General features: G+C 62.5%; 59 protein-coding genes, 5 tRNA genes and 1 pseudogene (2 of these 65 running past the window's edge). 9 read left to right on the plus strand and 56 right to left on the minus strand.

Annotated elements, in window-relative coordinates; genetic code table 11:
* The 6 genes and pseudogenes from ACCQ09_RS16740 to ACCQ09_RS16765 form a co-directional block, all read left to right on the plus strand.
* Positions 1–1,683, plus strand: partial view of an NADPH-dependent 2,4-dienoyl-CoA reductase gene (locus ACCQ09_RS16740; protein WP_012439102.1) — the 3' portion only. Its footprint begins 357 nt before the window's first position; the window shows 1,683 of its 2,040 coding nt (coding positions 358–2,040); its start codon lies off the left edge, out of view; it ends in the stop codon at positions 1,681–1,683.
* A 143-nt stretch (positions 1,684–1,826) separates the two neighbouring features.
* Positions 1,827–2,807, plus strand: a pseudogene (locus ACCQ09_RS16745) (IS5 family transposase).
* A gap of 182 nt (positions 2,808–2,989) precedes the next feature.
* Entirely contained in the window at positions 2,990–4,297 is a 1,308-nt protein-coding gene (locus ACCQ09_RS16750; RefSeq protein WP_040941702.1) for a hypothetical protein, read from the plus strand.
* Positions 4,298–5,637: 1,340 nt separating this feature from the next.
* Positions 5,638–5,847: a hypothetical protein gene (locus tag ACCQ09_RS16755; RefSeq protein ID WP_014506829.1), complete on the plus strand. Its 210-nt coding sequence runs from the start codon at positions 5,638–5,640 to the stop codon at positions 5,845–5,847.
* Between the two features lie 184 nt (positions 5,848–6,031).
* On the plus strand, positions 6,032–6,493 hold the full coding sequence (locus ACCQ09_RS16760) for a cell wall hydrolase (RefSeq protein WP_014506828.1): 462 nt from the start codon (positions 6,032–6,034) through the stop codon (positions 6,491–6,493).
* Between the two features lie 61 nt (positions 6,494–6,554).
* A complete protein-coding gene (locus tag ACCQ09_RS16765; RefSeq protein ID WP_228428396.1) occupies positions 6,555–7,169 on the plus strand; it encodes a glutathione S-transferase N-terminal domain-containing protein in 615 nt (204 codons plus the stop codon).
* 129 nt (positions 7,170–7,298) lie between these two features.
* Here the strand turns inward: ACCQ09_RS16765 and ACCQ09_RS16770 are convergent, their stop codons facing one another.
* The gene (locus ACCQ09_RS16770) at positions 7,299–8,285 is read right to left on the minus strand and encodes a malate dehydrogenase (RefSeq protein WP_011036142.1); all 987 of its coding nucleotides are present in this window, start codon (positions 8,283–8,285) and stop codon (positions 7,299–7,301) included.
* A 115-nt stretch (positions 8,286–8,400) separates the two neighbouring features.
* A complete protein-coding gene (locus tag ACCQ09_RS16775) occupies positions 8,401–8,895 on the minus strand; it encodes a peptidylprolyl isomerase (protein WP_040941704.1) in 495 nt (164 codons plus the stop codon).
* Positions 8,896–9,139: 244 nt separating this feature from the next.
* On the opposite strand from ACCQ09_RS16775, the gene typA reads away from it, so the two are divergent.
* The 3 genes from typA to ACCQ09_RS16790 all read left to right on the plus strand — a co-directional run bounded on the left by typA (position 9,140) and on the right by ACCQ09_RS16790 (position 13,177).
* On the plus strand, positions 9,140–10,969 hold the full coding sequence (typA, locus tag ACCQ09_RS16780) for a translational GTPase TypA (protein ID WP_011036140.1): 1,830 nt from the start codon (positions 9,140–9,142) through the stop codon (positions 10,967–10,969).
* Positions 10,970–10,987: 18 nt separating this feature from the next.
* Positions 10,988–11,458, plus strand: coding sequence for a DUF2127 domain-containing protein (locus ACCQ09_RS16785; RefSeq protein WP_012439109.1), 471 nt, complete (start codon positions 10,988–10,990; stop codon positions 11,456–11,458).
* Between the two features lie 105 nt (positions 11,459–11,563).
* Positions 11,564–13,177 (plus strand): amidase, encoded by a 1,614-nt coding sequence (locus tag ACCQ09_RS16790; protein WP_040942380.1) that lies wholly within the window; start codon positions 11,564–11,566, stop codon positions 13,175–13,177.
* A 180-nt stretch (positions 13,178–13,357) separates the two neighbouring features.
* Here the strand turns inward: ACCQ09_RS16790 and ACCQ09_RS16795 are convergent, their stop codons facing one another.
* The 54 genes from ACCQ09_RS16795 to lolB all read right to left on the minus strand — a co-directional run.
* A complete protein-coding gene (locus tag ACCQ09_RS16795; protein WP_014506825.1) occupies positions 13,358–14,485 on the minus strand; it encodes a mechanosensitive ion channel family protein in 1,128 nt (375 codons plus the stop codon).
* A gap of 87 nt (positions 14,486–14,572) precedes the next feature.
* Positions 14,573–15,964 carry a class II 3-deoxy-7-phosphoheptulonate synthase gene (locus tag ACCQ09_RS16800; protein WP_040942381.1) on the minus strand — a complete coding sequence of 464 codons (1,392 nt, stop codon included), beginning with the start codon at positions 15,962–15,964 and terminating at the stop codon, positions 14,573–14,575.
* Between the two features lie 44 nt (positions 15,965–16,008).
* Positions 16,009–16,527 carry a disulfide bond formation protein B gene (locus tag ACCQ09_RS16805; RefSeq protein WP_011036135.1) on the minus strand — a complete coding sequence of 173 codons (519 nt, stop codon included), beginning with the start codon at positions 16,525–16,527 and terminating at the stop codon, positions 16,009–16,011.
* A gap of 587 nt (positions 16,528–17,114) precedes the next feature.
* A complete protein-coding gene (gene rplQ / locus ACCQ09_RS16810; protein WP_011036134.1) occupies positions 17,115–17,498 on the minus strand; it encodes a 50S ribosomal protein L17 in 384 nt (127 codons plus the stop codon).
* Positions 17,499–17,673: 175 nt separating this feature from the next.
* Positions 17,674–18,672 carry a DNA-directed RNA polymerase subunit alpha gene (locus ACCQ09_RS16815; protein ID WP_002811635.1) on the minus strand — a complete coding sequence of 333 codons (999 nt, stop codon included), beginning with the start codon at positions 18,670–18,672 and terminating at the stop codon, positions 17,674–17,676.
* A gap of 53 nt (positions 18,673–18,725) precedes the next feature.
* Positions 18,726–19,352, minus strand: a complete 627-nt coding sequence (gene rpsD / locus ACCQ09_RS16820) for a 30S ribosomal protein S4 (RefSeq protein ID WP_040941705.1) — start codon at positions 19,350–19,352, stop codon at positions 18,726–18,728.
* A gap of 15 nt (positions 19,353–19,367) precedes the next feature.
* Positions 19,368–19,760, minus strand: a complete 393-nt coding sequence (rpsK, locus tag ACCQ09_RS16825; protein WP_003486671.1) for a 30S ribosomal protein S11 — start codon at positions 19,758–19,760, stop codon at positions 19,368–19,370.
* A gap of 10 nt (positions 19,761–19,770) precedes the next feature.
* Positions 19,771–20,127, minus strand: coding sequence for a 30S ribosomal protein S13 (gene rpsM / locus ACCQ09_RS16830; protein ID WP_003486672.1), 357 nt, complete (start codon positions 20,125–20,127; stop codon positions 19,771–19,773).
* 332 nt (positions 20,128–20,459) lie between these two features.
* Complete coding sequence (gene secY, locus ACCQ09_RS16835; protein ID WP_040941706.1) at positions 20,460–21,827, minus strand: preprotein translocase subunit SecY; 1,368 nt, start codon at positions 21,825–21,827, stop codon at positions 20,460–20,462.
* A gap of 7 nt (positions 21,828–21,834) precedes the next feature.
* Positions 21,835–22,278: a 50S ribosomal protein L15 gene (gene rplO / locus ACCQ09_RS16840; protein WP_012439114.1), complete on the minus strand. Its 444-nt coding sequence runs from the start codon at positions 22,276–22,278 to the stop codon at positions 21,835–21,837.
* A gap of 4 nt (positions 22,279–22,282) precedes the next feature.
* Positions 22,283–22,474 carry a 50S ribosomal protein L30 gene (rpmD, locus tag ACCQ09_RS16845; RefSeq protein ID WP_006450646.1) on the minus strand — a complete coding sequence of 64 codons (192 nt, stop codon included), beginning with the start codon at positions 22,472–22,474 and terminating at the stop codon, positions 22,283–22,285.
* Complete coding sequence (rpsE, locus tag ACCQ09_RS16850) at positions 22,467–23,009, minus strand: 30S ribosomal protein S5 (protein ID WP_003486682.1); 543 nt, start codon at positions 23,007–23,009, stop codon at positions 22,467–22,469. Before rpsE ends, rpmD begins: the two co-directional genes overlap by 8 nt.
* A gap of 159 nt (positions 23,010–23,168) precedes the next feature.
* A complete protein-coding gene (gene rplR, locus ACCQ09_RS16855; protein WP_005993383.1) occupies positions 23,169–23,528 on the minus strand; it encodes a 50S ribosomal protein L18 in 360 nt (119 codons plus the stop codon).
* 82 nt (positions 23,529–23,610) lie between these two features.
* Positions 23,611–24,138 carry a 50S ribosomal protein L6 gene (rplF, locus tag ACCQ09_RS16860; RefSeq protein WP_011036130.1) on the minus strand — a complete coding sequence of 176 codons (528 nt, stop codon included), beginning with the start codon at positions 24,136–24,138 and terminating at the stop codon, positions 23,611–23,613.
* A 15-nt stretch (positions 24,139–24,153) separates the two neighbouring features.
* A complete protein-coding gene (gene rpsH / locus ACCQ09_RS16865) occupies positions 24,154–24,552 on the minus strand; it encodes a 30S ribosomal protein S8 (protein WP_010371096.1) in 399 nt (132 codons plus the stop codon).
* A 205-nt stretch (positions 24,553–24,757) separates the two neighbouring features.
* Complete coding sequence (gene rpsN / locus ACCQ09_RS16870; protein ID WP_005917137.1) at positions 24,758–25,063, minus strand: 30S ribosomal protein S14; 306 nt, start codon at positions 25,061–25,063, stop codon at positions 24,758–24,760.
* Between the two features lie 18 nt (positions 25,064–25,081).
* Positions 25,082–25,624 carry a 50S ribosomal protein L5 gene (rplE, locus tag ACCQ09_RS16875; protein ID WP_010371090.1) on the minus strand — a complete coding sequence of 181 codons (543 nt, stop codon included), beginning with the start codon at positions 25,622–25,624 and terminating at the stop codon, positions 25,082–25,084.
* An 11-nt stretch (positions 25,625–25,635) separates the two neighbouring features.
* Positions 25,636–25,953: a 50S ribosomal protein L24 gene (rplX, locus tag ACCQ09_RS16880; RefSeq protein ID WP_008571669.1), complete on the minus strand. Its 318-nt coding sequence runs from the start codon at positions 25,951–25,953 to the stop codon at positions 25,636–25,638.
* 15 nt (positions 25,954–25,968) lie between these two features.
* Positions 25,969–26,337 carry a 50S ribosomal protein L14 gene (gene rplN, locus ACCQ09_RS16885; protein ID WP_003486699.1) on the minus strand — a complete coding sequence of 123 codons (369 nt, stop codon included), beginning with the start codon at positions 26,335–26,337 and terminating at the stop codon, positions 25,969–25,971.
* Between the two features lie 14 nt (positions 26,338–26,351).
* Positions 26,352–26,621 carry a 30S ribosomal protein S17 gene (rpsQ, locus tag ACCQ09_RS16890; RefSeq protein WP_011036129.1) on the minus strand — a complete coding sequence of 90 codons (270 nt, stop codon included), beginning with the start codon at positions 26,619–26,621 and terminating at the stop codon, positions 26,352–26,354.
* 11 nt (positions 26,622–26,632) lie between these two features.
* Positions 26,633–26,818: a 50S ribosomal protein L29 gene (gene rpmC / locus ACCQ09_RS16895; protein WP_011036128.1), complete on the minus strand. Its 186-nt coding sequence runs from the start codon at positions 26,816–26,818 to the stop codon at positions 26,633–26,635.
* Positions 26,818–27,231 (minus strand): 50S ribosomal protein L16, encoded by a 414-nt coding sequence (gene rplP / locus ACCQ09_RS16900; RefSeq protein ID WP_011036127.1) that lies wholly within the window; start codon positions 27,229–27,231, stop codon positions 26,818–26,820. The genes rpmC and rplP overlap by 1 nt, the downstream gene beginning before the upstream one ends.
* A gap of 5 nt (positions 27,232–27,236) precedes the next feature.
* The gene (gene rpsC / locus ACCQ09_RS16905) at positions 27,237–27,971 is read right to left on the minus strand and encodes a 30S ribosomal protein S3 (RefSeq protein ID WP_011036126.1); all 735 of its coding nucleotides are present in this window, start codon (positions 27,969–27,971) and stop codon (positions 27,237–27,239) included.
* Positions 27,972–27,988: 17 nt separating this feature from the next.
* Positions 27,989–28,324: a 50S ribosomal protein L22 gene (rplV, locus tag ACCQ09_RS16910; protein WP_003486710.1), complete on the minus strand. Its 336-nt coding sequence runs from the start codon at positions 28,322–28,324 to the stop codon at positions 27,989–27,991.
* Positions 28,325–28,336: 12 nt separating this feature from the next.
* A complete protein-coding gene (gene rpsS, locus ACCQ09_RS16915) occupies positions 28,337–28,606 on the minus strand; it encodes a 30S ribosomal protein S19 (RefSeq protein WP_005993369.1) in 270 nt (89 codons plus the stop codon).
* 6 nt (positions 28,607–28,612) lie between these two features.
* Positions 28,613–29,440 carry a 50S ribosomal protein L2 gene (rplB, locus tag ACCQ09_RS16920; protein ID WP_040941707.1) on the minus strand — a complete coding sequence of 276 codons (828 nt, stop codon included), beginning with the start codon at positions 29,438–29,440 and terminating at the stop codon, positions 28,613–28,615.
* Positions 29,441–29,450: 10 nt separating this feature from the next.
* A complete protein-coding gene (gene rplW / locus ACCQ09_RS16925) occupies positions 29,451–29,750 on the minus strand; it encodes a 50S ribosomal protein L23 (protein WP_002811694.1) in 300 nt (99 codons plus the stop codon).
* On the minus strand, positions 29,747–30,352 hold the full coding sequence (gene rplD, locus ACCQ09_RS16930) for a 50S ribosomal protein L4 (protein ID WP_040941708.1): 606 nt from the start codon (positions 30,350–30,352) through the stop codon (positions 29,747–29,749). The genes rplW and rplD overlap by 4 nt, the downstream gene beginning before the upstream one ends.
* A gap of 12 nt (positions 30,353–30,364) precedes the next feature.
* Positions 30,365–31,015, minus strand: a complete 651-nt coding sequence (gene rplC / locus ACCQ09_RS16935) for a 50S ribosomal protein L3 (RefSeq protein WP_011036123.1) — start codon at positions 31,013–31,015, stop codon at positions 30,365–30,367.
* Positions 31,016–31,026: 11 nt separating this feature from the next.
* Positions 31,027–31,338, minus strand: a complete 312-nt coding sequence (rpsJ, locus tag ACCQ09_RS16940; protein WP_011036122.1) for a 30S ribosomal protein S10 — start codon at positions 31,336–31,338, stop codon at positions 31,027–31,029.
* A gap of 455 nt (positions 31,339–31,793) precedes the next feature.
* On the minus strand, positions 31,794–32,984 hold the full coding sequence (gene tuf / locus ACCQ09_RS16945; protein WP_040942179.1) for an elongation factor Tu: 1,191 nt from the start codon (positions 32,982–32,984) through the stop codon (positions 31,794–31,796).
* 48 nt (positions 32,985–33,032) lie between these two features.
* Positions 33,033–35,150, minus strand: coding sequence for an elongation factor G (fusA, locus tag ACCQ09_RS16950; protein ID WP_011036120.1), 2,118 nt, complete (start codon positions 35,148–35,150; stop codon positions 33,033–33,035).
* 137 nt (positions 35,151–35,287) lie between these two features.
* Entirely contained in the window at positions 35,288–35,755 is a 468-nt protein-coding gene (gene rpsG / locus ACCQ09_RS16955) for a 30S ribosomal protein S7 (RefSeq protein ID WP_005993356.1), read from the minus strand.
* Positions 35,756–35,767: 12 nt separating this feature from the next.
* Positions 35,768–36,142, minus strand: a complete 375-nt coding sequence (rpsL, locus tag ACCQ09_RS16960) for a 30S ribosomal protein S12 (protein ID WP_003469157.1) — start codon at positions 36,140–36,142, stop codon at positions 35,768–35,770.
* Between the two features lie 223 nt (positions 36,143–36,365).
* The gene (rpoC, locus tag ACCQ09_RS16965) at positions 36,366–40,583 is read right to left on the minus strand and encodes a DNA-directed RNA polymerase subunit beta' (protein WP_011036119.1); all 4,218 of its coding nucleotides are present in this window, start codon (positions 40,581–40,583) and stop codon (positions 36,366–36,368) included.
* 100 nt (positions 40,584–40,683) lie between these two features.
* Complete coding sequence (gene rpoB / locus ACCQ09_RS16970; protein WP_014506816.1) at positions 40,684–44,835, minus strand: DNA-directed RNA polymerase subunit beta; 4,152 nt, start codon at positions 44,833–44,835, stop codon at positions 40,684–40,686.
* A 255-nt stretch (positions 44,836–45,090) separates the two neighbouring features.
* Positions 45,091–45,456 carry a 50S ribosomal protein L7/L12 gene (rplL, locus tag ACCQ09_RS16975; RefSeq protein ID WP_011036117.1) on the minus strand — a complete coding sequence of 122 codons (366 nt, stop codon included), beginning with the start codon at positions 45,454–45,456 and terminating at the stop codon, positions 45,091–45,093.
* Positions 45,457–45,510: 54 nt separating this feature from the next.
* Positions 45,511–46,044 (minus strand): 50S ribosomal protein L10, encoded by a 534-nt coding sequence (rplJ, locus tag ACCQ09_RS16980; protein WP_011036116.1) that lies wholly within the window; start codon positions 46,042–46,044, stop codon positions 45,511–45,513.
* A 548-nt stretch (positions 46,045–46,592) separates the two neighbouring features.
* Positions 46,593–47,291, minus strand: a complete 699-nt coding sequence (rplA, locus tag ACCQ09_RS16985; RefSeq protein WP_011036115.1) for a 50S ribosomal protein L1 — start codon at positions 47,289–47,291, stop codon at positions 46,593–46,595.
* 3 nt (positions 47,292–47,294) lie between these two features.
* Positions 47,295–47,723 carry a 50S ribosomal protein L11 gene (gene rplK / locus ACCQ09_RS16990; RefSeq protein WP_040941709.1) on the minus strand — a complete coding sequence of 143 codons (429 nt, stop codon included), beginning with the start codon at positions 47,721–47,723 and terminating at the stop codon, positions 47,295–47,297.
* Between the two features lie 197 nt (positions 47,724–47,920).
* Positions 47,921–48,478, minus strand: coding sequence for a transcription termination/antitermination protein NusG (gene nusG / locus ACCQ09_RS16995; RefSeq protein ID WP_040941710.1), 558 nt, complete (start codon positions 48,476–48,478; stop codon positions 47,921–47,923).
* 13 nt (positions 48,479–48,491) lie between these two features.
* The gene (gene secE, locus ACCQ09_RS17000) at positions 48,492–48,902 is read right to left on the minus strand and encodes a preprotein translocase subunit SecE (protein WP_040941711.1); all 411 of its coding nucleotides are present in this window, start codon (positions 48,900–48,902) and stop codon (positions 48,492–48,494) included.
* Between the two features lie 49 nt (positions 48,903–48,951).
* Positions 48,952–49,027: transfer RNA gene (locus ACCQ09_RS17005), tRNA-Trp, on the minus strand.
* Between the two features lie 104 nt (positions 49,028–49,131).
* Positions 49,132–50,322 (minus strand): elongation factor Tu, encoded by a 1,191-nt coding sequence (tuf, locus tag ACCQ09_RS17010; protein WP_040942179.1) that lies wholly within the window; start codon positions 50,320–50,322, stop codon positions 49,132–49,134.
* Positions 50,323–50,368: 46 nt separating this feature from the next.
* Positions 50,369–50,444, minus strand: a tRNA-Thr gene (locus tag ACCQ09_RS17015).
* A gap of 33 nt (positions 50,445–50,477) precedes the next feature.
* Positions 50,478–50,551: transfer RNA gene (locus tag ACCQ09_RS17020), tRNA-Gly, on the minus strand.
* 29 nt (positions 50,552–50,580) lie between these two features.
* Positions 50,581–50,666: transfer RNA gene (locus ACCQ09_RS17025), tRNA-Tyr, on the minus strand.
* A 151-nt stretch (positions 50,667–50,817) separates the two neighbouring features.
* Positions 50,818–51,909 (minus strand): redox-regulated ATPase YchF, encoded by a 1,092-nt coding sequence (gene ychF / locus ACCQ09_RS17030; RefSeq protein WP_040941712.1) that lies wholly within the window; start codon positions 51,907–51,909, stop codon positions 50,818–50,820.
* 76 nt (positions 51,910–51,985) lie between these two features.
* Complete coding sequence (pth, locus tag ACCQ09_RS17035; RefSeq protein ID WP_040941713.1) at positions 51,986–52,567, minus strand: aminoacyl-tRNA hydrolase; 582 nt, start codon at positions 52,565–52,567, stop codon at positions 51,986–51,988.
* Positions 52,568–52,617: 50 nt separating this feature from the next.
* Positions 52,618–53,247: a 50S ribosomal protein L25/general stress protein Ctc gene (locus ACCQ09_RS17040; protein WP_040941714.1), complete on the minus strand. Its 630-nt coding sequence runs from the start codon at positions 53,245–53,247 to the stop codon at positions 52,618–52,620.
* Between the two features lie 108 nt (positions 53,248–53,355).
* Positions 53,356–54,315: a ribose-phosphate diphosphokinase gene (locus ACCQ09_RS17045; protein WP_011269977.1), complete on the minus strand. Its 960-nt coding sequence runs from the start codon at positions 54,313–54,315 to the stop codon at positions 53,356–53,358.
* 185 nt (positions 54,316–54,500) lie between these two features.
* Positions 54,501–54,577: transfer RNA gene (locus tag ACCQ09_RS17050), tRNA-Gln, on the minus strand.
* 3 nt (positions 54,578–54,580) lie between these two features.
* The gene (gene ispE / locus ACCQ09_RS17055) at positions 54,581–55,468 is read right to left on the minus strand and encodes a 4-(cytidine 5'-diphospho)-2-C-methyl-D-erythritol kinase (RefSeq protein WP_040941715.1); all 888 of its coding nucleotides are present in this window, start codon (positions 55,466–55,468) and stop codon (positions 54,581–54,583) included.
* Positions 55,450–55,530 carry the final stretch of a lipoprotein insertase outer membrane protein LolB gene (gene lolB, locus ACCQ09_RS17060; RefSeq protein WP_014506807.1) on the minus strand. The gene runs 576 nt beyond the window's last position, so 81 of the gene's 657 nt are visible here — the last part of the coding sequence; the start codon falls outside the window, past its right edge — the gene reads right to left on this strand; the stop codon is at positions 55,450–55,452. The genes ispE and lolB overlap by 19 nt, the downstream gene beginning before the upstream one ends.

Here is a 55,530-nt window from a genome sequence, read left to right on the forward strand (position 1 = left end):
CACCCCTTGTCGGTGGCACCTTCAAAGCTCAAGGCACCGATCAACCCCTTCACGCCGCGGGCGTTGTCGGCTGGTGCGGTGGATCGCCAGATCGGCGCCTATGCACGCGCCGCACGGCTGGCGCGCGAGGCCGGCTACGACGGCGTGGAAGTGATGGGATCGGAAGGTTATCTGATCAATGAATTCACCGCCGCGCGCACCAATCAGCGCAGCGACGCCTGGGGTGGCGATGCCGCCAAGCGCATGCGGTTTGCGGTGGAAATCGTGCGCCGTATCCGCGAGGCCTGTGGGCCGGACTTCATCATCATCTACCGGTTGTCGCTGGTGGATCTGGTGGACGGCGGCAACCAGTGGCAGGAGATCGTGGCGCAGGCGCAGGCGATCGAGGCCGCCGGTGCAACCATCATCAACTCGGGCATCGGCTGGCACGAAGCACGCGTGCCCACCATTGCCACATCGGTACCGCGCGCGGCCTTTGCCGGCGTCACCGCCAAGCTCAAGCCGCACGTCGGCATCCCGGTGGTGGCGACCAACCGCATCAACATGCCCGAAGTGGCCGAGCGCATCCTGGCCGATGGCGCGGCCGATATGGTGTCACTGGCACGCCCGCTGCTGGCCGACCCGCAATGGGCCAACAAGGCCCGCGCCGGGCAGTCGCACACCATCAATACATGCATCGCCTGCAACCAGGCCTGCCTGGACCACGTGTTCGAAAACAAATTGGCCAGCTGCCTGGTCAACCCGCGTGCCGTGCACGAAACCGAACTGGTCTACACACCGACCACCGCGCCCAAGCGCGTGGCCGTGGTCGGTGCGGGCCCTGCGGGCCTTGCCTGCGCGACCGTGGCTGCCGAGCGCGGCCACCAGGTGACCCTGTTCGATGCGGCCGATGAAATCGGCGGGCAGTTCAACGTGGCCAAGCGCATCCCGGGCAAGGAAGAGTTCCAGGAAACCCTGCGCTATTTCGACCATCGCCTGCAGGCCACCGGCGTACAGCTGCGGCTGCGCACGCAGGTGCAGGCAGGCGACCTGCAGGCATTCGACGAGATCGTGCTGGCGACCGGCATCGAGCCGCGCCGCGTGGATTTCCCCGGTGCGGATCATCCGATGGTGGTCAGTTATCTGGACGTGGTGCTGGGCCGGCATGTGGCGGCCGACAAGGTCGCCATCATCGGCGCGGGCGGCATTGGCTTCGATGTCGGCGAATTTCTGGTGCACAGCGGTGTGTCGCCGTCGCTGGACGTGGCGCGCTGGATGGCCGAATGGGGTGTGGACCCCAGCTTCGAAACGCGTGGTGCACTGGCCAAGCCGCAGCCGGAACCGCCGGCACGCCAGGTCTGGCTGTTGCAACGCAGCCCGGGGCGCCCCGGCGCGCGCCTGGGCAAGACCACCGGCTGGATTCACCGCGCCGCCCTCAAGGGCAAGGGCGTCAAGATGCTCGGCGGGGTCGAGTATCTGGGTGTGGACGACACCGGCTTGCGCATCCGCGTGGATGGTAGCGAGCAAGTGCTCGACGTAGGCACGGTGGTGGTGTGTGCCGGACAGGAGCCACGCCGCGAGCTGCTCGCAGCCCTGCAGGCGCTTGGCAAGCAACCGCATCTGATCGGCGGTGCCGACGTGGCCGCGGAGCTGGATGCCAAGCGCGCGATCAACCAGGCCAGCCGGCTCGCGGCGCAGCTGTAGCGCTGCACGCCCAGTACTTCGCGCTGCCGCGTCGTGCCTCGACGCGGGCGGGCGAGCGGGCATTCATCGGCTGCCGCTAGGGAACCTCTGAACAACGCACCACAGATACGCGACACTACCCGCCTGATGTTGAGGGGTGATCCATGCAACTGACGTTCGGTGACGCTGAGGGCCTGGGCAAGCGCAAGCAGACGCGCCGGGAGATCTTCCTGGCCGAGATGGAGCAGGTCGTCCCGTGGCAGTAATTGCTCGGGCTGGTCGCGCCGCACTATCCCGTGTCGGGCCGGCCAGGTCGGCAGCCGTACGCACTGGCGACGATGTTGCGGATTCATTTGCTGCAGCAGTGGTATGCGTTGAGCGATCCGGCGATGGAAGAAGCACTGCACGAGATCCCGACCTTGCGGCGGTTTGCCCAGCTCGGTGGCTTGGACGACATTCCCGACGAGACCACGATTCTCAACTTTCGCCGCCTGCTGGAGACCCATGGCCTTGCCGCGCGGATGCTGGAAGCTGTCAACGCGCATCTGGCGCGCAAGGGCCAGAGCCTGCGGTCGGGCACGATCGTCGATGCGACGCTGATCGCGGCGCCCAGTTCGACCAAGAATGCCGACCATGCACGCGACCCCGAGATGCGTCAGACCAAGAAGGGCAATCAGTGGTATTTCGGGATGAAGGCGCACATCGGCGTGGATGAGTTTTCCGGGTTGGTGCACCACGTCCATTGCACGGCCGCCAACGTCGCCGACGTCACGGTGACGCACGCATTGCTGCATGGCAAAGAAGACAGCGTGTTTGGCGACAGCGGCTACACCGGTGCGGATAAGCGCGAAGAACTGCAGGACTGCGAGGCTGCATTTTTCATTGCTGCCAAGCGTTCGGTGCTTCAAGCCATCGGCAACAAGCGGGAGCGTGCTCGGGAACAGCGTTGGGAACACTTCAAGGCCAGCGTGCGTGCGAAGGTGGAGCATCCGTTCCGGGTGATCAAGCGCCAGTTCGGTTACACCAAGGTCCGCTATCGCGGCCTGGCGAAGAACACCGCGCAGGTGCTGACGCTGTTTGCGCTATCGAACCTGTGGATGAAGCGAAAGCAGTTGATGCCTGTCGTGGGGACGGCGTGCCTGTAACCCGGGCAACACCCTGCAAACGCGCCGGAAACGGCAAAAAAATCGAGGATCTGAGCGCCGTCAGCCTGGCCGATGTAGTTGGGCTCATCCTCCGACGCCGTTGATCAGACCATCCCTAGGACACTGGCGCGGCAAGTCGCGCAGTTCTTCTTCCTGACGCTTCGCTGCGCTATAACGCCGGCATGCACGCGCACCGTCCCCTGCCCTTGCTGCCGGCTCTACCGGCGGCAACACTGCGCGCCTATGCCGGTGCGCACTTCGGCAAGAGCCTGCTCTGGTACACCGGCGAGCTCCTGCTGATCTTCGCGCTCACTGAGCATGCCGGCCTGGATGCAATCGCAGCCGGCTGCGCGGTGGCAGCTGGCCTGCTCCTCAGCGCGGCAATGGGCCTGCTCGCCGCGCGACGTTGGGGCGCGGGCACCAGCCTGGCGTGGGCGGGGCGATCGCAATGGCGCGGCATCGCGCTGGCGGCACTGAGCTTGTTGTTGCTGTTCCTGGTGCCGCTGCTGCCGGCCAGCACGCGCCTGGGCTGCGTGCTGCTGCTCAGCCTGCCCTTCCGTGCTGCCTACGCGGTGGGCGACGTCGCACAGAATGCCTTGTTGGGGCTTGGGCGTTGGCCCTGGCGCGGCGCGCGCGGCGTCAGCGCACTACGGCTGATCGGCAGCGGCCTGGCAGCAGTGTCGATCAGTGCGGCGATCGGGCTGGTGCTGCAGAGCCACCAGCCGTCAGCACCCTGGACCGCGTTGATGGTGGTTGCGGTGGTCAGCAGCATCGCGCTGTTGTCGGCTGCGTGGCTGCGTCAGGCATTGCGTCCTTACACCCAGGCGCTTGCCCCAGCACCACGCACAGTGCCGGTGACAGCTCGGCAGGCCGATCAGCTGTCGACGTTTGCAGTGATGGCGCTGCTGTGCTGTGCCCTGCCCACCTTCACCAAGTTGGCGCCCTATCTCGCGCAATCGCGCATCGGTGCGCCAGGCTGGTGCAGCGCCATTCTGATGGGCTACGCACTGGGAACAGTTGCTGTGCAGCCACTGGCCGCACGCTGGCGCACTAACGCACTGCCGCGTCTTGCAGGCAGCGGCGCGGTGCTGGCGGCTTTGGGGATGAGCTTTGCGGCCGGTGCAGGTCATGCGCTGTGGCTGGACACCGCCATGGCCTTCGGCATGGGGATGGCAGGCGGCAGCGCCGGACAATGGGTCTGGGCGCGCCATGCCGAACTGTCGTGCCAGCAGCCGGCACAGCATGCCGCCGGCGTCGCGCGACTCACCGCCTGCGCGCAGGTGGCATTGGCAATGGGCAGCATCTTGATCGGGCTGATGCTCAATCTCGGGGACGGCCACGGGCGTGGTCACGTCGACCTGGCCTGGGCCATGGCAGCGGGCCCGATGGTGTGCGGAACCGGCTGTCTGCTGCTGGCGTATGCCAACGGGCTACGCAATCGACTCAACCGAAGACCGCTTGCAAAATCGGGGCTCGCGCCGCGCGCTTGATCGCATTGCCCTATGGCATGCAGTGCATGCGAACTTATAGCGAGCCACTGAGTTGACTGCCATGCACCTGGTTGGTCAGGCAGCCCGCTTGGCCTTAGCAAGCGGCATCCATTGCAGCAGCGATCAACGAAACATGCACGCTGGACCTGCGGAGTGATTGCATGGCACGCAACACATGCTCTCTCATCGCTGCGCCGTGCAGCGTAGGCGACATGCCGAGTTCTCCATCGCCGCAACTGCCCAAAGACGAGGAAAACTCTTTACTTCGATTTCGTTCTCGCCAACCGCAACGAGTGCAGCGACCGCACCTTTCGCCCAGCGCAGCGGACTTACATCTACTTGAAGCTGGCTTCTTTGCGTCGAGGGACACGGTGTTGATGCGAACCACTGCCTCTTTGGCTGCTGCATTTTTGAGCACACTACAAAGCGGGCAGTTCGCCTGAGCAATGCGAGCAACCTGCCGAACCAGATTGCGATGTACACGCTGACGGTTTGGACAGACGACTCACCTCGAGCAATGATCCGCGTGCGGCTTCTTCTCACCTGTGTCATGGCATCTCATTGCTTGGTTGCCAATGAGCAAGAACCGTTGTCGACATTCAACGCAGTGCCCATCGCGTGAATTCAGAGCCAGCAATCTGGTTCACCTGGGACCAGATAAAACGATGTCGACTTGCAAGCACCAGCATGCAGAAAGGACGTCGTTTGTCGCCGCACTTCGATCAAGCTTCGATTGAACACGCCGCAAGCGCTGCACGCGCCAGACATTCCAGAGCATAAATCATCATCTGGACACAGCAACCCCGCTCACCGTGGGAAGTTGCTAGGCGACTTCGTACGACAACCCAACAACACTGACGAAATCTGCGATCGCGTGATCGGCAACATTCGGTCTGCGCGTGAAGCACGCATCTACGACGCTCATCACTTCGAACGGAAGAACAAGGCCGAAGCGACAACATGCAGCTTCAACATCGCCACGCCAGACCGTCGATATGAGTCAATCAATTGCTCGCTACCAAACAACCCGCACCGCGCCGCATAACGAGGACACGATCGGAGCACACGCAACACACATGCCCGACTAGCCAAGAGATGACGTCCTGCTGCAGTCGTCACCGCATAACGTACTGACCACTGAAAAGGTGGCGAATCGCTGCGCGCGTTTGTAGTCATCTCAATGCACAACGTCCTACACAGAACAGGCAGGCTACAGACGACATCAACATGTATCTACTGGCAGCTCGCGCGAAAGCGCACACGCCGCACCACAGTTGCCTTACCGCATAACCTCAGCAAATCACGTCACTACATAGCTCGTAAGCTTCACAGCAAACCACATGTGCAGCCAACGTGAATTCCCGCACGTCATCGGTGTGATTTCACGAAGACATCTGTGCAACGCGCGCAAATTATTTGCATCAGCACCGCGTCGCTACAGCAATGCGACGCGCACTGCGCGCTGCGGTGCAGAGACGGTCATCGCCACATCGCTGATCCAGCAAGCAATGACCGCCGTCAACCCCGCCCATTCAGCCAAGATTGTGTGATCGGCGCCTACCTTGCGCCAACTTTTTGACCCGCCTGATTCGGCGGGCACCTTCGGCAGATTCTTCCTTTCGCCGGAGACCGGGCGGCCCGTGACAGGTCGCCTCCCCATGACGCCAAGCCTCCCGCACTGGTGTGTTCGCATTGGACACCCTGTGGATGGGCCCATACGGAGCAAGGAGTTCTATGAAACTGGCCTGGATACTTTGGCTGTCGCAATTATTGCCGCAGCCTGCAGCAGATTCGTTGTGTTTGAGTACCACCGTGTACCTGGAAGCGCGTGATCAGACCTTGCGTGGTCAGCAGGCGGTTGCGGAAGTTGCACTGCGTCGCCTGGACAGTGGTCTGTGGGGCGATTCGATGTGTCAGGTGGTGACCGCGCGCAAGCAATTCGCGCCGACCATCGTGTCACCCGGCACCCAGCTGAAGAACGACGATGCCTGGAACAAGGCGTTGGACGTGGCGCTGGCTGCGGAACGCAATTGGGCGCTACCGGTAGGCCAGCGCAAAGAAATCGTGCCAGGCGCAAGTCACTTCGCTGCCAGCGCCATTGCTAGCCCGAGTTGGCGCAATGCGTATCAGGTGGCCACCATCGGTGACCATACGTTCTACCGCGTGCAGAAACTGCGGCCACGCACCGCGTCCTGACGCGCGCCACGCAGCACGCGATGCCGCTAAGCTTGCGTCTTCGCTCCTGTGTGGACTCTCCATGAAGCTGTATACAAAGCCGGGCGCCTGCTCGCTCGCAGATCACATCGTATTGCGCTGGTCCGGCCTGCCGTTCGAGCTCACTGTGGTCGACGCGGCCACGATGAAGTCGCCTGACTATCTACGCCTGAATCCGGCCGGCGCGGTGCCGCTGCTGGTGGTCGACCAATGGGCACTGACCCAGAATGCGGCGATCCTCAACTATATCGCCGACACCGCACCGCTGACCGGCCTGGGTGGCGACGGCACCGCGCGTAGCCGCGCCGAGATCAATCGCTGGATCGCCTTCGTCAACGCCGATCTGCATCCGACCTTCAAGCCGCTCTTCGGCAGCACGGCGTATCTGCAGGAAGACGCGCTGATCCAGCGCAGCCACGAGGATGCGCGCACCAAACTGCGCACGCTCTACACGCGTGTGGATGCGCATCTGCAGGGCCGCAATTGGTTAGCCGGCGACACGCATACCGGCGCCGCTGCCTACCTGTTCGTCACCTTGCGCTGGGCGCACAAGGCCGGCGTGGACCTGTCCGGCCTGAGCGCGCTCGATGCGTTCTTCCAGCGCATGTTGGCAGATGCAGACGTACAAGCCGCACTGCAAGCCGAAGGCTTGAACTGATCGCGCGTGCAGCAACTGCACGTGATCGTGCACCCAAGGCAGCACTCAGAACGCCGTGCACTAGATGAGTGACCACAAAAAAAAAGCCGGGCAATGCCCGGCGTTTTTCTATCTCATCGCAGCAATCACTCAGCCCAGCAGATGCGACACGCCGCTGCGCTCTTCTTCCAGCTCGGCCAGGGTCTTGTCGATGTACTTCTGGCTGAAGTCGTCGATCGGCAGATCCTTGACCAGGGTGTACTGGCCGTTCTCGGTGGTGACCGGGAAGCCGAAGATCACGCCTTCCGGAATGCCGTAGGAACCGTCGGACGGCACGCCCATGGTGACCCACTTGCCGTTGCTGCCCAACACCCAGTCACGCACGTGATCGATGGCGGCATTGGCAGCCGATGCGGCCGACGACAGCCCGCGCGCTTCGATGATCGCCGCGCCGCGCTTGCCCACGGTCGGGATGAAGGTGCCGGCGTTCCATTCCTGGTCGTTGATCGCATCGCCGATGGATGCGCCATCGGAGGTGGCGAAACGGTAATCCGGGTACATGGTCGGGCTGTGGTTGCCCCATACCACCAGCTTCTCGATGCCGCCGACCGGCTTGCCGAGCTTGAGCGAGAGCTGGCTCAGCGCACGGTTGTGGTCCAGGCGCAGCATGGCGGTGAAGTTCTTCGGGTTCAGATCCGGCGCCGACTTCATCGCGATGTAGGCATTGGTGTTGGCCGGGTTACCGACCACCAGCACCTTGACGTCACGCTTGGCGACCTTGTTCAGGGCAGCGCCCTGCGCGGTGAAGATCTTGGCGTTCTCCAGCAGCAGGTCCTTGCGCTCCATGCCCGGGCCGCGCGGACGCGCACCGACCAGCAGGGCAACGTCGATGTCCTTGAACGCCACTTCGGCGTCGTCGGTGCCGACCATACCGGCCAACAGCGGGAACGCGCAGTCTTCCAGCTCCATCATCACGCCCTTGAGCGCGGCCTGGGCTTTTTCGTTGGACAGTTCCAGCAACTGCAGGATCACCGGCTGGTCCTTGCCCAGCATTTCGCCGGAGGCAATGCGGAACAGCAGGGCATAGCCGATCTGGCCGGCAGCGCCGGTCACAGCAACACGAACGGGTGCTTTCATGGGGTGTTTCCTCTGCTAAAAAGCGTTGGTGGGGTTGCGCGCTGGCGTTGCACGGGGCCTGGCGGCGCTTTGACAAGCGAACGGCCGCACGTGGCGGCCGTTCGGCGGGTTGAGATCAGGCGGCGAGGATCTTGTTCCACTCCGCAACGCGGTCGGCCTTGGCGGCCAGCACGGCGTCGGTGTCGCCTTCGATGGTGAGCGTGTTGATGGTGTCGCCCTGGGCAACGCTATCCACCACGTCCAGGCCCTGGGTGACCTTGCCGAACACGGTGTGCTTGCCGTCCAGCCACGGGGTGGCGGTGTGGGTGATGAAGAACTGGCTGCCATTGGTGTTGGGGCCGGCATTGGCCATGGACAGCACGCCGCGCTCGTGGCCGACGCCATTGTTGGCCTCGTCTTCGAAACGATAGCCCGGGCCGCCGCGGCCGGAGCCTTCGGGGCAACCGCCCTGGATCATGAAGTCGGCGATGACGCGGTGGAAGCTCAGGCCGTTGTAGAAGCCGCGCTTGGCCAGATTGACGAAGTTGGCCACGGTCAGCGGTGCCTTCTTCGGATACAGCTCAACAACGATCGGGCCGCGGGACGTGTCGAAAGTGGCGATCAGGGACATGGAAATCCTTGCAGGTTCTGGGGTGATCAACAGCACATTAGGATACACCCGGGCGCGTGGACGTCCGCGCGGTTACGACCATGGTCCAAGGCCGTCGCCGGGCCGGGATTCGAGCCGCCATCACGCTGCCTGAATGGGCGATCTGAATCGACTTGCGCCAATCCGCAACGGCACGGCAACGAAACCGCTATAATGTCGGGCTTACCTCATCTCAAGACTGGCGCCAGACAGGGGCCCTTTCCGCATGTCTATCGAAAAACTCCGCAACATCGCCATCGTCGCGCACGTCGACCATGGCAAGACCACTCTCGTCGACTGCCTGCTGAAGCAGTCCGGCACCCTGTCCGAACGCACCGTGTTGGCTGAGCGCGTGATGGACAGCAACGATCAGGAAAAGGAACGTGGCATCACGATCCTGGCCAAGAACACCGCCATCACCTGGAACGGCAACCGCATCAACATCGTCGACACCCCGGGACACGCCGACTTCGGTGGCGAAGTCGAGCGCGTGCTGTCGATGGTGGACTCGGTGCTGATCCTGGTCGACGCGATGGACGGCCCGATGCCGCAGACGCGCTTCGTGACCCAGAAGGCGTTCGCGATGGGCTTCAAGCCGATCGTGGTGGTCAACAAGATCGACCGTCCCGGCGCACGTCCGGACTGGGTGATCGACCAGGTGTTCGACCTGTTCGACAAGCTCGGCGCAACCGACGAGCAGCTGGACTTCCCGATCGTCTACACCTCGGCACTGAACGGCTACGCCAGCCTGGATTCCAACGTGCGCGACGGCGACATGACCCCGCTGTACGAAGCGATCATGCAGCACGTCTCGGCACCGGACGTCGATCCGGACGGCCCGTTCCAGATGCGCATCAGCCAGCTGGACTACAACAACTTCGTCGGCGTGATCGGCATCGGCCGCATCCAGCGCGGCGTGCTGAAGAAGAACATGCCGGTCAGCGTGATCGACCGTGAAGGCAAGAAGCGTCAGGGCAAGGTGCTGCAGGTGCTGGGCTTCCTGGGCCTGGAGCGCATCGAGCAGGACACCGCCGAAGCCGGCGATATCGTCGCCATCTCCGGTGTGGCCGAGCTGACCATTTCCGACACCGTCTGTGCGCTCGACGCGCCGGAAGGCCTGCCGCCGCTGACCGTGGACGAGCCGACCATCTCGATGACCTTCCAGGTCAACAACTCGCCGTTCGCCGGCAACAAGGACCTGTCCGGTGGCAAGTTCCTGACCAGCCGCCAGCTGCGCGACCGTCTGGACCGCGAGAAGGTGCACAACGTTGCGCTGAAAGTCGAAGAAGGCTCCGACGCCGACAAGTTCCTGGTCTCCGGCCGTGGCGAACTGCATCTGTCGGTGCTGATCGAAAACATGCGTCGTGAAGGCTACGAGCTGGCCGTGTCGCGTCCGGAAGTGATCATCAAGGAAATCGACGGCAAGCAGATGGAGCCGATCGAACAGCTGGTGGTGGACATCGAAGAACAGCACCAGGGCGGCGTGATGGAAAAGCTGGGCACCCGCAAGGGCCAGCTGAAGAACATGGAGCCGGACGGCAAGGGCCGCGTGCGTCTGGATTACATGATCCCGGCGCGTGGCCTGATCGGCTTCCAGAACGAGTTCCGCACCCTGACCCAGGGCTCGGGCCTGCTGTTCCACGTGTTCGACCATTACGGCCCGAAGGAACAGGGCGCCATCGCCAAGCGCCAGAACGGCGTGATGATTGCCAACGCACCGGGCGCAACGCCGGCCTATGCGCTGGGGCCGTTGGAAGAGCGTGGCCGCCTGTTCGCCGCTGAAGGCGACAACGTGTACGAAGGCCAGCTGATCGGTATCCACTCCAAGGACAACGATCTGACCGTCAACGCCATCAAGACCAAGCCGCTGACCAACATGCGCGCGTCGGGCAAGGACGACGCGATCAAGCTGACCCCGGCGATCAAGTACACGCTGGAACAGGCCCTGGACTTCATCGAGGACGACGAGCTGGTGGAAGTCACCCCGAAGGAAATCCGCCTGCGCAAGAAGTTCCTGACCGAAAGCGACCGTAAGCGCGCCGGCCGTTCGGGCTGATCGTTTAGGCCTACGGTCGTGAGCGACACGCCCTACAGCCCGGATCCGCGTGCGCATCCGGGGCTGCACCTGATCGCCTTGCTCGAGGCGGTCAAGGGCATGCTTGCGATCCTGGCGGCGACGGGCCTGGAGATTCTGGGCCCGCTCCCGCTGCAACATGCGGTCAGCACGCTGATTCGCCGTTTCAGTCTGGACCCCGACCACGGCGCACTGCCGTCGTTGCTCAAGACCATCAACCCCGATGCGGTGCATCTGGCCGCCGCCGCCATGCTGGCCTACGGCCTGCTGCATGTGGTGGAAGCGTGGGGTCTGTGGCGTGCCAAGGCCTGGGCCTCCGTGCTCGGCTGCCTGTCTGCCGCCATCTATTTGCCATTCGATATCTACGCCATCGTCCGCCATCCCGGCTGGACCGCCTGGGGCGTGCTGGCGATCAACCTGATCGTGGTCGGCGTGCTGGCGCGCGACCTGGTGCGGCGCCGACGTCACTGACGCCACCGTTCACTGCCCTGCCCGTTCGGCACATTGTCCCCCCGCCGCAGCGCCGCTAGCCTGCGAAGCTGATCCTTGGGGAAACCGACGATGCGCACACCCATCCTGTCCCTGCTTTCCCTGGCCGCGTTGAGCGGCTGCGCTGTTGCTGCCGACAAGCCCGTTGTCGCCGACGCGGCCGTGCCGCCTGCGCCTGTCGAGGTGGTCGAAGCCGATATTGCGACTCTGCAGGCGCGCATGCAGGCCGGCCAGTCCAGCTGCGTCCAACTCACGCACGCCTACCTGCAGCGCATCGCCCGCATCGACCGCGCCGGACCAAGCCTAAATGCAGTGATCGAACTGAACCCGCAGGCCGAAGCCGACGCCGCCGCGCTGGATGCCGAACGTCGTGCTGGCCAGGTGCGCGGCCCGCTGCACGGCATCCCGCTCCTGCTCAAGGACAACATCGACGCGCTGCCGATGGTCAACAGCGCCGGGTCGCTGGCGTTGGCCAGCTTCCGTCCCACACAGGATGCGTTCCTGGTGCAGCGCCTGCGCGCGGCGGGCGCGGTGATCCTGGGCAAGACCAATCTCAGCGAATGGGCCAATTTTCGCTCTACCCAATCCAGTTCGGGCTGGAGCGGCCGCGGTGGGCTGACTCGTAATCCGTACGCGCTGGACCGCAACCCATGCGGCTCCAGCGCCGGCACCGGCGCGGCGATTGCCGGCAGCCTGGCCACGGCAGGCATCGGCACCGAGACCGATGGCAGCATCACCTGCCCGGCTGCAGTCAATGGCCTGGTCGGGCTCAAGCCCACGGTGGGCCTGGTCAGCCGTGACGGCATCATTCCCATCTCGGCCAGCCAGGACACTGCCGGGCCGATGACGCGCACCGTTGCCGATGCGGCCGCGGTACTGCAGGCGATTGCCGCGCCCGATCCGCAAGACCCGGCCACGCGCACTGCGCCGCCGTCCACACCGAACTATCTCGCCCACCTCAAGCCCGATGGCCTGCGCGGCGCGCGCCTGGGCCTGTTGCGCAATCCACTGCGCGAGGATCCCGCGATCGCCGCCGCGTTGGATCGCGCCGTACAGACCCTGCGCGCGGCAGGTGCCACGGTGATCGAAACCCGCCTGGCCACCGATGGACAGTGGGATGCCGCTGAGCAGACGGTCCTGTTGGTCGAATTTAAGGCCGGCTTGAATGCCTACCTGCGCAGCCACGCCGCGCCGGTCAAAGACCTGGATGCGCTGGTTGCCTTCAATCGCGCCAATGCGCAGCGCGAAATGCCCTACTTCGGCCAGGAGTTGTTCGAGCAGGCGCAGGCTGCGCCGGGCCTGGAGGACCCGGCTTATCTGAGCGCGCGCGCCAGCGCCAGACGGCTCGCCGGCGAACAAGGCATCGACGCCGCACTGAAGGCCGACCGCCTGGACGCGCTGATCGTCCCGACCACCGGCCCTGCCTGGGTTACCACGCTCGGCAAGGGCGACACGTTTCCCGGTGCCGGCTACGGCGCCGCGGCAGTGGCCGGATATCCCAGCCTGAGTGTGCCGATGGGGCAAACCCAGGGCTTGCCGCTCGGATTGCTGTTCATGGGCGCCGCGTGGAGCGAGCCGCGCCTGATCGAACTGGGCTACGCCTACGAACAACGCAGCCATGCGCGGTTTGCGCCCGGCTACGCGCCGAGCGCGCCGCCAGCGGCGACACCGGGCCCATCGCAATCGAAGACGGCCAACTGACCGCACCGCAAGGCAGCGTGGAGGCGATGCAGGCATCGACATCACCAAACAACATCACCAGGATGTCGCGCTACTTGCAGCCCAGGCAGCTGCGCACTGCCAGCCGTGTCGGTGCGCAGCATCGCGAACCGCTTGGCCGCCAGCGCATACCGCCGCGGCCAAGCGGCTCAGCAGGCAGCGCTAGATCGACGCTGCAGGCTCGCCGTCTTCCGCTCCCGGCGAGCGCACGCTTTCCGGCGCAATCGGCTGCGGCGTACGGGACGCGGGCTTTTCTTCGCCGGTAATTTCGGCACGGATCCTCGGCAATGCGTAGGCGTGCTCGCGGGTCAGGAAATCGATCATGCGCTCGCGCACCAGGCAGCGCAGGTCGAACGCGTCGCCGGAATTACGCGCACTCACCAGCAGACGCACCTGGATGGTGTTGTCGCTGGTATCGGTGATCTGGGTGACGCAGACACGCCCGTCCCACAGCGGCTCGCTGTGGCAGATACGCTCCAGCTCTGCGCGTACCGCGGCGATCGGTGTGCGGTAATCCAGCCACAGGAACGCGGTACCCAGCAGGTCGGCGCTGGCACGCGTCCAGTTCTGGAACGGGTTCTCGATGAACCAGGTCAGCGGCACCACCATGCGCCGCTCATCCCAGATGCGCACCACCACATACGAGCTGCCGATCTCCTCGATCCGCCCCCATTCGCCTTCCACAATCACCACATCGTCCAGGCGGATCGGCTGCGTCAGCGCGATCTGCAAACCGGCGATCAGGTTGCCGAACACCGGCTTGGCGGCGATACCGGCCACCAGGCCGATGATGCCCGCCGAGGCCAATAACGTCTTGCCGATCTGGCGCACCTGCTCAAAGCCCAGCAGCACCACCGAGATACCGAGCAGGATCACTGCCCCCATCACCACCCGGCTCAGCACGCGCGTCTGCGTCTGGATGCGTCGGGCGGTGAGGTTGTCGGCCACCTCGATCGGGTTGCTGCGCAGGATCGCCGCCTCGCCGGCAGCCACTGCGCGCACCAGCAGCCAGGTCACACAGCCGACGATGCCCACGTGCAGCAGGTGCTGCACAGCGGCCAGCGCCTTTTCCGACAACGGCGTGGCTTCGGTGGCAACGCTGAGAAACAGCAGCGGCAGGATGAAGGCCGCCGGCAAGGTGATCACGCGGATGATGCGTGCGCGGCGATAGTCGCGGCCCTGCATGCGGCGGAACAGCCACAGCAGCAATGACCAGGCCACCAGCCCCGCCAGCAGTGCAGCGCCTAGCGGGATGGCGTATTCGCGAATGACGTTCCAATCGGCAGTCAAACCGTTCCTCCTGTGGGGGGGGGAAAGAGGGATGGCTGCGAGAGCATGCCGCAAGCGGCATGAGCATCACGTCATGCGCACGCGCATTTAGCCGCCCAGCGGCTGCGCGGCCACCTGTTGCTGCTTGCGTACGATCGCCATGGCGATCTCCAGCGACTGCTCGTAATTCAGGCGCGGATCCACGCTGGACCGGTACGCACGCTCGAGGTCGCGTTCGGTCAGCTCACGCGCGCCACCGGTGCACTCGGTGACATCTTCGCCGGTCAATTCCAGATGCACCCCGCCCAAGCGCGTGCCTGCGGCGGCGTGCAGGTCGAACGACAGTTCCACCTCGCTACGGATGTTGTCGAACCGCCGCGTCTTGTAGCCGTTGCCGGTGCTTTCAGTATTGCCATGCATCGCATCGCACACCCACAGCACGCGCCGGCCGTCGCGCTTGACCGCATCCAGCAGCGGCGGCAATTTCTCGGCAATCTGTGCGGCGCCCATGCGGTGAATGAAGCTCAGGCGGCCTGGCTCATCTTCGGGATTGAGCACATCCATCAAACGCAGCAACTGATCCGGCTGCACCGACGGCCCCACCTTGATCGCGATCGGGTTACGCACGCCGCGCAGATATTCCACATGCGCGCCGTCCAGCGCCGCGGTGCGCATACCGATCCACGGGTAATGCGTGCTGAGGTTGAACCAACCCCATTGGCGCGGCACCTGCCGGGTCAGGCCTTCTTCGTAGGGCAGTAGCAAGGCCTCGTGCGAGGTGTAGAAGTCGATGCGATTGAGGTTGTAGACCTCCGCTCCCGACAACGTCTCCATGAAGCGCACCGCATCGCCGATCGAGGACACCATCTTCTGGTAGTCGGCTGCCAGCGGCGAATAACCCACCCACTGCAGATTCCAGTATTCGGGATGATGCAGGTCAGCGAAGCCGCCATCGATCAGCGCCCGCACGAAATTCATCGTCATCGCCGAGCGCGAATGCGCGGTGATCATGCGCCGCGGATCGGGCACGCGCGCGGCTTCGGTGAAGGCTGGCGCATTGATTACATCGCCGCGGTAGCTCGGCAGCGTTACGCCATCGCGCGTCTCGGTATCGGCCGAACGCGGCTTGGCGTACTGGCCTGCAAACCGGCCCACCCGCACGACCGGCAGGCGCAAGCCATGCACCAGCACCAGGCTCATTTGCAGCAGCACCTTCAGGCGATTGGAGATGGTGCCCGATTCGCAATCGCTGAAGTTCTCCGCGCAGTCGCCGCCCTGCAGCAGGAAGCGCTTGCCCTCCTGCGCTTCGGCCAGCTGGCGCTTGAGCGCGAAGATTTCCCACGACGTCACCAACGGCGGCAATTGGCGCAGCTCATCGAGCGTGTGCTCAAGCGCCGCCGCGTCCGGATAAGTCGGCATCTGCAGCGCCGTGCGCTGGCGCCAGCTTTGCGGCGACCAGGCGTCCGGCTGGTGGTCGGTCGAGGGGGAAGAAGCGGACATCGTGTACTCCAGAAGATCGCAGACGCCGGCCGCAGCCGGACCCATCAGAACAACTTGCGCGGGCCGCGGTGCTTGAAGCCCGCATACAGCGCCCACAGCGCCAGGCCGACAAACCAGACCATGCTCCACATCGGCATGCTCAGCCCCAGAAAGCGCCAGTCGATATTGCCGCAGTCACCGGTGCCCGTCAGCACCGTGCGGAACACTTCGAACGGGCCCATCGTTTCGCTCAGAAAACTCAGCGGCGGCCCACACGAAGACATCATGTCCTTGGGACGGATCTGCACCCACACATGCCGCGCCGCAATGCCCATGCCCACGCCGGCAGCAATGAAGGCCAGCACGCCATACGCCTTGCGCCCACCGGCCCCACGTGGGCCATGTAAGGCGCCCAGCAGGAACAGCAAGGCCAATGTGGCAAACGCGATGCGCTGGAAAATGCACAGCGGGCATGGTTCCAGGCCCAGATGCAGCTGCACGTAGATCGCATAGGCCAGCAAGCCGGCACAGGCCAGAAAGCCCAGCAGGAATTGCGCCCGAAAACCCCAACGGAATGGATTCATCGTTACCGCTTGCCAAGGACCAAGATGCGGATTATCTGCCATCCCCGGCCCGCTGACCACGCATGCTCGGGGCCGCTGCGGCAATCCGTGCCGATGCTGCGCTTAACTGACACCCGCTTCGCTTGATTGCCTGCAACCGCGCGCCGCTTTCGACCAGAGCAGCCTGGCGCAGGAACCGCTGGTGGCGACGCGCGGCAGCATCGCAGCCCGTTGATACAGGCGCTGGGGCACTACCAGAACACAGCTCTACAGCAGACGTGAATGAGGTTATCGGCCCTCGCCGCTTACGTCCTTTCGCATCCGCACCCGAGGCAAGCAGATGGCGTACGCCGGTGGTGTGGACAGCAGCGCCGGGTGCGCGTGAACACGCCAGGACGGCATCGCTACTGCGATGGCATCAGCGCGCTCTTCAAGGGCCGCAGTCCACCGTGGACGTTACCGATGCCCAGCTGCCGCCTCTTCCGCGCACCGGCCGACACCGCTGGTCCAGCGCATGCAAGCCAGCACACACCTCACCGCTGGTCCACAACGAAAAAGCCCGGCATGGGCCGGGCTCCTTCAAGAATCTTTGCGACGAGACGATCCGATTATTCGGACACTTCCTCGGCGACGACCGGACGGTCGACCAGCTCCACATACGCCATCGGCGCATTGTCACCGGCACGGAAGCCAGCCTTCAGGATGCGCAGGTAGCCGCCGGGACGGGTCGCGTAACGCGGGCCCAGCTCGACGAACAGCTTGCCCACGGCTTCCTTGTCGCGCAGGCGGGCGAACGCCAGACGACGGTTTGCAACGCCATCGACCTTGCCGATGGTGATCAGCGGCTCGGCAACACGACGCAGTTCCTTGGCCTTCGGCAAGGTGGTTTTGATCAGCTCGTGCTTGAACAGCGAGGCTGCCATGTTGCGGAACATGGCCTCGCGGTGCGCGCTGGTGCGGTTGAACTTACGACCGGATTTCTGGTGACGCATGAGTGTGATTCCTATGGAATATTGAGACTACTGAGAGACGTTGTCGCCATCCTGGCGCTGTTGAATGGACTGCGGTTGGTCCGAGCCGGTTGTCCTTGACCGGGTGCCACCGCGGGCTTTGGCCCGTCGATGTAAAAAAAGCATGGGCGCCCGAAGACGCCCATGCGGTGTTGCATTAACCAAGCATGCCGTGCTGAGCGACACCGGCCGGCGGCCAGTTCTCCAGCTTCATACCCAGTGCAAGGCCGCGCTGTGCCAGCACTTCCTTGATTTCGGTCAGCGACTTCTTGCCCAGATTCGGGGTCTTGAGCAGCTCGACTTCGGTCTTCTGGATCAGATCGCCGATGTAGTAGATGCTCTCAGCCTTCAGGCAGTTGGCCGAACGCACGGTCAGCTCGAGGTCGTCGATCGGGCGCAGCAGCACCGGATCCACGCCGCTGGCAGCCGGCTTGGCCGCACCGCGATCGCGGTGGGTGAAATCGCCGAACACCGACAGCTGATCGCTGAGGATGTCGGCGGCGGTGCGCACGGCTTCCTCGGCATCGATCGTGCCGTTGGTTTCGATATCGATGACCAGCTTGTCGAGGTCGGTACGCTGTTCGACGCGTGCAGCTTCCACGGCATAGGCAACGCGACGCACGGGCGAGAACGACGCATCCAGCATCAGACGACCGATGGTGCGGGTCTCTTCGTCCGGACGACGACGCGCGGCAGCCGGCTGATAGCCAAAACCACGCTCGATCTTCAGGCGCATGTTCAGCGCCGTGTCCTTGGTCAGGTGGCAGATCACGTGGTCGCCGTTGATGATCTCAACGTTGTGATCGGTCCTGATGTCGGCCGCAGTGACCGTACCCGGACCCTGCTTGGACAACGACAGCGTGGCGCTATCGCCGCTGTGCATCCGGATTGCCACATCCTTCAGGTTGAGCAGGACGTCAAGCACGTCTTCCTGCAGCCCTTCGACCGTGGTGTACTCATGCAGCACGCCGTCGATCTCGACCTCGGTGATCGCAAAACCGGGGATCGACGACAACAGCACACGACGCAGGGCATTGCCCAGCGTGTGCCCGTAACCGCGCTCCAACGGTTCGATTACGACCTTTGCGCGGTTGTCGGTAAGACGTTCGATCTGCGGACCGCGGGGGCGCAGAACCTGGTTGGCGGTAACCGTCATGTTGCGGGGTCTCCTGCGAACCTCCGGCGGTGCCGGAGGCTCTCCAATGTGAATTACTTCGAATACAACTCGACGATCAGCGCTTCGTTGATATCCGAAGGCAGGTCGGCGCGATCCGGAACGGCCTTGAACACGCCGCTGAACTTCTTCGAATCGACTTCGACCCACGACGGTGTCATGTCGTGCTGCTCAGCCACGGTCAGGGCTTCCTGCACGCGGAGCTGCTTCTGTGCCTTTTCCGACAGCGTGATCGCATCGCCAGCCTTGATCTGGTACGAAGCCAGATTCACCGACTTGCCATTGACCAGCACGCCACGGTGCGACACCAGCTGGCGCGCGGCCGGACGGGTGACGGCAAAGCCCATGCGGTAACAGACGTTGTCCAGACGGGTTTCCAGCAACTGCAGCAGGTTCTCGCCGGTGTTGCCCTTCTTGGTCGAGGCCTTCTTGTAGTAGTTGCGGAACTGACGCTCCAGCAAACCGTAGACGCGCTTGACCTTCTGCTTTTCACGCAGCTGGGTAGCGTAGTCGGAGAGCTTGCCCTTGCGAGCCGCGCCGTGCTGGCCGGGCTTCTGCTCAAGCTTGCACTTGGAGTCCAGCGCACGCGCCGGGCTCTTGAGGGAAAGGTCGGCGCCTTCACGGCGCGCGAGCTTACAGGTAGGACCGATATAACGAGCCATTTCTTATCGCTCCCTTTAGACGCGACGCTTCTTCGGCGGACGGCACCCGTTGTGCGGGATTGGCGTCACGTCGATGATGTTGGTGATCTTGTAGCCCACGTTGTTCAACGAACGCACGGCCGACTCACGGCCCGGACCCGGACCCTTGATACGCACTTCCAGCGACTTCACGCCGTAGTCGAGCGCAGCGCGGCCAGCCTTTTCGGCGGCAACCTGAGCAGCGAACGGGGTCGACTTGCGCGAACCACGAAAACCGGCGCCGCCGGACGTAGCCCACGACAGCGCATTACCCTGGCGATCGGTGATGGTGACGATGGTGTTGTTGAACGAAGCGTGGACGTGAGCGACGCCGTCAGTGATGACGCGCTTGATCTTCTTCTTCGTTTTCTTTTCTGCTGGCTTTGCCATGATCTATCCCTTACTTCCTGATCGCCTTGCGCGGACCCTTACGGGTGCGGGCGTTGGTACGGGTACGCTGGCCACGCAGCGGGAGACCACGGCGATGACGCAGACCGCGATAGCAGCCCAGATCCATCAGTCGCTTGATCGCGATACCGATTTCGCGGCGCAGGTCGCCTTCGACGACATACTTGCCGACTTCGGCGCGCAGGCGCTCGATTTCGGGTTCGGACAGATCACGAATCTTCGTGGTCGAGGTGACGCCTGCGGATTCGCAGAGCTTCTTAGAACGGGTACGGCCGATGCCGTAGATGCTTTGCAACCCGACCCAGACGTGCTTCTGGGCTGGCAGGTTGACGCCTGCAATACGCGCCATGACGCGATTCTCCAACTGAGTGATGGCCCGACAGCGCCCAGGCGCCATCCGGCAGGATGGATCAAAAGTGAACTCGGAATTGTAGCAAGGCCTCGGATTGCTTTGAAGCCCGTGGAACCAAAAGTTCCATGGACCCGGCGTGGGGAGTGTGCCCTCGCTCCGGCGCCGGACGGTGTTGATCCAGAAAACTGCTCCGAATCGCCTGTGCTACTCCCGCACAGGACCACCCCGTCACACCCGCGCGCGAGACGTCGCGCGAGCCGCCCTTCTGATCGGAAGATCGTGGTCCGGGAACCAGGCCGTCTTCACGTAATGAAGAACTAGTGTACCACTTAACCGCGCGCTAGACCGCCGCGCGAGCCGCCCTTGAGGTTGGCTTTCTTCAGCAGGCTCTCATACTGGTGCGACATCAGATGCGCCTGGATCTGCGCAATGAAGTCCATCACCACCACCACCGCAATCAACAGCGAGGTGCCACCGAAGTGGAACGAGGTGCCGAGCTGCGTGCGCATGATTTCCGGCAGCAGGCAGACGATCACCAGGTACAGCGAACCGGCGGCAGTCAGGCGGGTCAGCACGCCGTCGACATAGTCGGCGGTGGCCTTGCCCGGCCGGATACCCGGAATCAACGCACCCGACTTCTTGAGGTTGTCGGCGGTTTCCTGCGAGTTGAAGACCAGCGCGGTATAGAAGAATGCGAAACCAATAATCAGCGCTGCAAACACCAGCATGTGCACCGGCTCACCAGGGCCCAGGGCGTTGGCGATGCGCTGCAGCCACGAACCCACGCCACTGCCGGAGGCAGCCTGGCCCGACCACATCGACAGCGTGGCGGGGAACGCCAGGATGCTGGATGCGAAGATCGGCGGAATCACGCCTGCCATGTTGAGCTTCAACGGCAGGAACGAGGTCTGATTCATGTAAGCATTGCGGCCGCCCTGGCGACGCGCATAGTTGACCGTGATACGCCGCTGTCCGCGTTCGACAAACACCACAAACAGCGTAAACGCCAGGATGGTGACGACGATCAGCAGCAACGAGATGAAGCTCAGATTGCCTTCGCGGAATGCTTCGACAGTCTGGATTGCGCCCGACGGAAGCCCTGCGACGATGCCGGCAAAGATGATCAACGACACACCGTTACCGATGCCGCGCTCAGTCACCTGCTCGCCCACCCACATCAGGAAGATGGTGCCGGCAGTCAGTGCAATTACTGCAGTCAGCACAAAGCCCATGCCCGGCGCGTATACCACCGGAGCGCCACCCGGCGCGGTCTGATTCTGCAGTGCCAGCGCGATACTGCCGCCCTGCACCACCGCCAGAAGCACCGCACCGATGCGCGAATACTGGGTGATCTTGCGTCGGCCGGATTCGCCTTCTTTCTGCATCGCCTTGAGCGCGGGAAAGATGTGCGTGGCCAGCTGGATCACGATCGATGCCGAAATGTACGGCATCACGTTCAACGCAAAAACACTGAAACGGTGCAGGGCGCCGCCCGAGAACATGTTGAACATGTCCACGATACCGCCACCCTGCGCCTGCATCAACGAAAGCATGGCATCGGGATTCACGCCAGGCACCGGCACGTAGCAGCCGATGCGATAGACGATCAATGCCCCGAGGACGAACAACAGCCGCTGACGAAGTTCCGTGAACTTGCCAAGCCCGCCACCGAGGTTACCAATGCCAGCCTGCGCCATCTGCCGATTACTCCTCTACGCTGCCGCCAGCAGCTTCGATTGCTGCCTTGGCACCTGCGGTTGCCGCAACGCCCTTTAGCACGAACTTCTTGCTCAGCTCGCCCTTCAGCACGATCTTCGCCTTCTTGGCGCGGCTCGGTACCAGATTGGCCGCACGCAACGCTGCAAAGTCGATCTCACCGGCTTCCAGCTTATCCAGCTGATAGGACAACACTTCAGCGCTGTCACGCGCCATCTTGGAGCGGAAACCGATCTTCGGCAGACGACGCTGCATCGGGGTCTGGCCGCCTTCGAAGCCAGCCTTGATCTTGCCGCCGCCCTTACGTGCGAACGAACCCTTGTGGCCGCGGCCGCAGGTCTTGCCCAGGCCGGAGCCGATGCCGCGGCCGACGCGCGTGCGCTCGGTACGGGCGCCGTCAGCGGGCTTGAGGTCATTGAGATGCATAGTCATGGGATTAGTCCTCAACCTTGACGAGGTAGTGAACCGTATTGATCAGGCCACGCACCTGCGGGCTGTCCTTGAGTTCACGCACATCGTTGATCTTATTCAGGCCCAACGCATGCACCGACAGGCGGTGACGCGACTGGGTACCACGCAGGCCACGCACCAGGCGCACCTTCACAGTCTTGCCAGTGTCCTTAGCCATGGTTGAGCTCCTCCACCTTCTTGCCGCGCTTGGCCGCAACACGCGCCGGCGACTGCACTTCCGACAGACCCTTCAGGGTTGCACGGACCAGGTTGATCGGATTACGCGAACCAACCGCCTTGGCCAGCACGTTCTTGACGCCGACCGCCTCCAGCACAGCGCGCATGGCGCCGCCTGCGATGACGCCCGTACCTTCCGACGCCGGCTGCATGTAGACGCGGGCTGCGCCGTGACCGGACTTGACGGCATGCCACAAGGTGCCGTTGTTCAGATCAACCGTAGCCAGGTTCTTGCGCGCCTGCTCCATCGACTTCTGGATAGCGACCGGCACTTCGCGCGCCTTGCCGTAACCAAAACCGACCTTGCCCAGACCATCGCCGACCACGGTCAGCGCGGTGAAGGTGAACTGGCGACCGCCCTTGACGGTCTTGCTGACGCGGTTGACCGCGACCAGCTTCTCGATCATGCCGTCGTCGACTTTCTCTTCGCGGTTACGGTCGCGATCACGACCCCGCGGCGCACGTTCTTCTGCCATCTTGATTCCTTGAGTGATTAAGTATGTACGGCTCGAGGCCGCTTATGGTTGTGGAATACAGCGGTGTTCCCGGCGCCATTGCAGAAGAATGGGACGGCCCGGCAGACCCTGCCGGCGGTGGACGTGGAGACGACGCGAGGCCGCCTCCACAGCAGTGCTTTAGAACTGCAGGCCGCCTTCGCGGGCTGCATCGGCAAGCGCCTTGATGCGGCCGTGGTAGCGGTAGCCCGAGCGGTCGAATGCGACCTTCTCGATGCCCGCAGCCTTGGCGCGCTCGGCGATCAGCTTACCAACCTTGACGGCGGCGTCGCTGTTCTTGCCATTCTTCAGGCCGTCCTTGACGTCGGCCTGCAGAGTGTTCGCGGCTGCGATCACCTTGGAACCGTCGGCAGTGAAGACCTGCGCATACAGGTGCTGACCGGTGCGCAGCACCGACAGACGGGCGACGCCCAGTTCGCGGATGTGCGCACGGGTGGACTTCGCGCGACGCAGACGGGCAATGTTCTTGTTGATGCTCATGGTTTAATCCTATGAAAGCTGAAGGAAACAGGCTTCGGTACGAACCCGACCACGCATGGCCGGACCCGCAGAACGACCTGCATTAAGCCTTCTTGGCTTCCTTGCGAATGATGACTTCACCGGCGTACTTCACACCCTTGCCCTTATAGGGCTCCGGCGGACGGAAACCGCGGATCTTGGCGGCGACTTCGCCGACGCGCTGCTTGTCTGCGCCCTGGACCAGGATTTCGGTCTGGGTCGGGGTCGACAGCGTGATGCCTTCCGGCGCCACGAACACCAGCGGGTGCGAGAAGCCGAGCGCCAGGCTCAGATCCTTGCCCTGCATGGCGGCACGATAACCGACGCCCACCAGCTCGAGCTTGCGCTCGAAACCTTCGGAAACGCCCTTGATCATGTTGGCGAGGATCGCGCGCACGGTGCCGGTGATGGCGATCTGCGACGGATCATTGGCCGACAGGGTTGCAACGTCGCCGTCGATGGCGATTTCAACGCCGACCGGCTTCTGCAGGGTCAGGGTGCCCTTCGGGCCCTTGACGCTGATCAGCTCGGGCTGGACGTTGAGCTCAACACCCTTCGGAAGGGACACAGGCTTCTTGGCTACACGGGACATGTTCGATTCCTTCCCTTAGGCCACGAAGCACAGGACTTCACCACCAACGCCGGCTTCGCGAGCCTGCGCATCGGTCATGATGCCCTTCGACGTGGAGATGATGGCGATACCCAGGCCACCCAGGACCTTAGGCAGTTCGGTCTTGCCACGGTACTGGCGCAGACCCGAGCGCGAGAAACGCTTCAGGGTCTCGATGACCGGACGGCCTTCGAAATACTTCAGCACGATTTCCAGCTCCGACTTGTTGTTCTCGGTCGCTGTCACGCGCAGGTCAGTAATGTAACCCTCGTCCTTCAGGACTTGGGCGATCGCAACCTTGATCTTGGATGACGGCAATTTCACCGTCTGCTTACCAACCGCGGCCGCATTCTTGATGCGAACCAGCAGGTCGGCGATGGGATCAGTCATGCTCATATAAGTACCTTTGAGTGCACCGATATCCGCTTTCGCGAAAATCTTGTGTTTTCCTGGGGATGGGCCAGGACCCTTGAACGCTTCACCCCACCCTCACGGGCAAGACAGAAGCGGAAGTATACGACAAAAGAGCCCGACTTGCGTCGGACTCCCTTGTTGAACAGAACAAACCTGTTCCAACCGGCCGCGAGCGGCCGAATTGTGATTACCAGCTGGCCTTGCGCAGACCCGGAACGTCACCGTTCATGGTTGCCTTGCGCAGCATGTTGCGACCAAGACCGAACTTGCGGTAGACACCGCGCGGACGACCGGACAGCTCGCAACGGTTGCGGTGGCGGCTCGGCGACGAATCGCGCGGCAACTTCTGCAACTTGGTCGACGCATCGATCTTCTCTTCGTAGGACGCATCCTGACTGGAGAGGATCTTCTTCAGCGCATCACGCTTGCCGGCGAACTTCTTTGCCAGCTTTGCCCGCTTGATGTCGCGGTGGATCATGGAGGTCTTTGCCATTTCGGATGTCCTCGACGGTCAGTTACGGAACGGGAACTTGAACGCTGCCAGCAGCGCCTTCGCTTCCGCATCCGTCTTGGCGGTGGTGGTGATGGCGATATCCATACCGCGAATCGCGTCGACGGCGTCGAAGTCGATTTCCGGGAAGATGATCTGCTCCTTCACACCCATGTTGAAATTGCCACGACCGTCAAAGGAGCGACCCGAGACACCACGGAAGTCGCGCACGCGCGGCAACGAGATGTTGATCAGACGGTCCAGAAACTCGTACATCTTGGCGCGACGCAACGTGGTCTTGCAGCCGATCGGCCAACCGTCGCGGATCTTGAACGATGCGACCGAAACGCGCGACTTGGTGACCACCGGCTTTTGACCGGAAATCTTGGACATGTCGGCGACCGCATTTTCCAGGATCTTCTTGTTGGTTGCCGCTTCGCCCACGCCCATGTTGAGCGTGACCTTGACCAGCTTCGGCACTTCCATCGGATTGGTGTAGCCGAATTCCTTCATCAGGGCCGGCACCACGTTTTCCTTGTAAAACTTTTCGAGACGAGTGTTCATGATCTCATTCCTCAGGCGTCGAGCGCCTCACCGCTGGAGCGGAACACACGCAATTTGCGTCCATCCTCCAGCACCTTGAAGCCAACGCGCTCGCCCTTGCCCGTTGCCGGGTTGACGATATTGACGTTGGAGATATGGATCGACGCTTCACGCTCGACCACGCCGCCGGCGACACCCGCCTGCGGGTTCGGCTTGGTATGGCGCTTGATGACGTTGGCGTTGGAGACGATCACGCGATCGCCCTCCACACGCACCACTTCACCCTGCTTACCCTTGTCCTTGCCGGTGTTGATGACGACCTGGTCGCCCTTCTTGATACGGTTAGCCATGTGTATGTCCTCCGCTCACAGCACTTCGGGAGCGAGCGAGACGATCTTCATGAACTTCTCGGAACGCAGCTCGCGCGTCACCGGCCCGAAGATGCGGGTCCCGATCGGCTCCTGCTTGTTGTTCAACAGCACAGCGGCATTGCCGTCGAAGCGGATCAGCGAACCGTCGGGACGGCGCACACCCTTGCGGGTACGCACCACGACGGCGTCGTAGACTTCGCCCTTCTTGACCTTGCCACGCGGGATGGCGTCCTTGACGGTCACCTTGATGATGTCACCGATGTGTGCGTAGCGGCGCTTAGAGCCGCCCAGCACCTTGATGCACATCACTTCCTTGGCACCCGAATTGTCGGCCACATCGAGGTAGCTCTGCATCTGGATCATGATTCAGATCTCCCTTAGACGGCCGCACGGGTGACGATTTCGACCACCCGCCAGTTCTTGGTCTTGGACATTGGCGCAATTTCAGTCACGCGCACGACATCGCCTTCGTTGCAGGCATTGTCGGCGTCGTGTGCGTGCAGCTTGGACGAGCGCTTGATGTACTTACCGTACAACGGGTGCTTGACCTGGCGCTCCACCAACACGGTGACCGTCTTGTCCATCTTGTTGCTGACGACACGGCCTTCGACCGTGCGCAGCGTTTGCTTTTCGTTGTTGTCGCTCATCGCGGCCATCCTTACTGGGTGCTGCCGAGCAGGTGCTTGACGCGAGCAATCTCGCGGCGCACCCGGCGGGTTTCGTGGGTCTTCGGCAGCTGGCCGGTGACCTGCTGCATGCGGAGCGAGAATTGCTCCTTACGCAGATCGGTCAGGTGGGCCTTCAGTTCGTCAGCCGACTTCTCGCGGAGTTGTTTGATATCCATCAGCGCACCGTCCGGGTCACGAAAGTGGTGGTCACCGAAAGCTTCGCGGCGGCAAGGCGGAACGCCTCACGTGCGATGTCCTCGGGAATACCCTCGATTTCATAGATCATGCGGCCCGGCTGAATCTGCGCGACCCAGTACTCCACGTTGCCCTTACCGGAGCCCATGCGGACTTCGATCGGCTTCTTGGTGATCGGCTTGTCGGGGAACACACGGATCCACATCTTGCCGCCCTTTTTGACGTGGCGGCTGATCGTACGGCGGGCGGCTTCGATCTGACGCGCGGTCAGCTGACCGTGCGCAGTGGCCTTGAGGCCGTATTCGCCGAAGCTGACGGCGTTTCCGCTCCATGCCAGGCCGTCATTGCGGCCCTTGTGCATCTTGCGATATTTGGTTCGCTTGGGTTGCAACATTGCCGTTACCTCGCTTCACGAGCCGGGCGCGAAGGACGGTCACCACGGTCGCCGCGATCGTTACGATCGTTGCGCGGGCTGTCGTCCTGCTTCTCCTGGCCAACCTGGGAGAAGTCAAAGACCTCGCCCTTATAGATCCAGACCTTGATCCCGATGATGCCGTACGTCGTGGACGCCTCGGCAAAACCGTAATCGATGTCGGCACGTAGCGTGTGCAGCGGCACGCGGCCTTCGCGGTACCACTCCGAACGGGCGATTTCTGCACCGTTGAGGCGGCCAGCCACATTGACCTTGATGCCCAGGGCACCCAGGCGCATCGCGTTACCGACCGAGCGCTTCATTGCACGGCGGAACATGATGCGACGCTCCAGCTGCTGCGCGATCGACTCGGCGACCAGCTGCGCGTCCAGCTCCGGCTTGCGCACTTCGGTGACGTTGATGTGGGCAGGAACACCCATCATCTCGCTCACTTCCTTGCGCAGCTTTTCGATGTCCTCACCACGCTTGCCGATCACCACGCCCGGACGGGCAGTGTGGATCGTCACGCGGGCGGTTTTGGCAGGGCGCTCGATCAAGATCTTGCTGATGCCTGCCTGCGCGAGCTTCTTGCGCAGCATTTCACGCACTTTCAGGTCGGCTGCCAGATAAGCGGCGAAGTCGGCCTTGCTTGCGTACCACTTGGAATTCCAGTCCTTGGCGATGCCGAGGCGGATTCCAGTCGGATGAACTTTATGACCCATGGTCTTTTCCTTTCCGCTTACTTGGCGGCGCCCACAACCACAGTGATGTGGCTGGTGCGCTTGAGGATGCGGGTACCGCGGCCTTTCGCCCGCGCCATGAAACGCTTCAGGGAGGGACCTTCATCAACCATGATGGTCTTGACCTTCAGCTCGTCGACATCCGCGCCCTGATTGTTCTCGGCATTGGCAATAGCCGACTCCACGACCTTTTTGATCAGGTGCGCAGCCTTCTTGTCCGAGAACTTCAGCAGATTGACCGCACGTTCGGCGGACAGTCCACGCACCTGGTCAGCGACCAGGCGGGCCTTCTGCGGGGAGATGCGCGCGGTGCGCAGGATTGCTTTCGCTTCCATCGTCATCTCTCCTTACCTGCTCGACTTCTTGTCGCCACCGTGACCCTTGAAGGTCCGGGTGACGGCAAATTCGCCGAGCTTGTGGCCGACCATATTCTCGTTGACGAGCACCGGAATGTGGTTCTTGCCGTTATGCACGGCGATGGTGATGCCTACCATTTCCGGCAGGATCATCGAACGGCGCGACCAGGTCTTGATCGGCTTCTTGCTACCCGCAGCGGACTCCACCTTCTTTGCAAGGTGGTGATCGACGAACGGGCCCTTCTTAAGTGAACGTGCCATGGTCGATTAGCCCCTACGATCGCGGACGATGAATTGCTGGGTGCGCTTGTTCTTGCGCGTCTTGTAACCCTTGGTCGGAACACCCCACGGGGTGACCGGATGCGGATTACCCTGGCCAGCCTTGGCCTCACCACCACCGTGCGGGTGATCGACCGGGTTCATGGCCGCACCGCGAACGGTCGGGCAAACACCGCGCCAACGCTTGGCGCCGGCCTTGCCCAGCTTCTCGAGGTTGTGCTCGTCGTTGCCGACTTCGCCGATGGTGGCGCGGCACTCGACCGGCACCTTGCGCATTTCGCCCGAGCGCAGACGCAGCGTGGCATAGATGCCTTCGCGAGCGACCAGCTGGACGGCTGCACCGGCTGCACGTGCGATCTGAGCGCCCTTACCCGGCTTCAGTTCGATACCGTGGACCGTCGTACCGACCGGGATGTTGCGCAGCGGCAGCGCGTTACCGGTCTTGATCGGTGCGTTGGCACCGGCGATGACCTGGTCACCCGCCTTCAGGCCCTTGGGGGCGATGATGTAGCGGCGCTCGCCGTCGACATAGCACAGCAGGGCGATATGAGCGGTACGGTTCGGATCGTATTCAATCCGCTCCACACGCGCCGGAATGCCTTCCTTGTTGCGCTTGAAGTCGATGATGCGGTAGTGCTGCTTGTGGCCACCACCGACGTGACGCACGGTGATGCGGCCATGGTGGTTACGACCACCGGACTTGCTCTGCGAGTCGAGCAGTGCCGCATGCGGCGCGCCCTTGTGCAGATCGGGAGTAACCACGCGCACGGCGGAACGACGGCCGGGAGAGGTGGGTTTGAACTTCATCAATGGCATGGGTTGGACCTCAGGCCTTGGCCGTTACGTCGATGGACTGACCATCAACCAGGCGGACGTATGCCTTGCGCCAATTGCCACGGCTGCCAGCACGGTTACGGAAGGACTTGCTTTTACCCTTCACATTGACCACGTTGACCGCTTTGACCTTGACGTCGAACAGCTGCTCAACCGCGGCCTTTACATCGGCTTTGGTGGCTTCGTTCGAAACTTCGAAGACATACTGGTTGGAGATTTCCTGCAGGCGCGCGGTCTTTTCGGAGACTCGCGGAGCACGCAGCACGCTGAAGATTTTTTCGTTGCTGCTCATGCCAGCCACTCCTCGACCTTCTTGACCGCGTCAGCGGTGATCACGACCGTGTCGGCCCCGACCAGAGCGACCGGATCCAGACCCTGCACATCACGCACCTGCACATACGGCAGATTGCGGGCGGACAGATACAGGTGCTCGGAGGCTTCTTCGGTGACGATCAGCGGGCGCTTGCCCACATCCATCCCCTTCAGCTTCTCGATCAGACCCTTGGTCTTGGTTGCTTCGATGTCGAACGAGTCGACGATCATCAGACGACCCTGACGGTTCAGCTCGGAGAAGATCGCGCAGATGGCCGCACGGTACATCTTGCGGTTGACCTTCTGCTCGAAGCTGCGCGGCTTGGCCGCAAAGGTCACGCCGCCGCCGACGAAGATCGGAGCCGTCAGCGCGCCATGACGCGCACCGCCGCCCTTCTGCTTCTTCGACTTCTTGGTCGTGCCCGCAACTTCCGAACGCGTCTTCTGTGCCTTGGTGCCGGCGCGGCCGGAATTGCGATAAGCGACGACAACCTGGTGAACCAGATCTTCGCTGAATTCGCGACCGAACACGGCATCGGAGACCGAGACCTTGTTGTTGCTACCCGTGATAACGAGTTCCATCGTCATCTCTCCTTATGCCTTGCTCGCCGGACGGACGATCACGTCACCACCAGCTGCGCCAGGCACGGCGCCGCGGATGGCAATCAGACCACGTTCGACGTCGACCTTGACCACTTCCAGGTTCTGCGTGCTTTGCTGCACGGCGCCCATGTGGCCCGACATCTTCTTACCCGGGAAAACGCGACCCGGGGTCTGGCGCTGACCCAACGAACCCGGCGCGCGATGCGACAGCGAGTTACCGTGAGTTGCATCGCCCATACGGAAGTTGTAGCGCTTGATGGTGCCCTGGAAACCCTTACCCTTGGTGACGCCCTGGACGTCGACCTTCTGGCCGACCTCAAAGATGTCCGCCTTGATTTCGCCGCCGACGGCGAAATCGCCGAGCTGCGCATCTTCAACGCGGAATTCCCACAGGCCGCGACCCGCTTCCACCTTCGCCTTGGCGAAGTGACCAGCAGCCGGCTTGTTAACCAGCGCGGCGCGACGGGCACCAACGGTAATCTGCACGGCGCTGTAGCCGTCAACTTCGACGGTCTTGATCTGCGCGATGCGGTTCGGAGTTGCTTCGATCAGCGTGACCGGTACCGAGCGGCCGTCTTCAGTAAAGACGCGGCTCATACCAGCCTTGCGGCCCACGAAGCCCAACGAATATTTCTTCGTCATGGTCGTAGTCCTCAGGTCAGCTTGATCTGGACGTCGACGCCAGCCGCGAGTTCGAGCTTCATCAGCGCGTCCACGGTCTTGTCGTTAGGGTCGACGATATCGAGCACACGCTTGTGCGTGCGGGTTTCGTATTGGTCACGCGCATCCTTGTCGGCATGCGGGGATACGAGGATGGTGTAACGTTCGATCTTGGTCGGCAACGGGATCGGGCCACGCACTTGCGCGCCGGTCCGCTTGGCCGTTTCGACGATCTCGCTGGCCGAACGGTCGATCAAACGATGATCGAACGCCTTCAGCCGAATCCGGATCTTTTGGTCCGCCATGACGGTGGGTTCCTTCGTTAAAAGAGCGACGGGCAAGGCCTCTGGGATACCTGCCCCGATATTCCTGCGTAGATGAAATCGCCGTGCATCCTGCCGACGAGGGCACTTCCTCCGCCCAAAAACTGGGGCAGGCCGGTAAACCGGTCTGCCCAGACGGAAAAGTATAATGCGCAACAAGAGCACGGTCAACAACGTGAGTTGCTGAGTGCTCCATGCGACGCGACCTTCCCGGTCTGGCGAACACGAGCGGCGTCCTGCCGTTCTTTTCGCTGTAACTCAGCGCCCTACCCAGGAACGCCGAGCCGCGCATTATAGCCACGTGATTTGGCCCGCGCAAGCCTTGCAGGATCAATCCCCGCAACGCGCCCCCGCTTCACTGCACAATAAAAAAGGGCCGGCTTGCGCCGACCCTTCTCTCTACTTTCCGGCGACCGAAGTCACCGGATTGCAGGCACTTACTTGACGATCTTGGCGACCACGCCGGCGCCGACGGTGCGGCCACCTTCACGGATTGCGAAGCGCAGACCTTCGTCCATCGCGACCGGGTTGATCAGGGTCACGACCATCTTCACGTTATCGCCCGGCATCACCATTTCCACGCCTTCCGGCAGCTGGCATGCGCCAGTGATGTCGGTGGTGCGGAAGTAGAACTGCGGACGGTAGCCCTTGAAGAACGGGGTGTGACGGCCGCCCTCGTCCTTCGACAGCACGTAGACTTCGGCTTCGAACTCGGTGTGCGGCTTGATCGAACCCGGCTTGCACAGCACTTGGCCGCGCTCCACGTCGTCACGCTTGGTGCCGCGCAGCAGCAGACCGGCGTTGTCGCCTGCCTGGCCCTGGTCCAGCAACTTGCGGAACATTTCAACGCCGGTGACCGTGGTCTTCTGCGTGTCGCGGATACCGACGATTTCGATTTCATCGCCGACCTTGATGATGCCGCGCTCGATACGGCCGGTCACCACGGTGCCACGACCCGAGATCGAGAACACGTCTTCGACCGGCATCAGGAACGGACGGTCGACGTCGCGGGTCGGATCCGGAATAAAGGTATCCAGGGCTTCGACCAGCTTCAGGATCGCCGGCACACCGATGTCGCTCTGATCGCCTTCCAGCGCCAGACGGGCCGAACCGTGGATGATCGGGGTGTCGTCGCCCGGGAAGTCGTACTTGCTCAGGAGCTCACGCACTTCCATCTCGACCAGCTCAAGCAGCTCGGCGTCGTCGACCATGTCGGCCTTGTTCAGGAACACGACGATGTGCGGCACACCGACCTGACGCGAGAGCAGGATGTGCTCACGGGTCTGCGGCATCGGGCCGTCAGCGGCCGAACACACCAGGATCGCGCCATCCATCTGCGCAGCACCTGTGATCATGTTCTTGACGTAGTCGGCGTGGCCGGGGCAATCGACGTGCGCGTAATGGCGCACTGCGGACTCATATTCAACGTGCGCGGTCGAGATCGTGATACCACGCGCCTTCTCTTCCGGCGCTGCGTCGATCGCGTCGTACGCCTTGAACTCGCCACCGAAACGCTCGGCACCGATCTTGGTCAGCGCAGCGGTCAACGTGGTCTTGCCATGGTCGACGTGACCGATGGTGCCGACGTTAACGTGCAGCTTTTCGCGAAGAAATTTAGCTTTTGCCATGACTAACTACCTCTAAATTGGAAAATTTTGTGAAGCGGCTGAGCGAACTCAGCCCTTCTTGGTGACGGCGTCGGCGATGTTGGCCGGTGCCTCTTCGTAGTGGTCGAATTCCATTGAGAACGTCGCGCGACCCTGGCTCATCGAGCGCAGCGAGGTCGCGTAGCCGAACATTTCACCCAGCGGAATCATCGCGTTGATGATCTTGCCCGACGGGCTGTCGTCCTGACCCTGCAACACGCCACGACGGCGGCTCACGTCGCCCATCACGTCACCCAGGTAATCCTCCGGGCTGACGATTTCGACCTTCATGATCGGCTCCAGCAACACCGGGCTGGCTTTCGCGAAGCCCTGCTTGAACGCCATCGACGCGGCCAGCTTGAACGCCATTTCCGAGGAGTCGACGTCGTGGTACGAGCCGAACACCAGCTTGACCTTCACGCCCACCACCGGGAAGCCGGCGATCGGACCACTGGTGATCGTTTCGCGCAGACCCTTTTCAACCGAGGGGATGAATTCCTTCGGGATGATGCCGCCGGTGATGTCGTTGATGAAGAGGAAATCGTCCTTGACGCTATCGTTCTTGCGATCTTCTTCGGTCATCGGCGACAGCTCGATCACCACGTGACCGTACTGACCCTTACCACCGGACTGCTTGGCGTGCTTGTAGTCGGACTTGACGTCCGACTTGCGGATCGTTTCGCGGTAGGCCACCTGCGGCTTGCCGACGTTGGCCTCGACATTGAATTCGCGACGCATGCGGTCGACGATGATGTCCAGGTGCAACTCGCCCATGCCCGAGATAATGGTCTGGCCGGATTCTTCGTCGGTCTTGACGCGGAACGAGGGATCTTCCTGCGCCAGACGGCCCAGGGCCATGCCCATCTTTTCCTGGTCCGACTTGGTCTTCGGCTCCACCGCCATCGAGATCACCGGCTCCGGGAACACCATGCGCTCCAGGGTGATGATCTTGTCCTGCGCACAGAGGGTGTCACCGGTGGTGACGTCCTTCAGGCCCACAGCCGCGGCGATGTCGCCCGCACGCACTTCCTTGATCTCTTCGCGGTTGTTGGAGTGCATCTGCAGGATGCGGCCCACGCGCTCTTTCTTCGACTTGACCGGGTTGTAGACCTGGTCGCCGGAGTTCAAGGTGCCCGAGTAGACACGGAAGAACGTCAGCGAACCGACGAACGGGTCGGTCATGATCTTGAACGCCAGTGCCGAGAACGGCGCGGTGTCCGTCGCATCACGGGTGTCTTCCTTCTCGTTCTCGTCGATGCCCTGCACCGGCGGACGATCGGCAGGCGACGGCAGCAGGTGCACGACGCCGTCGAGCATGGCCTGCACGCCCTTGTTCTTGAACGCCGAGCCACAGAACACCGGCACGATCTCGACCTTCAGGGTGCGCTCGCGCAGACCCGACAGGATCTCGTCTTCGCTCAGGTCGCCGTCGTTGAGGTACTTGTCCATCAGGGCTTCACTGGCTTCAGCAGCCGCTTCGACCATGAACGAACGCGCCTCGGTCGCCACATCGACCAGATCGGCCGGAATGTCGCGGTATTCGAAGGTGGTGCCCTGCGAAGCGGTGTCCCAATGGATCGCCTTCATCTTGAGCAGATCGACCACGCCCTCAAAGCCGTCTTCGGCGCCGATCGGCACCTGCATCGGCACAGCATAAGCGCCCAGACGGGCCTTCAGCTGCTCGACGACCTTGTCGAAGTTGGCACCGGTACGGTCCATCTTGTTGACGAAGGCCATGCGCGGCACCGAGTACTTGTTGGCCTGACGCCACACGGTCTCGGACTGCGGCTGCACGCCACCCACGGCGCACAGCACGAACACCGCACCGTCGAGCACGCGCAAGGAACGCTCCACTTCGATGGTGAAGTCGACGTGCCCGGGGGTATCGATGATGTTGAAGCGGTGCTGCGGCATGGACTTGTCCATACCCGTCCAGAATGCGGTGGTCGCAGCGGAGGTGATGGTGATGCCACGCTCCTGCTCCTGCTCCATCCAGTCCATCACTGCAGCGCCGTCATGGACTTCGCCGATCTTGTGACTGACGCCGGTGTAGAACAGGATGCGCTCGGACGTGGTGGTCTTGCCGGCGTCGATGTGCGCCATGATGCCGAAGTTGCGGTAACGCTCGATGGGAGTGGTACGGGCCACGGGGAGCCTCTCAATTTCTTGGATTTCGGATGGCCGAACGCCGCCTTTCGGCGGCCTTCGGATTGGATGCGACGCTTTGCGCGTCGCAAACAGCACTCATATGGTGCTGAAGGGCCCCGTTACCAAGGCCCCCGAGGTCACCAGCGGTAATGTGCGAACGCCTTGTTCGCCTCCGCCATACGGTGAGTCTCTTCGCGCTTCTTGATCGCGCCGCCACGGCTTTCCGAGGCGTCCAACAGTTCTGCAGCCAGCTTGCGCGGCATGGTGTTCTCGCCACGCTTGCGCGCGGAATCGATCAACCAGCGCATTGCCAGCGCCATGCGACGGGAGGAGCGCACTTCGACGGGCACCTGATAGGTAGCACCACCGACGCGACGCGATTTGACTTCGACAGCCGGGGCCACGTTGTCCAGTGCTTTCTGCACCAGCTCGACGGCATTCGGATTCTTTTCGCCAATGACGTCCATTGCGCCATAGACAATTTTCTCAGCAACCGACTTCTTGCCACTTTGCATCACCATATTGATGAAGCGGGCAATGGTTTCGCTGCCATGCTTTGGATCAGGCAGGACGGTGCGCTGCGGAGTAGAACCTTTACGGGACATTGGTGTATTTCCTTAGCTCTTCGGGCGCTTGGCGCCGTACTTGGAACGACCTTGACGGCGCTTTGCGACGCCGGCGGCGTCCAGCGAACCACGGACGGTGTGATAACGCACACCGGGAAGATCCTTGACGCGACCACCACGAATCAGGACCACGGAGTGCTCCTGCAGGTTGTGGCCTTCACCACCGATGTAGCTGATGACCTCTTCCTGGTTCGTCAGGCGCACCTTGGCGACCTTACGAAGGGCCGAGTTCGGCTTCTTCGGGGTTGTGGTATAGACGCGCGTGCAAACGCCACGGCGCTGCGGACACTTGTCCAGTGCCGGGGAGGCACTCTTGTAGGTGGTCGCCTGCCGAGGCTTGCGGACCAGCTGATTAATCGTTGCCATCAGTCGATTCTTCTGATTGGAGGCCAAAAAACGGCCTTGCATGAAAACGAAGGCAGGCCGAATAACGGCCCGCCGAGACAGGGAAGTATAGCTGGCAGGACGAAACTCCGTCAACTTCACGGAAATCTAACCCTGCTGGCCCATCCAAAGGCCGGAAAACGGAGGGCCTCCTGCCCTCCTTTTCGCTTGGCTACCGGCGGCCTTGCGGCCGCCGTCGGAGCGCTTACTCCTCGTCCGCACCAGCGTCGGCCACGGTCGCGACCGGTTCAACCACTGCCGGCTTGCCGGACAGCGTTTCCATTTCCGAGTCGGTCAGACCCGATGCCTTGCGGCGACCGGCGTGATACGCCAGACCGGTACCGGCCGGAATCAGACGACCCACGATGACGTTTTCCTTCAGACCGCGCAGGTTATCGCGGGTGCCGCGGACGGCAGCTTCGGTCAACACGCGTGTGGTCTCCTGGAACGACGCCGCCGAGATGAACGACTCGGTGGCCAGCGAGGCTTTGGTGATACCCAGCAGCACTGGGTCGTACTTGGCCGGCAGCTCGTTGCGCGTGACCAGGCGTGCATTTTCCTCGATGACGCGCTGGCGCTCGACCTGCTCGCCGTTGAGGAACTTGCTGTTGCCCTGATCGGTGATCTCGACCTTACGCAGCATCTGGCGAGTGATCACCTCGATGTGCTTGTCGTTGATCTTCACGCCCTGCAGGCGGTACACGTCCTGGATTTCCTTGACCAGATACGCGGCCAGCGGCTCGACACCCAGCAGACGCAGGATGTCCTGCGGGCTCGGCTCGCCGTCCACCACGGTCTCGCCCTTGGTCACGTGTTCGCCTTCGAACACGATGATCTGGCGGTACTTGGGAATCAGCTCTTCGTGTTCGCTGCCATCGGTGTCCTTGATGATCAGACGCTGCTTGCCCTTGGTGTCCTTACCGAAGCTGATGATGCCCGAGCGCTCGGCCAGGATCGCAGGATCCTTCGGCTTGCGTGCTTCGAACAGATCGGCCACGCGCGGCAGACCACCGGTGATGTCGCGGGTCTTCGACGCTTCCTGCGGGATCTTCGCCACCACGTCGCCCACGCCGACGGCGGCGCCGTCCTGCAGGTTGACGATCGAGCGCGGCGGCAGCAGGTACTGCGCCGGCAGATCCGTGTTCGGAATGGTCAGATCATTGCCCTTGGCATCAACGATGCGCACGATCGGGCGCAGCTCCTTGGCCTGGGCACCACGACGCTTCGGGTCGGTGATTTCGCGCGACGCCAGACCAGTCAGTTCGTCGGTCTTCTCGATGACGGTGACGCCGTCGACGAAGTCGATGAAGCGAATGAAACCGGCCACTTCCGACACGATCGGGTGGTTATGCGGATCCCAATTGGCCACGGCCTGACCGGCCTTGACTGCATCACCATCCTTGGCGGTGATGGTGGCACCGTAGGGCAGCTTGTAACGCTCACGCTCACGGCCATGGCCATCGAGCACGGACAGTTCGCCCGAACGCGAGACCGCAACCAGTGCGCCGCTGGCATGCGCCACCGACTTGAGGTTGTTGAACTTCACCGAACCGGTGGTCTTGACGGTGATGTTGTCCACCGCAGCCGCACGCGATGCCGCACCACCGATGTGGAACGTACGCATGGTCAGCTGGGTACCCGGCTCACCGATCGACTGCGCGGCGATGACGCCGACCGCTTCGCCGATGTTGACCTGGTGACCACGTGCGAGATCGCGGCCGTAGCAGCGTGCGCACACGCCGAACGAGGATTCGCAGCTGATGGTCGAACGCACCTTCACCGACTGCACGCTGGCGTCTTCCAGCTTGGCAACCCAGGCTTCGTCGAGCAGCGTGTTGCGGGTGACGATCGGTTCTTCGTCGTTGCCCGGCAGGTACACGTCCTCGGCCACGACACGGCCCAGCACGCGCTCCTTCAACGGCTCCACCACGTCGCCGCCTTCCACGATCGGGGTCATGATCAACCCCTCGGTGGTGCCGCAATCGACTTCGGTGATCACCACGTCCTGCGCCACGTCGACCAGACGACGGGTCAGGTAACCCGAGTTCGCCGTCTTCAACGCGGTATCGGCCAGACCCTTACGGGCACCGTGGGTGGAGTTGAAGTACTCCTGCACGTTCAGGCCTTCGCGGAAGTTCGCCTTGATGGGCGTCTCGATGATCGAGCCGTCCGGACGCGCCATCAGGCCGCGCATACCGGCCAGCTGACGGATCTGCGCCTGGCTACCACGCGCACCGGAGTCGGCCATGATGTAGAGCGAGTTCATCGACTTCTGGTCGATGGTTTCGCCCTTGGCATTTTCGACCTTCTCGGTACCGATGGTGTCCATCATCGCCTTGGCGATGCGCTCGCTGGTACGCGACCAGATGTCCACGACCTTGTTATAGCGCTCGCCGGCGGTGACCAGACCGGACTGGTACTGCTCCTGGATTTCCAGCACTTCGGCTTCTGCCTCGGTGAGGATGCCCTTCTTCTCGTCCGGGATCAGCATGTCGTCGATGCCGATCGACACGCCTGCGCGGGTTGCGTAGGCATAGCCGGTGTACATCAGCTTGTCGGCGAACACGACCGTGTCCTTCAAGCCCAGCAGACGGTAGCTGGAGTTGATCAGACGCGAGATGTTCTTCTTGGTCATCTCGGTGTTGGCCAGCTGGAACGGCAGGCCTTCGGGCAGGATTTCGCTCAGCAGCGCACGGCCGACCGTGGTATCCACGATCGAGGTGCCGCTGGTGCGCTTGCCGTCGACGGTGTCGACGTCCACCTGGGTGATGCGCACCTTGACCTTGGCGTGCAGTTCCACCACGCGGTTGTCGTAGGCGCGCTTCACTTCGCTGGTGTTGGCAAACACCATGCCCTCGCCCTTCTTGTTCTCCAGGGCGCGGCTCATGTAGTACAGGCCCAACACCACGTCCTGCGACGGCACGATGATCGGCTCGCCGTTGGCCGGCGACAGGATGTTGTTGGTGGACATCATCAGCGCACGCGCTTCCAGCTGGGCTTCCAGCGAGAGCGGCACGTGGACGGCCATCTGGTCACCGTCGAAGTCGGCGTTGAACGCGGTGCAGACCAGCGGATGCAGCTGGATGGCCTTGCCTTCGATCAACACCGGCTCGAACGCCTGGATGCCCAGACGGTGCAGGGTCGGCGCACGGTTCAGCAGCACCGGATGCTCGCGGATCACCTCTTCCAGGATGTCCCAGACTTCGGCTTCTTCGCGCTCGACCAGCTTCTTGGCGGCCTTGATGGTGGTGGCCAGGCCGCGACGCTGCAGCTTGGCGAACACGAACGGCTTGAACAGCTCCAGCGCCATCTTCTTCGGCAGGCCGCACTGGTGCAGCTTGAGGTACGGACCGACGGTGATGACCGAACGGCCGGAGTAGTCCACGCGCTTGCCGAGCAGGTTCTGACGGAACCGGCCCTGCTTGCCCTTGATCATGTCGGCCAGCGACTTCAGCGGACGCTTGTTGGTGCCGGTGATGGCACGACCACGACGGCCGTTGTCCAGCAGCGCATCCACCGATTCCTGCAGCATGCGCTTTTCGTTGCGCACGATGATGTCCGGAGCGTTGAGCTCCAGCAGGCGGCGCAGACGGTTGTTGCGGTTGATCACGCGGCGGTACAGATCGTTCAGATCCGAGGTCGCGAAGCGGCCACCATCCAGCGGCACCAGCGGACGCAGGTCCGGCGGCAGCACGGGAAGCACGGTCATGACCATCCACTCCGGACGGTTACCCGATTCCAGGAAGGCTTCGATCAGCTTGATGCGCTTGGTGAGGCGCTTGAGCTTGGTTTCCGAACCGGTGCTGGCGATTTCTTCGCGCAGACGGGTCATTTCCGACTGCAGGTCGATCGTGCGCAGCAGCTCGTACACGGCCTCGGCGCCCATGGCGGCGTCGAAGTCGTCGTTGTACTCCTGGCGTGCGGTCAGGTACTGCTCTTCGGTCAGCAGCTGGCGGCGCTCGAGCGGGGTCAGGCCCGGCTCGGTGACGACATAGGCTTCGAAGTACAGCACGCGCTCGATGTCACGCAGGGTCATGTCCAGCATCAGGCCGATGCGCGACGGCAGCGACTTGAGGAACCAGATGTGCGCGACCGGCGAGGCCAGGTCGATGTGACCCATGCGCTCGCGACGCACCTTGGCCAGGGTGACTTCGGTGCCGCACTTTTCGCAGACCACGCCACGGTGCTTCATGCGCTTGTACTTGCCGCACAGGCACTCGTAGTCCTTGATCGGTCCGAAGATGGCGGCGCAGAACAGGCCGTCACGCTCGGGCTTGAAGGTCCGGTAGTTGATGGTTTCGGGCTTCTTCACTTCGCCGTAGGACCACGAACGAATCAGGTCCGGCGACGCCAGCGCGATCTTGATCGCGTCGAAATCCAGCGTCTGGCGCTGCTGATTGAAGAGATTGAGCAGGTCTTTCATTTGATATCTCCGGGTCGGAGGAATTTCGTATCTGAGATGAAACAGGCGGTCATGCGGGAGGACACCGGGCGCCGCGTGGCGGCCCCCGGGTCCTGTCCGATCACTCTTCCAGTTCCATGTTGATCGCCAGCGAGCGGATTTCCTTCACCAACACGTTGAAGGATTCCGGCATGCCCGCGACCATCTCGTGCTCACCATCGACGATGTTCTTGTACATCTGGTTGCGGCCCTGCACGTCGTCGGACTTCACCGTCAGCATTTCCTGCAGGGTGTAGGCCGCACCGTAGGCTTCCAGCGCCCAGACTTCCATCTCACCGAAGCGCTGACCACCGAACTGCGCCTTGCCGCCCAGCGGCTGCTGGGTAACGAGCGAGTAAGGGCCGGTCGAGCGGGCATGCATCTTGTCGTCGACCAAGTGGTTCAACTTCAGGTAATGCATGTAGCCAACCGTGGTCTTGCGATCGAACGCTTCGCCGGTACGACCGTCGTACAGCTGGGTCTGACCGCTCTGCGGCAGTTCGGCCAGTTCCAGCATGCGCTTGATCTCCGCTTCGCTGGCACCGTCGAACACCGGGGTGGCCATCGGCACGCCATCGATCAGGTTCTTGCCCAGGTTGAGCAATTCCTCATCGCTGAACTGCGACAGGTCCACGCGCTCGGCATTGATCGCGCTGTCGTGGTTGTAGATGTCGTCGAGGAACTTGCGCAGCTCGCTGACTGCGGTCTGGGCTTCCAGCATGCGCTGGATCTTGCGACCCAGGCCCTTGGCTGCCCAGCCCAGATGCACTTCCAGGATCTGGCCGATATTCATACGCGACGGCACGCCCAGCGGGTTCAGCACGATGTCGACCGGCTCGCCGGTGGCCATGTACGGCATGTCCTCGACAGGCACGACGTTGGAGACCACACCCTTGTTGCCGTGGCGGCCTGCCATCTTGTCGCCCGGCTGGATGCGGCGCTTCACCGCCAGGAACACCTTGACCATCTTCAGCACGCCCGGTGCGAGGTCATCGCCCTGGGTGATCTTGCCGCGCTTGTCGGCGAAGCGTGCTTCGAATTCCTTCTCGTGCGCCTGGATCTGCTTCTGCGCGCGTTCGATCGCATCGGCTGCGTCATCGTCCTTCATGCGCAGCTGGAACCAGTCGGACTTCTTCAGGCCGTCCAGGTACGCGTCGGTGACGTTGTCGCCCTTCTTCAGGTTCGGACCGCCATTGGCGACCTTGCCCACGATCTGGGACCTCAACCGTGCGTAGATGGCCGCTTCAAGGATGCGGAACTGGTCGTCGAAGTCCTTCTTGACGCGCTTGATCTCGGATTCCTCGATCTGGCGCGCACGCTTGTCCTTCTCGATGCCGTCACGGGTGAAGACCTGCACGTCGATGACGGTGCCGTCCATGCCCGGGGGCACGCGCAGCGAGCTGTCCTTCACGTCGGAGGCCTTCTCACCGAAGATCGCACGCAGCAGCTTTTCTTCCGGGGTCAGCTGGCTCTCGCCCTTCGGCGTGACCTTGCCGACCATGATGTCGCCGGCGCGCACTTCTGCACCGATGTACACAACGCCGCTTTCATCCAGACGGTTCAACGCCTGCTCGGACACGTTCGGGATGTCGGCGGAAATTTCCTCCGGCCCCAGCTTGGTGTCACGCGCAACGCAGGTCAGTTCTTCGATGTGGATCGTGGTGTAACGATCCTCTTCCACCACGCGCTCGGAGAGCAGGATGGAGTCTTCGAAGTTGTAGCCGTTCCAGGGCATGAAGGCGATCAGCATGTTCTGACCCAGCGCCAGTTCACCGATGTCGGTGGACGGGCCGTCGGCCAGCACGTCGCCGCGCGCGATCACGTCACCCACGTTCACCAGCGGACGCTGGTTGATGCAGGTGTTCTGGTTGGAGCGGGTGTACTTGATCAGGTTGTAGATATCCACGCCGGCATCGGTGCCGCCGCCAATTTCTGCCTCATTGACCTTGACCACGATGCGTGCGGCGTCGATCTGCTCGATCACACCACCACGGCGGGCATTCACAGTCACGCCCGAGTCGCGCGCAACCGCACGCTCGATACCGGTACCCACCAGCGGCTTCTGCGAACGCAGGGTCGGCACGGCCTGGCGCTGCATGTTGGCGCCCATCAGTGCACGGTTTGCGTCATCGTGTTCCAGGAACGGCACCAGCGCCGCGGCGACCGACACGGTCTGCATCGGCGAGACGTCCATGAAGTGCACTTCAGCCGGCGGCTTGAGCAGCGACTCGCCCTGGAACCGGCACGGCACGAACTGCTCGGTGAGCATGTTCTTGGCGTCGGTCAGCGCATTCGCCTGTGCGATCACGTACTCATTTTCCTCGATCGCCGACAGGTACTCGACGTCGTCGGAGACCTTGCCGTCCAGCACCTTACGGTACGGCGTCTCAAGGAAGCCGTACTGGTTGGTGCGGGCGAACACGGCCAGCGAGTTGATCAGGCCGATGTTCGGGCCTTCCGGTGTTTCGATGGTGCAGACGCGGCCGTAATGGGTCGGATGCACGTCGCGCACTTCGAAGCCGGCGCGCTCGCGGGTCAGACCGCCCGGGCCCAGCGCGGAGACGCGACGCTTGTGCGTCACTTCCGACAGCGGGTTGTTCTGGTCCATGAACTGCGACAGCTGCGAGGAGCCGAAGAACTCCTTGATCGCAGCAGCCACTGGCTTGGCGTTGATCAGTTCCTGCGGGGTCAGACCTTCCGACTCCGCCATCGACAGACGCTCCTTGACCGCGCGCTCGACGCGGACCAGGCCCACGCGGAACACGTTCTCGGCCATTTCGCCGACCGAACGCACGCGACGGTTGCCCAGGTGATCGATGTCATCGACCACGCCGCGACCGTTGCGGATCTCGGTCAGCACCTTGATCACTTCCAGGATGTCGGAGGTGTCGGCGTGCTCGGCGACCAGACGCTTGGATTCTTCGTCGTTACGCTCGGCAAAGTACTTCTTGTCGTACAGCACCGACTCGCCCAGCACTTCCTTGCGGCCGACACGACGGTTGAACTTCATCCGGCCGACCGTGGACAGGTCATAGCGCTCGAAGGTGAAGAACAGGTTGTGGAACAGGTTCTGCGCGGCTTCCTTGGTCGGCGGCTCGCCAGGACGCATCATGCGGTAGATCTCGACCAGCGCTTCCAGCTGCGTCTTGGTCGGGTCGATACGCAAGGTGTTGGACAGGTACGGGCCACGATCCAGGTCGTTCACCCACAGGGTGCCCACGGCATCGACGCCGGCCTTGCGGAACGCAGCCAGCTGGTCTTCGCTGATTTCGTCGTTGGCATTGGCCAGCAGCTCGCCGGTCGAGCCATCGACCACGTCGTGCGACAGGATGCGGCCGACCAGGTAGTCGTCCGGCACGGCCAGCGCGGCAACGCCGGCGGCTTCCAGCTGCTTGACGTGACGCGCGGTGATGCGCTTGCCGGCTTCCACGATGACCTTGTCGCCATCGGCCAGGTCGAAGTTCAGCGTTTCGCCACGCAGACGCTCCGGCACCAGCTCCAGCTGCACGCCTTCATCGGGGTTGATGTGGAACGTGTTGATCTCGAAGAACTCGGCCAACATCTCTTCGTTGTTGTAGCCAAGCGCACGCAGCAGGATCGAGACCGGCAGCTTGCGGCGACGGTCGATACGGGTGAACAGCGCATCCTTCGGGTCGAACTCGAAGTCCAGCCAGGAACCGCGGTACGGAATGATGCGGGCGCTGTACAGCAGCTTGCCCGAGCTGTGGGTCTTGCCACGGTCGTGGTCGAAGAACACACCCGGCGAACGGTGCAGCTGCGAGACGATCACGCGCTCGGTACCGTTGACGATGAAGGTGCCGTTTTCGGTCATCAACGGAATTTCGCCGAGATAGACCTCCTGCTCCTTCACGTACTTGATGGCCTTGGTCGACGACTCGCGGTCGTAGATCACCAGGCGCACGGTCACGCGCAGCGGCGCGCCATAGCTCATGCCACGCTGACGGCATTCACGCTCGTCAAACACGGGCTCGCCCAACTTGTAACCAACGTATTCCAGCGCGGCGTTGCCGCTGTAGCTGGAAATCGGGAACACCGACTTCAGAGCCGCGTGCAGACCGAGGTCCTTGCGCTTGTTGGGCTCCACGTCTTCCTGCAGGAATTCGCGGTAGGAATCCACCTGGATGGCAAGCAGGAACGGCACTTCGAGAATCGAGCGCTGCTTACCGAAGTCCTTGCGGATACGCTTCTTTTCGGTGAACGAATAAGACGTCATGAGGTCTTCCACCCTGGGCTGCGGGGGCCGCGTTGCGGCGGCCCTGAAATAACAAAAGTTGTCAGTTGGAAGTCGCTGGTATTGCCGGCACCAGCACGCCTTCTCCTGCTACTTCCAACTACCAACTCCTTGAGACTGCGAGTTGGATTTGGCCATCCGAAAATGACACCTCTCCGGAACGGCCAAAGGCCGGGGGCTTTACGCCCCCAGCCTTCAGTGCATCACCATGAAACGCGGGGCGATGCAAGATGCCGCTTACTTGACTTCGACGGTCGCGCCGGCTTCGGTCATTTCCTTCTTGATCTTCTCAGCTTCATCCTTGCTGACGCCTTCCTTCAGGATGCCGCCGGCTTCGGTCAGATCCTTGGCTTCCTTCAGACCGAGACCGGTCACGCCGCGCACAGCCTTAATCGCGGCAACCTTGTTGGCGCCGGGGCTGGTCAGCACCACGGTGAACTCGGTCTGCTCTTCGACCACGGCAGCCGGGCCGGCAGCAGCTGCTGCGACCGGGGCAGCGGCGGAGACGCCGAACTTCTCTTCGATGGCCTTGACCAGCTCCATCACTTCCATCAGGGACTTCTCGGCGATGGCGTCGACGATCTGTTCGTTGGTAAGGGACATTGTGATTACCTTTAAATGATTTTCTGGATTGGGGTTCTAGCGAACGCTAGGACATCAAGCTTCGGCAGTCTCGGCGACCGGCGCGGCGGCTTCGTCGCCACCACCCTGCTTGTCGCCAACGGCCTTGACGGCACGGGCGAACATGGCAGCCGGTTCGGACAGCACGCGGGCCAACATGGCCAGAGCCTGGTCGAGGGTCGGCAGCGATGCCAACACGTCCACATGACTGGCCGGGAACAGTTCCCCGCCGATGGACACGACCTTGGCCTGCAACTTGTCGTTGCCCTTGGCAAATTCCTTGATCAGGCGACCGGCAGCGCCGGGCTCCTCCATCGAAAACGCATACAGCAAAGGACCGACCAGCTTGTCAGCAGCGACAGCGAAATCAGTACCTTCAACAGCGCGCACGGCCAGGGTGTTCTTGACAACTTTCAAGAACACGCCGGTTTCGCGAGCCTGCTTGCGCATCGCGGTCATCTGAGAGACCGTGATGCCAGCGTATTCGGCGGCGATCAAGGAGTGGGCCTTGGCGGCGATGTCTGCCAGCTCGGCGACTACTTCTTGCTTCTGAGACAGATTGAGAGCCATTGCACTCCTCCGTTAAAGCCGGGACTGGTGATTCGTGACCGGTGATTCGTCGAAAGCCATGAAGCAGCTCCTGCAAATCCCCAACGCTGAATCCCTCATCCCCGCTTCAAACTACTCCGCTCGCGGCTCCTGCCGGTTGCGGTCCAGGGCAGCCTCCTTCCTGGAAGCCGGGAACATCGACCGATGTTCCTCTGGTGGCCGTTCTAGACCTGGAGTGGGCTCGATCCGGGTTGCCCCAGAAGCGCGTTAACCAGAAAACTCCAGAAGGGCGACACCATCTACGCCGGCCGGCTCTGACGAACCAATCAAGCGATCCCGCTGTCTCGACGGCGACTCCATGCCAGTGCGAGCATCCCTGCCCGTCGTCGATCTGCGCTGACCGCGCCTGCGGTCTTTGACGGCTACCGCCGGCAGTACCGGCGATCGCCTTCAAAATGTCCGTTTCCCCAAAGGAGGGAACGGACTCCCAGCACACGGTGACCCGGGCCGGAAAAACAATGCATTACTGCAACACCACGTCAGGCGTGTGACACGCCCGACGTACTGCATTACTTCAGCGACAGGCTCGACTGATCCACGGTCACGCCGGGACCCATGGTCGAGCTGACCGACACCTTCTGCAGGTAGGTACCCTTGGAGGTGGCGGGCTTGGCCTTGACCAGATCCAGCAGCAGCGCCTGCAGATTCGACTTCAGCGCTTCGTCGTCGAAGCTGGCCTTGCCGATGGTGCAGTGGATGATGCCGGCCTTGTCGGTGCGGTAGCGCACCTGACCCGACTTGGCGTTCTTGACCGCTTCACCCGGGTTCGGGGAAACCGTACCGACCTTCGGATTCGGCATCAGGCCGCGCGGACCCAGCAGGGTGCCGAGCTTACCGACGACGCGCATAGCGTCCGGGGTCGCGATGACCACGTCGTAGTTCAGATCGCCGGCCTGCATCTTCTCGGCCAGGTCGTCCATACCCACGGCTTCGGCGCCTGCAGCCAGGGCTTCGTCAGCCTTGGCGCCAGCCGGTGCGAACACTGCAACGCGCACGCTCTTGCCGGTACCGGCCGGCAACACGGTGGAACCGCGCACCTGCTGGTCGGACTTCTTGGCGTCCACGCCCAGGCGCACAGCGACGTCGATGGACTCGACGAACTTGGCCTTGGTGGAGGTCTTCAGGATCTTGATTGCGTCTTCGAAGGCATAGGTCTTGCCCGGAACGACAGCGGCCGCAATGGCCTTCACGCGCTTGCTCTGTGCCATGTCTTAGCCCTCCACCGTCAAACCCATGCTGCGGGCAGAACCCGCAATCGTGCGCACTGCCGCTTCCAGCTCGGCCGCCGTGAGATCGGCTTCCTTGACCTTGGCGATCTCTTCCAGCTGCTTGCGCGTCACCTTGCCCACCTTGTCGGTGTTCGGACGCTTGGACCCGGAGGTCACGCCGGCAGCCTTCTTGAGCAGTACGCTGGCCGGGGTGCTCTTGGTGATGAAGGTGAAGGTACGGTCCGAGTACGCGGTGATGATCACCGGCGTCGGCAGGCCCGGCTCCAGCTTGGAGGTCGCGGCATTGAACGCCTTGCAGAACTCCATGATGTTCAGACCGCGCTGACCCAGCGCAGGACCGACCGGCGGCGCAGGATTGGCCTGTCCGGCCTTGACCTGCAACTTGATGTAAGTAACTACTTTCTTAGCCATTTCAATACTCTCCGGGTGCTAGCGCCTGAACAACAGGCTCCCCATCGGACCGGGAGAATCACGCGTCCCGGCTTCGCGTTTTGACAATGCGCAGATGGCCGCCGTACGGCAGCCATTGGTTCCCGGCGGTCGCCAGGTGAGCGAGCCGCGCACTATAGCAGTAATTGGCAAGGGTGCCTAGCAGGCACCCGCCAGGGTCAGCCCTTCTCGACCTGGCCGAACTCGAGCTCGACCGGCGTGGAGCGACCGAAGATCAGCACCGCGACACGCAGCCTGCTCTTCTCGTAGTTGACTTCTTCCACCACGCCGTTGAAGTCGTTGAACGGGCCGTCGGTGACACGCACCATCTGGCCAGGCTCGAACAACACCTTCGGACGCGGCTTTTCGACACCGTCCTGCACACGCTGCAGGATCGCATCGGCTTCTTCATCGCGAATCGGCAACGGACGATCGGCGGTGCCGCCGATGAACCCCATGACCTTCGGGGTTTCCTTCACCAGATGCCAGCTTTCGTTATCGATGCGCGGAATACCGGCCTCGTCATGCGTCTCGATCTGCACCAGCACGTAGCCGGGGAAGAACTTGCGCTCGGAGCGGCGCTTCTGCCCGGCGCGCATCTCGATAACCTCTTCGGTCGGCACCAGCACGCCGCCGAAACGCTCTTCCATTTCGGTGCGTGCGATGCGGTCGCGCAGAGCCTGCGCAACGGATTTTTCGAAGCCTGAATAGGCGTGAACGACATACCAACGCTTCACTGCTTGATTCTCCTCAACGAGCCAGGAACCACTGCGTGAGCTTCTGGATGACAAAGTCGAAGCCGCCCAACAGCAAACTCAGAATGATCACAACAACAATAACGACCCAGGTGGTGCGGATGGCTTCCTGGCGTGTTGGCCAGACCACCTTGCGCAGCTCGAACCTGGATTCGGACATAAATTCGCTGGTTTCCCGACCCTTGCCGGTTCCCAGAAACACAAATGCGCCGGCTACCAGGCCCACGATCACAGCCAGGGCACGCAGTTGCGGGGTCCAGGCTCCAAATTGGGTGGCACGCTCCGGCGTTGAAAACCAGAACCACACAAACAACCCCGCAACCACCAGGATCGCGGAGATGACGTATTTGACAATATCAGCGCTAGCGGACGACGCGCTCTTGGACGGCTCGATTTTGCTATTCATCCGGCTCTAGTTACCGATCTGACCCGAATCGCTGGGCCGGAAAGAGGAGTGGCACGCCAGGAGGGACTCGAACCCCCAACCTGCGGTTTTGGAGACCGCTGCTCTGCCAATTGAGCTACTGGCGTATGTACTCGTTACCGCACACCCTGAGACAACGAAGGCGGACCGAGGTTCAGCCGGCCCGCCATTCGTATGAACCCGGCGACCGAAGTCACCGGATTGCAGGCACTTACTTGACGATCTTGGCGACCACGCCGGCGCCGACGGTGCGGCCACCTTCACGGATTGCGAAGCGCAGACCTTCGTCCATCGCGACCGGGTTGATCAGGGTCACGACCATCTTCACGTTATCGCCCGGCATCACCATTTCCACGCCTTCCGGCAGCTGGCATGCGCCAGTGATGTCGGTGGTGCGGAAGTAGAACTGCGGACGGTAGCCCTTGAAGAACGGGGTGTGACGGCCGCCCTCGTCCTTCGACAGCACGTAGACTTCGGCTTCGAACTCGGTGTGCGGCTTGATCGAACCCGGCTTGCACAGCACCTGGCCGCGCTCCACGTCGTCACGCTTGGTGCCGCGCAGCAGCAGACCGGCGTTGTCGCCTGCCTGGCCCTGGTCCAGCAACTTGCGGAACATTTCAACGCCGGTGACCGTGGTCTTCTGCGTGTCGCGGATACCGACGATTTCGATTTCGTCGCCCACCTTGATGATGCCGCGCTCGATACGGCCGGTCACCACGGTGCCACGACCCGAGATCGAGAACACGTCTTCGACCGGCATCAGGAACGGACGGTCGACGTCGCGAGTCGGATCCGGAATAAAGGTATCCAGGGCTTCGACCAGCTTCAGGATCGCCGGCACACCGATGTCGCTCTGATCGCCTTCCAGCGCCAGACGGGCCGAACCGTGGATGATCGGGGTGTCGTCGCCCGGGAAGTCGTACTTGCTCAGGAGCTCACGCACTTCCATCTCGACCAGCTCAAGCAGCTCGGCGTCGTCGACCATGTCGGCCTTGTTCAGGAACACGACGATGTGCGGCACACCGACCTGACGCGAGAGCAGGATGTGCTCACGGGTCTGCGGCATCGGGCCGTCAGCGGCCGAACACACCAGGATCGCGCCATCCATCTGCGCAGCACCTGTGATCATGTTCTTGACATAGTCGGCGTGGCCGGGGCAATCGACGTGCGCGTAATGGCGCACTGCGGACTCATATTCAACGTGCGCGGTCGAGATCGTGATACCACGCGCCTTCTCTTCCGGCGCTGCGTCGATCGCGTCGTACGCCTTGAACTCGCCACCGAAACGCTCGGCACCGATCTTGGTCAGCGCAGCGGTCAACGTGGTCTTGCCATGGTCGACGTGACCGATGGTGCCGACGTTAACGTGCAGCTTTTCGCGAAGAAATTTAGCTTTTGCCATGGGTGCGTGTCTCGGTAATCGTTTGGAGTTGAAGACGATTGAGTAATGGTGCTCACGAAAGGAATCGAACCTTCGACCTCCTCCTTACCAAGGAGGTGCTCTACCGACTGAGCTACGTGAGCGAGTTTTGCATTATGCCATGCATTTACGTTCAATGGAGCGGGAGACGGGAATCGAACCCGCACCATCAGCTTGGAAGGCTGAGGTTCTACCGTTGAACTACTCCCGCGCCGGGAACTGCAAGACACAACATGAAACTGGTGGAGGGAGGTGGATTCGAACCACCGAAGGCGTAAGCCAGCAGATTTACAGTCTGCCCCCGTTGGCCGCTTGGGTATCCCTCCAGCTTTTACTACCGGACCGGGGCGCGATAAAGCGATTCGGTTCGGGGTGAATCAGCCCGCTATTTTGCTGTGGGACGCATGCGGTGTCAACAAAAATTTGGAGCAATTTCACCGAAGATGGCGCACGCCCCTGCGGGCCGCGCGCATCGCCTCAGACGTTGAAGCGGAAATGCAGCACGTCGCCTTCCTTGACGCGGTATTCCTTGCCTTCCAGACGTAGCCGACCCGCGTCGCGCGCACCGGATTCGCCGCGATACTTGATGAAGTCATCGAAGGCGATCGTCTCGGCGCGAATGAAGCCCTTCTCGAAGTCGGTATGGATCACGGCGGCCGCCTGCGGCGCAGTGGAACCGGCCTTGACCGTCCAGGCACGCACCTCCTTGACGCCTGCAGTGAAGTAGGTCTGCAGCCCGAGCAACTTGTAGGCGGCGCGAATGACGCGATTCAGGCCCGGCTCGTCGAGACCGAGATCGGCCAGGAAGGTGTCGCGGTCGGCATCGTCGAGCTGGGACAACTCTTCTTCGATCGCAGCGGAAACCGGCACGACCTCGGCGCCTTCGGTGGCGGCATGCGCACGCACGGCATCCAGGTGCGGATTGTTCTCGAACCCGTCTTCGAGCACGTTGCAGATGTACATCACCGGCTTGAGCGTGAGCAAGAATAGATCGCGCACCAGCGCCTTCTCTTCCTCGTCCAGACCAGCGGAGCGCCCTGCCTTGCCGTCGGCAAGTGCCGCCTGCAACTTGGCCAGCACCGGCTTGCGTGCTGCCGCTTCCTTATCGCCACCCTTGGCACTGCGCTCGGCACGATTCAGGGCTTTTTCCACGCTATCCAGGTCGGCCAGCGCCAGCTCGGTATCGATGGTTTCGATATCGGCGATCGGGTCGACCTTGTTGTTCACGTGGATGATGTCGGCATGCTCGAAGCAACGCACCACGTGGGTGATTGCATCGACCTCGCGGATGTGCGCCAGGAACTTGTTGCCCAGCCCTTCGCCGCTTGCCGCACCTGCCACCAGGCCGGCGATATCGACGAACTCGACCGCGGTCGGAATCAGCTTCTGCGGCTTGACGATCTCGGCCAGCTCATTCAGACGCGGATCCGGCACCGGCACCACGCCCACGTTGGGCTCGATCGTGCAGAACGGAAAATTGGCCGCGGCGATGCCGGCCTTGGTCAAGGCATTGAACAGGGTCGACTTGCCGACGTTGGGCAGGCCGACGATGCCGCATTTGATACCCATGGGTTGTCCAGTGAATGGAGAATCGGGAATGGGGAATGGCAGAGCAGCGCTCCTACCATTCCCCATTCCCCATTCTCTATTTTTTTGGGGTGTGCAGCCGCTTCATCGCCTCGTTGAAATTACCGTCCAGTGCCAGCGGCAGCGCATCGATGGCCGCATCCACTGCCTCGCCAATCGCCATGTCGTCATCGCGCCCGGCACGCCCCAGCACCCAGGGCACCACGCGGTCCTTGTGACCAGGATGACCGATGCCGACCCGCAGCCGGTGGAACTTGCCATGCCCGAGCAGACGGATGGTGTCACGCAGGCCATTCTGTCCGCCATGGCCGCCGTCGAACTTGAGCCGCGCCGTGCCCGGCGCCAGGTCCAGCTCGTCATGCGCAACCAGCAGTTGCTCCGGCTCGATCTTCCAGAACCGCAGCGCAGCGGTGATCGACTTGCCACTGAGATTCATGAAGGTGGCGGGTTTGATCAACCACACCGTGTGGCCGGCGATCTCGGCCTTGGCGGTTTCGCCGAACAGCTTGCTGTCCAGGCCCCACCGTGCGCCGGTGCGCTCGGCGAGCGCATCGACGAAACGAAACCCGGCGTTGTGCCGGGTTTGCGCGTGTTCGGGACCGGGATTGCCCAGCCCGACGATCAGACGTAGTGCAGACATACGGTATACCGGAGCCGGTGCTGCGCAGTAACGCAGCACCGGCCAGCCGATTACTTGGCGTCGCCTTCAGCGCCTTCGTCAGCCACGTCGTCGGCTTCCACCTGACCGTGCTTGGCGATGACCACTGCCACGTCGTGTTCCTTGCCCAGCTTCAGCTCGGGAATCTCCACGCCGGCCGGCAGGGTGATTTCGGACAAGTGGATCACGGTGCCCACTTCCAGCGTGCTCAGATCGACCTCGATGAACTCCGGCAGGTCCTTCGGCAGGCAGACCACCTGGACTTCGTTGAGCTCATGGGTCACGACCACTTCGCTCGACTTGCCAGCCGGCGAGCTTGCTTCGTTGATGAAGTGCAGCGGCACCGAAGCACTGAGCTTCTCGTTGGCACTGACGCGCTGGAAGTCGATGTGCATGATCAGCTGCTTGAACGGATGGCGCTGCATGTCACGCAGCAGCACCTGCTGCACGTCGCCATTGAGGTTCAGGTCGAGGATCGACGAGTAGAACCACTCGTTCTGCTGGGCAAGCCAGATCTGCTCGTGGTTGAGCTGGATGCTGACCGGCTCAAGTTCGCCACCGTAAACGATGGCCGGAATAACGCCAGCGTGACGCAGGCGGCGGCTCGCACCCTTCCCCTCGTCTGCGCGGCGCTCGACCTTGATTTCATGAGTCTTTGCCATTGGATTTCACTACCTAGTTGGAACACCGCCTCGCGGCGATGAAGCGTCTCCCCCGCGACCAGGAGAGACGGATTGCGGCACCCGGACATCCGGATGCCGAAGAACTTGTCAGTCGACGTAGAGCGAGCTGACCGACTCGCCGAAGGCGATGCGGCGGATGGTCTCGGCCAGCAGTTCGGCCACGCTCAGCTGGCGAATCTTGGGGCACGTGCGTGCGGCCGCGCTCAGCGGGATCGTGTCGGTGACCACCAGCTCGTCGAGCTGCGAATTGTTGATATTGTCCACCGCCGGGCCGGACAGCACCGGGTGTGTGATGTAGGCCACGACCTTGAGCGCACCGCGCTGCTTGAGTGCAGCAGCAGCCGCGCACAGGGTGCCGGCGGTATCGACCAGGTCGTCCACCAGCACGCAGGTCTTGCCCTGCACGTCACCGATGATGTTCATCACCGTGGCGACGTTGGCACGCGGGCGACGCTTGTCGATGATGGCCAGGTCCGCATCGTCCAGGCGCTTGGCGACAGCGCGCGCGCGCACCACACCACCCACGTCCGGCGAGACCACGATCAGGTTGTCGGTGCCGTAGGCGCGCCAGATGTCGGCCAGCAACAGCGGCGAGGCGTACACGTTGTCGACCGGCACATCGAAGAAGCCCTGGATCTGGTCGGCATGCAGGTCAACCGTCAACACACGGTCGGCCTCCATCGCGCAGATCATCTTGGCGGCGACCTTGGCGGTGATCGGCACGCGCGAGGAGCGCATGCGGCGGTCCTGGCGCGAGTACCCGAAATACGGGATCACCGCGGTGACGGACGCGGCGCTGGCGCGCTTGAGCGCGTCGATCAGCACCAGCAGTTCCATCAGGTTCTCGGCGCTGGGCGCGCAGGTCGGCTGGATGACGAACACTTCCTGCCGGCGCACGCTTTCTTCGATCTCGACCTGCACTTCACCGTCGGAGAAGCGCGTGACCAGCGCCTTGCCCATGCGCACGCCCAGCTCCTTGCAGATGCTTTGGGCAAGCGGTTTATTGGCATTGCCGGAGAACACCAGCAGATTACGTTGGTCTTGCATGAGATCTCTCGGGCGGCGGCAAAGAGCGTGCGGGTCGATGGCGGAGCGGGACAACGGCGCGCCAAGCCAGGCTTTTTTGAATCCGCACATGCTTTCCCTCACTCCCGCATGAAGATGCGCGGGCGATTGCAGAGGGATCTGCAGGTACGGCGCGTGCAGAGGGATCTGCATAAATTCTCAACAACTGGCAGGGGCGGTAGGATTCGAACCTACGAATGCCAGGATCAAAACCTGGTGCCTTGGGCCTCTTGGCGACGCCCCTGCATCAAACTTGTATCGCGTCCAGTGCGTCGAGCAATGGCGAGTGCGCTGCACCCTCCACGACCCACGCCCGCAGGTTGTCCGGCAACTGCGCCATGGCCTGCTCTGCAGCAGCGCGCGTGACGAATTCGACGAAACAACCGCTCCCCGACCCTGTCAAACGTGGCGTTCCGATCCTGGAAAGCGCCTGGAACACGGCCTCGATGGCAGGTTCCCGGCGCCGCAGGACCGGCTCGAACGCATTGTCGAGCAGAGAACCGGAAGCGAAGTCCGCTATTTTCGCGGGCGCAGCATCCCGCGTCAATTCCTGTGATTGAAACAGGACCGGCGTGGGCACGTGAATACCGGGGTCGACCAGCACGTAGGCCGCCTGCGGCAGGCTGATCGGGGTCAATTTTTCGCCCACACCTTCGGCCCAGGCGTTGTGCCCACGCACGAATACCGGCACATCGGCGCCTAGGCGCAGGCCCAGTTCGGCCAGGGTGTCGACCGGCAAGCCCAGGCACCACAAGGCATTCAGGGCCACCAGCACGGTGGCGGCATCCGAGGAGCCGCCACCGAAGCCACCGCCGGCGGGGATGCGCTTGTCGACCCGCAGCTCGGCCCCGAGCACGGTGCCGGCATGAATTTGTAGCGCGCGCGCCGCACGCACCATGAGATCGTCGTCTTCGGCGACGCCCGGCAGGCTGGCGCCAATGCGCTGAATCCGGCCGTCGGTGCGCAAACGAACATGAACGGTGTCCCCCCAGTCGAGCAGGCGGAACACGGTCTGCAGCAGGTGATAGCCATCGGCGCGGCGCCCGATGATCTGCAGGAACATGTTGAGCTTGGCCGGTGCAGGCCAGGCCGACCAGGCAGGGTCCGACGCAGACATCAGGGCGAGAGCGTCCATAGGTCGACCAGCAGGCGCACCTTGGCGTCACCGTTACGCGCTTCGATCCGACGCGGCAGTTC

It is taken from the genome of Xanthomonas sp. NCPPB 2586 (genome assembly GCF_041475775.2).
Lineage (GTDB): Bacteria > Pseudomonadota > Gammaproteobacteria > Xanthomonadales > Xanthomonadaceae > Xanthomonas > Xanthomonas campestris.

What these genes read in the sequence shown, in the direction of transcription:
- ACCQ09_RS16750 (WP_040941702.1), top strand. Translation starts at nt 2,990, where the DNA reads ATGCACGCGCACCGTCCCCTGCCCTTGCTGCCGGCTCTACCGGCGGCA.
- ACCQ09_RS16755 (WP_014506829.1), top strand. Translation starts at nt 5,638, where the DNA reads ATGTGCAGCCAACGTGAATTCCCGCACGTCATCGGTGTGATTTCACGA.
- ACCQ09_RS16760 (WP_014506828.1), top strand. Translation starts at nt 6,032, where the DNA reads ATGAAACTGGCCTGGATACTTTGGCTGTCGCAATTATTGCCGCAGCCT.
- ACCQ09_RS16765 (WP_228428396.1), top strand. Translation starts at nt 6,555, where the DNA reads ATGAAGCTGTATACAAAGCCGGGCGCCTGCTCGCTCGCAGATCACATC.
- ACCQ09_RS16770 (WP_011036142.1), bottom strand. Translation starts at nt 8,285, where the DNA reads ATGAAAGCACCCGTTCGTGTTGCTGTGACCGGCGCTGCCGGCCAGATC.
- ACCQ09_RS16775 (WP_040941704.1), bottom strand. Translation starts at nt 8,895, where the DNA reads ATGTCCCTGATCGCCACTTTCGACACGTCCCGCGGCCCGATCGTTGTT.
- typA (WP_011036140.1), top strand. Translation starts at nt 9,140, where the DNA reads ATGTCTATCGAAAAACTCCGCAACATCGCCATCGTCGCGCACGTCGAC.
- ACCQ09_RS16800 (WP_040942381.1), bottom strand. Translation starts at nt 15,964, where the DNA reads ATGTCCGCTTCTTCCCCCTCGACCGACCACCAGCCGGACGCCTGGTCG.
- ACCQ09_RS16805 (WP_011036135.1), bottom strand. Translation starts at nt 16,527, where the DNA reads ATGAATCCATTCCGTTGGGGTTTTCGGGCGCAATTCCTGCTGGGCTTT.
- rplQ (WP_011036134.1), bottom strand. Translation starts at nt 17,498, where the DNA reads ATGCGTCACCAGAAATCCGGTCGTAAGTTCAACCGCACCAGCGCGCAC.
- ACCQ09_RS16815 (WP_002811635.1), bottom strand. Translation starts at nt 18,672, where the DNA reads ATGACGGTTACCGCCAACCAGGTTCTGCGCCCCCGCGGTCCGCAGATC.
- rpsD (WP_040941705.1), bottom strand. Translation starts at nt 19,352, where the DNA reads ATGGCTCGTTATATCGGTCCTACCTGTAAGCTCGCGCGCCGTGAAGGC.
- rpsK (WP_003486671.1), bottom strand. Translation starts at nt 19,760, where the DNA reads ATGGCAAAGCCAGCAGAAAAGAAAACGAAGAAGAAGATCAAGCGCGTC.
- rpsM (WP_003486672.1), bottom strand. Translation starts at nt 20,127, where the DNA reads ATGGCGCGTATTGCAGGCGTCAACCTGCCAGCCCAGAAGCACGTCTGG.
- secY (WP_040941706.1), bottom strand. Translation starts at nt 21,827, where the DNA reads ATGGCGCAGGCTGGCATTGGTAACCTCGGTGGCGGGCTTGGCAAGTTC.
- rplO (WP_012439114.1), bottom strand. Translation starts at nt 22,278, where the DNA reads ATGACTATGCATCTCAATGACCTCAAGCCCGCTGACGGCGCCCGTACC.
- rpmD (WP_006450646.1), bottom strand. Translation starts at nt 22,474, where the DNA reads ATGGCTAAGGACACTGGCAAGACTGTGAAGGTGCGCCTGGTGCGTGGC.
- rpsE (WP_003486682.1), bottom strand. Translation starts at nt 23,009, where the DNA reads ATGGCAGAAGAACGTGCGCCGCGGGGTCGTGATCGCGACCGTAACCGC.
- rplR (WP_005993383.1), bottom strand. Translation starts at nt 23,528, where the DNA reads ATGAGCATCAACAAGAACATTGCCCGTCTGCGTCGCGCGAAGTCCACC.
- rplF (WP_011036130.1), bottom strand. Translation starts at nt 24,138, where the DNA reads ATGTCCCGTGTAGCCAAGAAGCCTGTGTCCCTTCCGAAGGGTGTTGAG.
- rpsH (WP_010371096.1), bottom strand. Translation starts at nt 24,552, where the DNA reads ATGAGCATGACTGATCCCATCGCCGACCTGCTGGTTCGCATCAAGAAT.
- rpsN (WP_005917137.1), bottom strand. Translation starts at nt 25,063, where the DNA reads ATGGCAAAGACCTCCATGATCCACCGCGACATCAAGCGGGCAAAGCTG.
- rplE (WP_010371090.1), bottom strand. Translation starts at nt 25,624, where the DNA reads ATGAACACTCGTCTCGAAAAGTTTTACAAGGAAAACGTGGTGCCGGCC.
- rplX (WP_008571669.1), bottom strand. Translation starts at nt 25,953, where the DNA reads ATGGCTAACCGTATCAAGAAGGGCGACCAGGTCGTCATCAACACCGGC.
- rplN (WP_003486699.1), bottom strand. Translation starts at nt 26,337, where the DNA reads ATGATCCAGATGCAGAGCTACCTCGATGTGGCCGACAATTCGGGTGCC.
- rpsQ (WP_011036129.1), bottom strand. Translation starts at nt 26,621, where the DNA reads ATGAGCGACAACAACGAAAAGCAAACGCTGCGCACGGTCGAAGGCCGT.
- rpmC (WP_011036128.1), bottom strand. Translation starts at nt 26,818, where the DNA reads ATGGATATCAAACAACTCCGCGAGAAGTCGGCTGACGAACTGAAGGCC.
- rplP (WP_011036127.1), bottom strand. Translation starts at nt 27,231, where the DNA reads ATGTTGCAACCCAAGCGAACCAAATATCGCAAGATGCACAAGGGCCGC.
- rpsC (WP_011036126.1), bottom strand. Translation starts at nt 27,971, where the DNA reads ATGGGTCATAAAGTTCATCCGACTGGAATCCGCCTCGGCATCGCCAAG.
- rplV (WP_003486710.1), bottom strand. Translation starts at nt 28,324, where the DNA reads ATGGAAGCGAAAGCAATCCTGCGCACCGCGCGCATCTCCCCGCAGAAG.
- rpsS (WP_005993369.1), bottom strand. Translation starts at nt 28,606, where the DNA reads ATGGCACGTTCACTTAAGAAGGGCCCGTTCGTCGATCACCACCTTGCA.
- rplB (WP_040941707.1), bottom strand. Translation starts at nt 29,440, where the DNA reads ATGCCATTGATGAAGTTCAAACCCACCTCTCCCGGCCGTCGTTCCGCC.
- rplW (WP_002811694.1), bottom strand. Translation starts at nt 29,750, where the DNA reads ATGAGCAGCAACGAAAAAATCTTCAGCGTGCTGCGTGCTCCGCGAGTC.
- rplD (WP_040941708.1), bottom strand. Translation starts at nt 30,352, where the DNA reads ATGGAACTCGTTATCACGGGTAGCAACAACAAGGTCTCGGTCTCCGAT.
- rplC (WP_011036123.1), bottom strand. Translation starts at nt 31,015, where the DNA reads ATGACGAAGAAATATTCGTTGGGCTTCGTGGGCCGCAAGGCTGGTATG.
- rpsJ (WP_011036122.1), bottom strand. Translation starts at nt 31,338, where the DNA reads ATGGCGGACCAAAAGATCCGGATTCGGCTGAAGGCGTTCGATCATCGT.
- tuf (WP_040942179.1), bottom strand. Translation starts at nt 32,984, where the DNA reads ATGGCAAAAGCTAAATTTCTTCGCGAAAAGCTGCACGTTAACGTCGGC.
- rpsG (WP_005993356.1), bottom strand. Translation starts at nt 35,755, where the DNA reads ATGTCCCGTAAAGGTTCTACTCCGCAGCGCACCGTCCTGCCTGATCCA.
- rpsL (WP_003469157.1), bottom strand. Translation starts at nt 36,142, where the DNA reads ATGGCAACGATTAATCAGCTGGTCCGCAAGCCTCGGCAGGCGACCACC.
- rpoC (WP_011036119.1), bottom strand. Translation starts at nt 40,583, where the DNA reads ATGAAAGACCTGCTCAATCTCTTCAATCAGCAGCGCCAGACGCTGGAT.
- rpoB (WP_014506816.1), bottom strand. Translation starts at nt 44,835, where the DNA reads ATGACGTCTTATTCGTTCACCGAAAAGAAGCGTATCCGCAAGGACTTC.
- rplL (WP_011036117.1), bottom strand. Translation starts at nt 45,456, where the DNA reads ATGTCCCTTACCAACGAACAGATCGTCGACGCCATCGCCGAGAAGTCC.
- rplJ (WP_011036116.1), bottom strand. Translation starts at nt 46,044, where the DNA reads ATGGCTCTCAATCTGTCTCAGAAGCAAGAAGTAGTCGCCGAGCTGGCA.
- rplA (WP_011036115.1), bottom strand. Translation starts at nt 47,291, where the DNA reads ATGGCACAGAGCAAGCGCGTGAAGGCCATTGCGGCCGCTGTCGTTCCG.
- rplK (WP_040941709.1), bottom strand. Translation starts at nt 47,723, where the DNA reads ATGGCTAAGAAAGTAGTTACTTACATCAAGTTGCAGGTCAAGGCCGGA.
- secE (WP_040941711.1), bottom strand. Translation starts at nt 48,902, where the DNA reads ATGAATAGCAAAATCGAGCCGTCCAAGAGCGCGTCGTCCGCTAGCGCT.
- tuf (WP_040942179.1), bottom strand. Translation starts at nt 50,322, where the DNA reads ATGGCAAAAGCTAAATTTCTTCGCGAAAAGCTGCACGTTAACGTCGGC.
- ychF (WP_040941712.1), bottom strand. Translation starts at nt 51,909, where the DNA reads ATGGGTATCAAATGCGGCATCGTCGGCCTGCCCAACGTCGGCAAGTCG.
- pth (WP_040941713.1), bottom strand. Translation starts at nt 52,567, where the DNA reads ATGTCTGCACTACGTCTGATCGTCGGGCTGGGCAATCCCGGTCCCGAA.
- ACCQ09_RS17040 (WP_040941714.1), bottom strand. Translation starts at nt 53,247, where the DNA reads ATGGCAAAGACTCATGAAATCAAGGTCGAGCGCCGCGCAGACGAGGGG.
- ACCQ09_RS17045 (WP_011269977.1), bottom strand. Translation starts at nt 54,315, where the DNA reads ATGCAAGACCAACGTAATCTGCTGGTGTTCTCCGGCAATGCCAATAAA.
- ispE (WP_040941715.1), bottom strand. Translation starts at nt 55,468, where the DNA reads ATGGACGCTCTCGCCCTGATGTCTGCGTCGGACCCTGCCTGGTCGGCC.